Origin of the sequence: Streptomyces sp. NPDC090022, assembly GCF_044748145.1 — a bacterium.
Taxonomy (GTDB): Bacteria; Actinomycetota; Actinomycetes; order Streptomycetales; family Streptomycetaceae; genus Streptomyces.
This window is the reverse complement of record NZ_JBIVFN010000035.1, coordinates 1-57,295: the sequence shown is the minus strand read 5'-3', so window position 1 is coordinate 57,295 and position 57,295 is coordinate 1. Positions and strand designations below refer to the sequence as shown.

Genomic DNA, 57,295 nt, shown 5'->3' with positions numbered 1-57,295 from the left:
ACCGGCATCCCGGACGTGCGGCCCTGCACCCTCGGCGGCCTGGAGACCCCTGCCGCCGTCGAGATGACCGTGAACCGGATCGGCGGCATCCGCGTCACCGTGGACCCCACCGCCGCCGAAGCCATCGCCGAGGAGTGCGGCGGCCAGCCCGCCGCCCTCGCGCTCGTCGCCGGCTGGCTCGCCGCCCACCCCAAGGCCTCCCTGGCGGACGTGGCCAAACAGCTGCACGACATGCCCCCCGGGGCCTCGGGCCCGCTGGGCCGCGCCTTCCGGCTGGTCTACGAGTCCCTGCCGCAGCCCGCGCAGCGCACCCTGCGCCTGCTGCCCCTCGCCCCCGCCGGGGTGGTCGACTCGCACAGCGCCTCCGCGCTCGCCGGCTGCTCGGTCGCCGCCGCCCAGTCGACGCTGGAGGACTTCGCCGGGCTGGGCCTCGTACGGCCCGCCGCGGACGGGCTGTTCCGGCTGCCCGGGTGCCTCGCGCCCCTGCTGCGGGCGCTGCTGGAGACCAAGGAGCGGCCCACCGAGGTCCAGTTGGCGCGGGCCCGCATGATGGAACGGACCGTCCGCCTGCTGCACTCCTGCCGGGCGATGGCCGAGACCGACGCCGTCGCCGCGCGCGACCGGCTCGAGGGCCTGCCCCGGGCGCTGCGCTTCGCCGACCGCCGGGCCGCCGCCACCTGGCTGGACACCCGGCTGCCGGCCCTGGCCGCGTGCGCGCGCCTCGCGGTCGCCGACGGCGAGCTGGACACCCTGGCCCGCCGGCTGATCGCGGCCCTGGTGCGGGCGCTGGTCGAGCACCGCGGCACCGCCGAGGCGGCCCCCGAGCTGTACGGGCTGCACCGGCTGGTCCTGGACGTGGCCGAGCGCCGCGCCCTGCACCGCGAGCAGGCCGCCGCCCTGCTGAACCTGGCCGATCTCGACGCGGAGACCGGGCGCACGCAGGAGGCGCTGGAGCGCTACCGCGCCGCCCTGGACGCCGGACGGGCGGCGCAGGACCCGTACGCCACCGGCCGCGCGATGGAATCCGTAGGCGGTGCCTACCAGGAGCTGGGCGACTGGCACCGGGCCGCCGACTGGTTCGGTCGAGCGCTGTCCCAGTCGCTCACGAGGGGCGAGCGAGCGGACGAGGCGAGGCTGTACGGGAGGCTCGGCAATGTGCACACCTACGCCGGCCGGTACGGCGACGCGCTGCGCAGCTGGCGGGCCGCCGCGGCCGGCTACCGCAAGCTGGCCGATGTGCCCGGCCAGGCACGGGCGTTGAGCGAAATGGCGCGGATCCAGGAGTACGCCGGACGGCCCGAGGAATCGCTGCACACCTGCCGTGAGGCGATCGAGGTGGCACGGCGGGCCGGGGACCTGCGGCTTCAGGCCGCCCTGCAGGTGCGGCTGGCCGACACCCTCGACCGGCTCGGTGATCCGGCGGCGGCCCGGCTGCACCGCACCGCGGCGGACAGACTGCTCGGAGACGACCCCGCAGCCTACGAAATCCGCAGTGGTTCCGACTGAGATTATTGGTTTGCAAGGCTAGACACCGAGAAATCCTTCATTAGACTGGCTCCACCACGTCATCCCGTGGTGCATCCCGTTGCGCGCTGGTGCAATGGGTATGTATGGCATTGCACCGTTACATCCCCTGAGCCAAGGACCGTGATCGACGTGAAGGTCGGTATCCCCCGCGAGGTCAAGAACAACGAGTTCCGGGTGGCCATCACCCCCGCCGGCGTGCACGAGCTCGTCCGCAACGGCCACCAGGTCTTCATCGAGCAGAACGCCGGTGTCGGCTCCTCGATCACGGACGCCGAGTACGTCTCCGCCGGCGCCGAGATCCTCGGTACCGCCGACGAGGTGTGGGCGACCGCCGACCTGCTGCTCAAGGTCAAGGAGCCGATCGCGGAGGAGTACCACCGGCTCCGCAAGGACCAGACCCTCTTCACCTACCTGCACCTGGCGGCCTCCCGCGAGTGCACGGACGCCCTCCTGGAGTCCGGCACCACCGCCATCGCGTACGAGACGGTCGAGCTCGCCAACCGCGCGCTGCCGCTGCTCGCCCCGATGTCCGAGGTCGCGGGCCGGCTGGCCCCGCAGGTCGGCGCCTACCACCTGATGCGCTCGGCCGGCGGCCGCGGCGTCCTGCCCGGCGGTGTCCCCGGCACCCACGCCGGCGAGTGCGTGGTCATCGGCGGTGGCGTCTCCGGCTGGAACGCGGCGCAGATCGCCATCGGCATGGGCTTCCACGTGACCCTGCTCGACCGCGACATCAACAAGCTCCGCGAGGCCGACAAGATCTTCGGTACGAAGATCAAGACGATCGTCTCCAACGCCTTCGAGCTGGAGAAGGCCGTCGTCGAGGCCGACCTCGTCATCGGTGCGGTGCTGATCCCGGGTGCGAAGGCCCCGAAGCTGGTCACCAACGAGCTCGTCGCCAAGATGAAGCCCGGAAGTGTCCTTGTCGACATTGCGATCGACCAGGGCGGCTGCTTCGAGGACTCCCGCCCGACCACCCACGCCGAGCCGACCTTCCAGGTGCACGACTCGGTCTTCTACTGCGTCGCCAACATGCCGGGCGCGGTGCCGAACACCTCCACCTACGCGCTGACCAACGCCACGCTGCCCTACATCGTGCAGCTCGCGAACCTGGGCTGGGTCGAGGCGCTGCGCCGGGACCCCGCGCTGGCGCTCGGCCTCAACACCCATGACGGCCAGGTCGTTTACGGCCCGGTCGCCGAGGCCCACGGCCTGCAGACCCTGGAGCTCAGCACGCTGCTCGGCTGATCACGTCAACGACTGACGTCAATCTCACGTATCCGGCCGGACCTTGCCCGCAAGGTCCGGCCGGATACGTATCGCGGCCCGGCGGAGACCCCGCTCAACTCGCCTCGAACGTAACCCTTTAACCGTTTCGCACACCCGCGAAACTTCACAGCGACGGCCCGGACGCCCTTGACAGAGTGGTGTTCGGTTGCCGACACATCGTGCCGGGTCCGGCGGATTGTGTTGCTGCGGAGTGGTGACACGCCATAGAGTCGCCAACCGTCGGCATGGTGCCACGCTGACCTATCGATAAGTGTCCTGGTCACGTCCAAGGAGGTAAGACGACTTGTGAATGAGTCGACATTTGCTCCTGGGGGTGGTCAAGCAGACGCGTCTGCGCGGGGCCAGGGCCCTGCCGGACTCGAAGCTGTCGGCTCCGTCGCAGTACGCACCTTCGCAAACCACCAGCACATGACGACGCCCCAAAAGAGCATGGACGGCCTAGACGTGAACTCCACGGCCGGCGACCTGAGCGGCGCCACGCCCACCGGTCTCGCCGACTACGACGTGGTGCCCGAAGGGCACTTCTACGACCCCGACGCCGAGTACGAGCCCGACCCCGAGTACGCGGCCACCCTCGCACCCGACGCGGCGAGACAGCGCCGCGAACGGATCGGCCCGACCGGACGGCCGCTGCCGTACTTCCCGATCCCGGGTCCGCTGACGGACCACGGTCCGGCGAAGATCATCGCGATGTGCAACCAGAAGGGCGGCGTCGGCAAGACCACGTCGACCATCAACCTGGGCGCCGCACTCGCCGAGTACGGGCGGCGCGTGCTGCTCGTCGACTTCGACCCGCAGGGCGCGCTGTCCGTGGGCCTCGGAGTCAACCCGATGGAGCTGGACCTGACGGTCTACAACCTGCTCATGGAGCGGGGCATGTCGGCCGACGAGGTGCTGCTGAAGACGGCGGTCCCCAACATGGACCTGCTGCCGAGCAACATCGACCTGTCCGCCGCGGAAGTGCAGCTGGTCTCCGAGGTCGCGCGCGAGTCGACGCTCCAGCGGGCCCTGAAGCCGCTGATGAACGACTACGACTACATCGTGATCGACTGTCAGCCCTCGCTCGGCCTGCTGACCGTGAACGCCCTGACGGCGGCTCACAAGGTCATCGTGCCGCTGGAGTGCGAGTTCTTCGCCCTGCGCGGCGTGGCGCTGCTGACGGAGACGATCGAGAAGGTCCAGGAGCGGCTCAACCCCGAGCTGGAGCTCGACGGCATCCTGGCGACGATGTACGACTCCCGTACGGTGCACAGCCGCGAGGTGCTGGCGCGGGTGGTCGAGGCCTTCGACGACCACGTCTACCACACCGTCATCGGCCGTACGGTGCGCTTCCCGGAGACCACGGTCGCCGGTGAGCCGATCACCACGTACGCCTCCAACTCCGTCGGCGCCGCCGCGTATCGCCAGCTCGCCAGGGAGGTGCTCGCCCGGTGTCACGCCGAGTGAGTCTGCCCGGAGCCGACGAACTGTTCCGTACGACCGGGGGGACGGCCCTGCAGGCCTCCTCACCGCGACGGGGTCCTGACGAGGCGTCGCCCTCGGACTCCGAGCACAGCGCGGCGCGGGACACCGCGGCGGGCCCCGGCCGGGAGGCCGAGGAACCCGTGGTCGCCGCCCCACGCCGGCCGCAGGAAGGTTCCGGCCCCGCGCCGGCCCCGGCCGCGACGTCGGGCACCCGGCGGAAAGGGGGCCGGGGGGCGAACCGCCGGCCGAGCGGGCGCGAGCGCCACGACGAGAAGATCACGGTCTACGTCTCCGCCGAGGAGCTGATGGACCTGGAGCACGCGCGGCTGGTGCTGCGCGGCGAGCACGGGCTGGCCGTGGACCGCGGCCGCATCGTCCGCGAGGCGGTCGCCGTCGTCCTGGCGGACCTGGAATCCCGCGGCGACGCCAGCATCCTGGTCCGCCGCCTCCGCGGCCGCTGACGCCTTCCGGGGCCCGGCCGTACCAATGGCCCACGGGGCTCGGCCCCACGCCCCGCGCCTCAAGCGCCGGCGGGGCTGAACCGGTGCCGCCGTCCCGATCCGAAGCCGCGGGGCCACCTCGCGAAGCCATGCGGCGCTCCGCCCCCAGCCCCCGCGTCCCAAGCGCCGGCGGGGCTGGACAGGTGCCGGCGTTCCGAGCCGCGGAGCCGGTGGGCACCCCTGCGCCTCAAGCGCCGGCGGGCTGGGCGGGGTGTCGAGCGTCCGCGGGGCGGTCGGGGGTCGGCCCTTGCAGCCCGAGCGGCGTTCGAGCGGGGCCCGGCGGAGCCTGAGGTGGGGCTGCGGCAGGGGTCGCGTCGCGGGCGTCGGCGCCGAGGGAACCGGGGGTGCCCGGTAGGCTGCCAGGGCCGCCAGACACGCCGCCGGACCCAGGAACGCGATGCCCCCGAACGACCCCGCTCGGCCCGCCCCCAGGCGCCGCCTGGGCCGCGGCCCGGGGGCCGACCCGAAACCGGCTGCCGGGGCGGCGGCAGAGCCGTCCTCCGAGCCCGTCCCCGCTGCGCCGGCCCAAGAGCCCGTCCCCGTGGCGATCCCGGAGCCCGTCCCCGTGGCGGCCCCCGAGCCGGGCCCCGGAGCGGCCCCGGAACCGGGCCCCGAACCCGTCCCCGTGAGGCCCCCTGAGCCGGGCGCCCCGGCGGCCCCTGAGCCGGGCCCTGAGCCGGGCCCTGAGCCGGGCCCTGAGCCGGGCCCTGAGCCGGGCCCTGAGCCGGGCCCTGAGCCGGGCCCTGAGCCGGGCCCCGAGCCGGGCCCTGAGCCGGGCCCTGAGCCGGGCCCCGAGCCGGGCCCCGAGCCGGGCCCCGGCGCCGGGGCGGAGGGCGGGGGTGATGGGCGGTTCACGTTGCGGCTGGCCAACTTCGAGGGGCCCTTCGATCTGCTGTTGCAGCTCATCACGCGGCACAAGCTCGACGTCACCGAGGTCGCGCTGTCCAAGGTCACCGACGAGTTCATGGCGTACATCCGGGCCATGGGGCCCGACTGGGACCTCGACCAGACCACCGAGTTCCTCGTCGTCGCCGCGACCCTGCTCGACCTCAAGGCCGCCCGGCTGCTGCCCGCCGCCGAGGTGGAGGACGAGGCCGACCTCGCCCTGCTGGAGGCCCGGGACCTGCTCTTCGCCCGGCTCCTCCAGTACCGGGCGTACAAACAGATCGCCGCGATCTTCGAGGACCGCTCCGACGCCGAGGCGCGCCGCTACCCCCGTACCGTCGGGCTGGAGCCGCACCTCGCCGAGCTGCTGCCCGAGGTCGTCATCAGCATCGGCGCCGAAGGGTTCGCGCGGCTCGCCGTCAAGGCCATGCAGCCCCGGGCCAAGCCCGAGGTGTACGTCGACCACATCCACGCGCCGCTGGTCAGCGTCCGCGAGCAGGCCGAGGTCGTGGTCCGGATGCTCCAGGCGCGCGGCGAGGCCAGCTTCCAGGAGCTGACCGAGGGCGTCACCGACACCCTGACCGTCGTCGCGCGCTTCCTGGCGCTCCTGGAGCTCTACCGGGAGAAGGCCGTCTCCCTGGACCAGGAGGAGGCCCTGGGGGCGCTCACGGTCCGCTGGAGCGGCGGCACCGGCCCCGGGCCGGCCGTGACCGACGAGTTCGACCGAGTCGTTGAGGAGAGTGAGGAGCGTGGAGGCGAGCGTGACTGAACGGGACGCGGTGCCGCTCAAGCCGGCGCTCGAGGCCGTGCTCATGGTCGTCGACGAACCCGCCACCGAGGCCCACCTGGCCAAGGTGCTCGGCCGCACCCCCCGTGAGGTCGCCGACGCGCTGCGCGAGCTCGCCGACGAGTACACCGTGCAGGGCCGCGGCTTCGAGCTGCGGCTGGTCGCCGGCGGCTGGCGGTTCTACAGCCGCGCCGAGTACGCCGCCGCCGTCGAGGGCTTCGTCCTGGACGGCCAGCAGGCCCGGCTCACCCAGGCGGCCCTGGAGACCCTCGCCGTCGTCGCGTACCGCCAGCCGGTCAGCCGTTCCCGCGTCTCGGCGGTGCGCGGAGTCAACTGCGACGGGGTCATGCGCACCCTCCTCCAGCGCGGTCTGGTCGAGGAGGCGGGCACGGAACCCGAAACAGGTGCGATCCTGTACACGACGACGAACTACTTTCTGGAGCGGATGGGCCTGCGCGGCCTGGACGAGCTCCCGGAGCTCGCGCCCTTCCTCCCGGAGGCGGAAGCGATCGAGGCCGAGACGCAGGAAGGCGTCCCGTCGTTCGATCCGGACGCTCCGGACACAGACGAAGACGACAAGACGACGGAACTTTGATGCGAAGCAGCGGCGGCAACGGCGGCAACAGGAATAGCGGCAACAGCGGCGGGCGCGGTAACTACCGCGGCGCCGGGAACGGGCGCGACGACAGGCAGGGCGGCGGCGGCCGCGGCGGCCAGGGTCAGGGCCCGAGCCAGGGCCGGGGCCGGGGCCAGGGGCAGGGCCAGGGCCAGGGTGAGAGCCGTCCGCGCCGTCCGCGTCCCGAGGAGCGCCGCTACGACGTGGGCCCCGAGGGCGAGCGCAGCGGCGGCGGCGCCAAGGCCGGTGGCGGCGGCGCCCGCGGCGCGGCCGCGCGCGGCGGTGCCAAGGGCGGCCCCAAGACGTCCAAGACCCCCGGCATCGGCGGGGCCGGCGGCCCGCGCCGCGGTCCCGGCAGCCGCAGCGGCCAGTCGCGCCCCCGCGAGTACGACGCCCGCATCGAGGAGCGCAACCGCGAGCGCTACGCGAACAAGCCCGAGATCAAGACCCCGAAGACCTTCCCCGGCGCCGAGCAGGAGGGCGAGCGGCTGCAGAAGGTGCTCGCCCGCGCCGGCATGGGCTCGCGCCGCGCCTGCGAGGAGCTGATCGAGCAGGCCCGCGTCGAGGTCAACGGCAAGGTCGTCGTCGAGCAGGGCCTGCGCGTGGACCCGCAGAAGGACGAGATCAAGGTGGACGGCCTGACCGTCGCCACCCAGTCGTACCTCTTCTTCGCGCTGAACAAGCCGGCCGGCGTCGTCTCCACCATGGAGGACCCCGACGGCCGCCAGTGCCTGGGCGACTACGTCACCAACCGTGACACGCGGCTCTTCCACGTCGGGCGCCTGGACACCGAGACCGAGGGCATCATCCTGCTCACCAACCACGGCGAGCTGGCGCACCGCCTGACCCACCCCAAGTACGGCGTGCAGAAGACCTACCTGGCCGCCATCACCGGCCCGCTGCCGCGCGAGGTGGGCAAGCGCCTGCAGTCCGGCATCGAGCTGGAGGACGGCTACGCCCGCGCCGACCACTTCCGCGTGGTCGACCAGGTCGGCAAGAACTACCTGGTCGAGGTGACCCTCCACGAGGGCCGCAAGCACATCGTGCGCCGCATGCTGGCCGAGGCCGGCTTCCCGGTCGAGAAGCTGGTCCGTACCGCGTTCGGCCCGATCGAGCTCGGCGACCAGAAGTCCGGCTGGCTGCGCCGCCTGACCAACACCGAGGTCGGCATGCTCATGCGCGAGGTCGGCCTCTAGATCGTCTGTCCGAGGGCCGGGAGCCCGCGGTGCCCATCGGCACCGCGGGCTCTTCGCGTTGTCCGGGCCGTGCCCCTTCCTCCGGCTCCTCGGGTCCCGCGTTTCCTTCCGTCCCGCGTCTTGCCCGCCTCCGCGATCACTGTTTATAGTCAAGGTGACTATTAAAGGGGGTCGTCGTGAGCTGGACACTCACCTGGACCGAGGTCCTCGGGTTCGCCACCGGCGCCGTGTGCGTCTGGCTGGTGGCCCGCCAGCACATCGCCAACTGGCCGATCGGCATCGCCAACAACGTCTTCTTCATCGTGCTGTTCACCCAGGCGGGCCTGTACGCCGACGCCGGCCTCCAGATCGTCTTCATCGCCCTCGCCGCGTACGGCTGGTGGACCTGGACCCACGGGGGTGGACCGGGCTCCACGGACGCCCTTCCGGTGCGCCGCACCTCGCGCGCCGAATGGTTCTGGCTGTCCTCGGCGGGGGCGGTGGGGACCGCCGCCCTGGCGCTCCTGCTGGACCGGGCCACCGACTCCACCGTGCCGTTCTGGGACGCCCTGACCACCGGGCTCTCGCTCATGGCGACGTACGGCCAGTGCCGCAAGCGCGTGGAGTCCTGGTGGCTGTGGATCGCCGCCGACGTCGTCTACATCCCGCTGTACGTCTCCAAGGGCCTCCTGCTCACCGCCCTGCTGTACGTCGGCTTCCTCGCCCTGTGCGTCGTCGGCCTGCGCAGCTGGCGGCGCGACCTGGCCGCCCCGCGGACGGCCCCGGCCCTGGGAGCGGCGGCATGAGCGGGCCGCGGGCCTACGGACACGGGCTGGTGCTGGGCAAGTTCTACCCGCCCCACGCCGGCCACCACCACCTCGTACGCACCGCGCTCGACCAGTGCGAGCGGCTGACCGTGCTGGTGTGCGCGGCCTCCGTGGAATCGGTGCCGCTCGCCGACCGGGTCGCCTGGATGTGCGAGGCGCACCCCGAGGCCGAGGTGGTCGGCGCAGTCGACGACATCCCCGTCGACCTGACCGATCCGGCGGTCTGGGAGGCCCACATGGCGGTCTTCCGGGCGGCCGTGCCCGGCCCGGTCGACGCCGTCTTCACCTCCGAGGCGTACGGCACCGAGCTCGCCCGCCGCTTCGGCGCCGCCGAGGTCTGCGTCGACCCCGACCGCACCCTCTTCCCGGTCTCCGGGACGGCCGTGCGCAAGGACCCGGTGGGCTGCTGGGAGTTCCTCGGACCGGCCGTCCGGGCGGCCCTCACCCGGCGGGTCGTCGTCCTGGGCGCCGAGTCGACCGGCACCACCACCCTGTCGCGGGCCCTGGCCGCCCACTACCGGCGGCGCGGCGGCGTCTGGGCGCAGACCGGCTGGGTGGCGGAGTACGGACGCCGCTACAGCGAGGAGAAGCTGGCGGCGCTGCGGGCCGAGGACCCGGCCGCGGGCTGGGCCGACGCCGTCTTCGCCTCCGAGGAGTTCCCCGTCATCGCCCGCCGGCAGGACGAGGACGAGGACCGGGCGGCCCGGCTGGGCTCGCCGGTACTGTTCTGCGACACCGACTCCTTCGCCACCGGCCTGTGGCACGAGCGGTACCTCGGCGGGCGCAGCGCCGACGTCGAGGCGATCGCGGCCCGCCGCCCGCGGGACCTGTACCTGCTGACCGATCACGAGGACGTGCCCTTCGAGGACGACGGGCTGCGCGACGCGCCGCACCTGAGGCCCTGGATGACCGGCCGCTTCCACGAGGAACTCACCCGCACCGGCAGACGTTTCCTCCTCGTCGGCGGAGACCGCGAGGAGCGGCTGGAGACGGCCGTGGCCGCCGTCGACGCGCTCCTCGCCGAGGGCAGGCACTTCGCCGATCCCCTGCCGGAGCGCCGGTGAGCGGCGCCGGGGACGGCCATGACCCGTCCGCCTCCTCCGACCCGTCCGGCTCGTACGACCCCTCCGCCTTCGTGCCGTTCGCGGTGACGGTCGACCTCGCCGTGTTCACGGTGCGCGGCGGCGCCCTGCACGTGCTGCTGATCCGGCGCGGACAGGAGCCGTACCGGGGCGCGTGGGCGCTGCCGGGCGGCTTCGTCACGCCCCGGGAGTCCGCCGAGACCGCCGCCCGCCGCGAGCTGGCGGAGGAGACCGGCCTGGCCGACGACGTGGTCGCGGCCCTCCACCTCGAACAGCTGCGCACGTACAGCGAACCGGACCGCGACCCCCGGATGCGGGTGGTCTCCGTGGCCTTCACCGCACTGGTCCCCGACATGCCCGAACCGGCAGCCGAGGGAGGCGGCGACGCGGCACACGCCCGCTGGATGCCGTCGGCCGAGGTCGGCGCGCTGGCCTTCGACCACGCCGCGATCCTCGCGGACGCCCGCTCCCGGATCGGCGCCAAGCTGGAGTACACGTGCCTGGCGACCGCCTTCTGCCCGCCCGAGTTCACCCTCGGCGAGCTCCAGGCCGTCTACGAGACGGTCTGGGACACCACGCTGGACCGCCCCAACTTCCGCCGCAAGGTGCTCGCCACGCCCGGCTTCGTCGAGGCCGTGCCCGGCGCCGCCCGGCTGACCGGCGGGCGCGGCAAACCGGCCGCCCTCTACCGGGCCGGACCGGCCACCACGCTCCATCCCCCGCTGCTCCGACCGGAAGGACACCCCCGATGACGGTACCCACCAAGCGCGCCGCGACCGGCGCGCTGATCGGCCTGGCCCTCGGCGACGCGCTCGGATTCCCGACCGAGTTCAACGACGTCCCCTCCATCCTGGCCAAGACCGGCCCATGGCGCCGGATGGACCTGCCCCGCCCGGCGATCGTCACGGACGACACCCAGATGACCCTCGCCCTGGCCCGCGGCATCCGTACGGCCATGGGTCGCGGCCCGCTGGACCCGGCGGCGCTGGCCGGCCCGGTGCGCGAGGAGTTCGTCGCCTGGTACCACTCCCCGGACAACAACCGGGCACCCGGCAACACCTGCCTGCGGGCCTGCGGCCTGCTGGACGACCCGCGGCGCGACTGGCGCGACGCCAGCCAGACCGGCTCCAAGGGCTGCGGCGCGAACATGCGGGTGGTGCCCGTCGGCCTGGTGCCCGGCTGGACGGACGAGGAGCGGGCCGGCGCGGCCCAGCTCCAGTCGGCCCTCACCCACGGCCACCCGACGGCGCTCGCCGCCTCCGACCTGACGGCACGGGCGGTCCACCTGCTGGCGCGGGGCGCCGAGGTGACCGGCCTGGTCGGCCTGCTGCGGTCGTACGCCCTGGACCAGCGCACCACCTACCACGAGCGCTGGCTCGGCGACCTCTGGATGCGCACCAGCTCGGACGCGAGCCCGCAGTCCTTCATCGCCCGCGGCTGGGACGAGTGCCTGGCGGTCCTGGACCGCCTGAGCGCGGCCCTGGCATCGCCCTCCCCGGAGACGGACCCGTGCCTGGCCACCGGCGACGGCTGGATCGCCGAGGAGGCCCTGGCCACGGCCCTGCACTGCTTCCTGCTCTTCCCCGCGGACCCGCTGACGGCCCTGCGCCGGGCGGCCTGCACCCAGGGCGACTCGGACTCGATCGCCTGCCTGGCGGGCGCCTTCGCGGGCGCCCACCTGGGCGCGGACGTCTGGCCCCGCGACTGGGAGGGTCGCATCGAATACCGTGCCGACCTGCTCACCTTCGGCACCCTCTGGGACGCGTGAACGTCCGGGCGGCGGCCGGGGCGGGGTCAGCGCAGCGCTGAGGCGCGGCGGGTACGGACGAGGAAGTCCTGGACGCGGGCGTGGTCCGGGGCGGCCGGGAGGGGGGTCGTGGCCAGGGCGGCCTCCGTCTCGGCGGTCAGCGTCGCCATCCAGGACTCGACCCGCTCCCAGGGGAGTTCGCCGTGCTTGACCGCCAGCAGCCGGTCGCGGTGCTCGCCCGCGTCGATCGTCAGCCGGCCGGTGCGCAGCAGGTCCCGGCAGGAGATCAGCAGGCGGACCAGGTGCATCGCGTGCTTCCAGCGCGGGCCGCCGTGCAGGCGGACGTCCGTCTCGAGCTTGGCGCGCTGCGAGACGGCGTAGCGGGTGAAGGTGGTGTGGGCCTCGCGGGAGAGGAACGCGTCCCGCAGCGCGCGCAGCTCCTCGCCGACCGGGGTCAGGACCTCGGCCAGCGGGGAGTGCAGGCACTCCAGGACGTTGGGGTTGGCCTTCAGGGCCAGTGCGCAGAATCGTTCCAGCTCCCAGGAGAACTGCTCCTCCAGGGGCCCGTCCACATGCGTCGGCGGCTTGTCGAAGCGCCAGAACAGCGGCGTCGGCGCCAGGTAGACCCCGCGCAGGTCGGTGTCGCTGGTCTCGGTCGCCAGCCCGAAGGCGCGCGAGCCCATCACGCAGGAGTAGACCGTGTGCTCGCGCACCAGCTCCAGTTCGTCGATCGCTTCCACCAGGCGGAGACTAGACGCCCCCGTACCGCTCACGCGAGCGAGATGTTCTCGCCCGAGACCTTGATCGGCTTCTCGGGCAGCGGCCTGGTCGCCGGGCCGTGGGCGACCGCGCCGTCGGCGATCGCGAACCTGCTGCCGTGACAGGGGCAGTCGATCGTGCCGTCCGCCACCTTCGCCACCGTGCAGCCCTGGTGCGTGCAGACCGCCGAGAAGGCCCGGAACGTGCCGGCCTCCGGCTGGGTGACCACGATCTTCTCGGCGGCGAGGACCGTGCCGCCGCCCACCGGGACCTGGGAGGTCGTGGTGAGGACCTGGCCGCCGGTCGGTGCGCTGCCGCTCCCGGCCGCCGGCCGTTGCTCCGTACCGCACGCCGTCAGCGCGCAGCCGGCGAGGGCCGCGGTGCCCACCACCAGGACCGTGCGCCGGGGGGTGCCCGTGGGGTCGCTCATGACGTCTCCTCGTTCGGGGGGAAAACGGGACCGGGTCCGCCCGGGCGGGCGGGGACGGCGAACAGCATCCCGGCCCGCCCCGGCCCCGCCCGGCAGACGGGCGTACGGCGTGTCAGGCGCCCGGTGCCCACGGCCGCAGCGCCGCCGGCCGGCCCGGGGCGCGTACGACCTCCCACAGGCGGACCGCGGCCGCCCGGTTGAGCGGCCCGTGCACGTGCGGATAACGGGCCCCCGATTCACCCTCCCGGCGCACCTCCGAGGTCAGCGCGCGCTCGTCGAGCTCGACGGCCAGCAGCGTGCCGGGGGTGTCGCGGTAGTGCGTGTCGGCGATCTCCAGGGTGATGGGGCGGTCGGCCGAGCAGTGCACGAAGCCCTCGGACTCCAGGGAGGGCGGCGCGTACGGCAGCTCCGGGGCGGCGCTCCAGTCGGCGAGCGGGACGATGTGAAAGATCATGTCGATGGTTCTATCGCAGTCCCCGCCGGGTGGCGGAATGGGATGGTACGGGTCACATTGTCCCTGATCTCCGTCCCCCATCGAAAGGCGACACCATGGCGGGAAACGACCTCGGATCCCTGCTCGGCGGGCTCCTCGGCGGCGGCAAGGACGGCTCCGCCGCGGGCGGCGGGGGCCATGTCCTCGGCGCTCTGCTCGGCGCCCTCCTGGGCGGCGGGTCGGCCGGGGCCGGCGGGGCCGGGGCCGCGGCCGGCGGGAACAATCCGCTGGGCGGCCTGCTGGACATGCTGACCAGGTCCGGGCTGGCCGACCAGGCGCAGTCCTGGATCGGCACCGGCGAGAACCAGCCGATCACCGGGGAGCAGGTCCAGCAGGCGCTGCCCGACGGCACCCTGGCGAAGGTGGCCGAACAGGCCGGCGTCACCCCGCAGGCGGCCGCCGACCAGATCGCCCAGACCCTCCCGACGGCCGTCGACAAGCTCACGCCCCAGGGGCAGCTGCCCACAGGTTCGCTGGAGGACATCATCAGGCAGCAGAAGTTCTGACCCTCCGACGGCCCGACGGCCGGCGTGAGTGACTGCCCGGGCGCGCGACAGCCCGGGTGCGCGACGGCCCGGGTGCGGGACGGCCCGCGTGCGCGACGGCCCGGCGGACCGAGGACCGGCGGACCGGGGACCCGGCCGGACCGTCCCGCGGGGCGGCCCGCCGGGTCCTCGTACTCCCGGGGCTGACTACGCTGAGTACGCCGGAGCAGCACAGCCACCCGAGGAGCACCCCCAGTGAGAACCGCCGTCGTCATCGGAACCGGACTGATCGGCACCTCCGCGGCGCTCGCGCTGGCCGGGCGCGGGGTGACCGTGCACCTCGTCGACCACGACCCCAGCGCGGCCCGCACCGCCGCCTCCCTCGGCGCCGGCACCTGCGACGCCCCCGAGGGCCCGGTCGACCTCGCGGTCGTCGCCGTGCCGCCGGCGCACGTGGCCGCCGCGCTGGCGGAGGCGATCGGGCGGGGCGCGGCCCGCGCGTACGTCGACGTGGCCAGCGTCAAGGGCGGGCCGCGCCGGGAGCTGGAGGCGCGCGGCGTGGACCTCTCCACGTACATCGGCACCCACCCGATGGCCGGCCGGGAACGCTCCGGGCCGCTCGCGGCGACGGCGGACCTCTTCGAGGGGCGGCCGTGGGTGCTGACGCCGGCCCGCGAGACCGACCACTGGGTCCTCAACCTCGCCCTGGAACTCGTCGCCCTGTGCCGGGCGGTCCCCGTGGTCATGGACGCCGACCAGCACGACCGCGCCGTCGCCCTCGTCTCGCACACCCCGCAGCTGGTGTCCAGCATGGTCGCGGCCCGGCTGGCCGACGCCGACGAGTCGGCGGTGCGGCTGTGCGGCCAGGGGATCCGCGACGTGACCCGGATCGCCGCCTCCGACCCCCGGATGTGGGTGGAGATCCTGTCGGCCAACCCGGGCCCGGTGGCCGACGTCCTGTCCGGGATCGCCGCCGACCTGGAGGAGACGGTGGAGGCCCTGCGCGGCCTGCAGTCCGCCGACGAGGACAAGCGGCGCGGCGGCGCGGAGGGCATCGAGGACGTCCTGCGGCGCGGCAACGCCGGCCGGGACCGGGTCCCGGGCAAGCACGGCGCCGCCCCCACCCGCTACGAGACGGTGGCGGTGTTCATCAGCGACCAGCCGGGCGAGCTGGCACGGATCTTCGCCGACGCCGGCCGGGCCGGGGTCAACGTGGAGGACGTACGCATCGAGCACGCCACCGGACAGCAGGCCGGACTGGTCCAGCTCATGGTCGAACCGCGCGCGGTCGCCGGTCTGACCACCGCCCTGCGGGAACGCGGCTGGGCCCTGCGCCGGCAGTGACCGGAGCGCCCGGAGACGGAGCGGGGAGCGCCGGGCCCGGGGCCCGGTAACCTTGGGGAGGGGCGCTTTGGCGCGCCCGGAACACGTACGCGCAACCAGGAAGGTGCTCGCCCCGTGGAAACCGCCGCTCCGTCCGCCGTGATCGTCGCCATCGACGGTCCCTCCGGCACGGGCAAGTCCAGCACCTCCAAGGCCGTCGCCGCCGAGCTCGGGCTGCGCTACCTGGACACCGGTGCCCAGTACCGGGCCATCACCTGGTGGATGATCACCAACGGGATCGACATCGCCGACCCCCACGCGATCGCCGTCGCCGCGGGCAAGCCCGTCATCGAGTCCGGTACGGACCCGGCCGCCCCCACGATCACGGTCGACGGGGTCGACGCCGCCGGCCCGATCCGCACCCAGGAGGTCACCTCCAAGGTCAGCGCCGTGAGCGCCGTGCCCGAGGTGCGCACGCTCATCACCGAGCTCCAGCGCTCGATCGCCGCGCGGGCCGAGGGCGGGATCGTCGTCGAGGGCCGCGACATCGGCACGACCGTCCTCCCGGACGCCGACCTCAAGATCTTCCTCACCGCGTCGGCCGAGGCCCGTGCGGCCCGCCGCAACGGCGAGCTGGCGGGCAAGGAGGCCACCGACCTGGCGGCCACCAAGGAAGCCCTGATCAAGCGGGACGCGGCGGACTCCGGACGCAAGACCTCCCCGCTGGCCAAGGCCGACGACGCCGTCGAGGTCGACACCACCGACCTGACGCTGGAGCAGGTCATCGAGTGCGTCGTGACGCTCGTGGAGTCCCGGCGCGGCGGGACCGACGGCGCGCAGAAGCGGGCGGGCGGCAAGTGAGCGAAACGCCCTCCCTCAAGGGTGCGGCGGTCGGGCGGCGGATCGGCATCGGGCTCATGTACGGGCTGTGGAAGCCCCGTGTGCTCGGCGCCTGGAGAGTGCCGGCCTCCGGGCCGGTCATCCTCGCCGTGAATCACGCGCACAACATCGACGGCCCCATGCTCATGGGGACGGCGCCCCGCCCCCTGCACTTCCTGATCAAGAAGGAAGCGTTCGTCGGGCCGCTCGGTACCTTCCTGGAGGGCATCGGCCAGGTCAAGGTCGACCGCACCGGCACCGACCGGACCGCCATCACCCGGGCGCTGGCCGTGCTCGAGGCCGGCGGGGCCCTGGGCATCTTCCCCGAGGGCACCCGGGGCGAGGGCGACTTCGCCTCGCTGCGCGCGGGCCTGGCCTACTTCGCCGTACGCTCGGGCGCGCCGATCGTGCCCGTCGCCGTCCTGGGCAGCACCGAGCGCCGGGGACGCCTGGTCAAGGGGCTGCCGCCCCTGAAGAGCCGGGTCGACATCGTCTTCGGCGACGCCTTCCAGGCCGGCGACGGCTCCGGCCGCCGTACCCGCACCGCGCTCGACGAGGCCACCGTACGGATCCAGCGGCACCTCACGGAGCACCTGGCCGACGCCAAGCGCCTGACCGGGCGCTGAGCGAGACTTGAACCAGTAGTGGGCCCGCGGCAGCGCGGGTGCCACCGATCACCACGAACGACGAGGAACGGACTTCATGAACGACCAGCACGACCACGGAGCGCTTGGCGACGCCGAGTACGCGGAGTTCATGGAGCTCGCCGCGGAAGAGGGCTTCGACATCGAGGACGTCGAAGGCGCGATCGAGGCGGCGGGCCACGGCCCCCTCCCCGTCCTCGCCGTCGTCGGCCGTCCCAATGTCGGTAAGTCGACTCTCGTCAACCGCATCATCGGCCGCCGCGAGGCGGTCGTCGAGGACAAGCCGGGTGTCACCCGCGACCGCGTGACCTACGAGGCCGAGTGGGCCGGCCGCCGCTTCAAGGTCGTCGACACCGGCGGCTGGGAGCAGGACGTCCTCGGCATCGACGCCTCCGTCGCCGCCCAGGCCGAGTACGCCATCGAGGCCGCCGACGCGGTCGTCTTCGTCGTGGACGCCAAGGTCGGCGCCACCGACACCGACGAGGCCGTGGTCCGGCTGCTGCGCCGGGCCGGCAAGCCGGTGGTGCTGGCCGCCAACAAGGTCGACGGGCAGTCGGGCGAGGCCGACGCCTCGATGCTGTGGTCGCTGGGCCTGGGCGAGCCGTACCCGGTCTCCGCGCTGCACGGCCGCGGCACCGGTGACCTGCTGGACCAGGTCCTCGAGGCGCTGCCCGAGGCGCCCGAGCAGACCTTCGGCGGGACCGCCCTCGGCGGCCCGCGCCGGATCGCGCTCATCGGCCGCCCGAACGTCGGCAAGTCCTCGCTGCTGAACAAGGTCGCGCGGGAGGAGCGGGTCGTCGTCAACGAGCTGGCCGGCACCACCCGCGACCCGGTCGACGAGCTGATCGAGCTCGGCGGCGTGACCTGGAAGTTCGTCGACACCGCGGGTATCCGCAAGCGCGTCCACCTCCAGCAGGGCGCCGACTACTACGCCTCCCTGCGGACGGCCGCGGCCGTCGAGAAGGCCGAGGTCGCGGTGATCCTGATCGACTCCAGCGAGTCCATCAGCGTCCAGGACCAGCGGATCATCACCATGGCCGTCGAGGCCGGCCGCGCCATCGTGATCGCGTACAACAAGTGGGACACCCTCGACGAGGAGCGCCGCTACTACCTCGAGCGCGAGATCGAGACCGAGATGCAGCAGGTCGCCTGGGCGCCCCGGGTGAACGTCTCCGCCGTCACCGGCCGCCACATGGAGAAGCTGGTCCCGGCGATCGAGACGGCGCTGGCGGGCTGGGAGACGCGCGTGCCCACCGGCCGCCTGAACGCGTTCCTCGGTGAGATCGTCGCCGCCCACCCGCACCCGATCCGGGGCGGCAAGCAGCCGCGCATCCTCTTCGGCACCCAGGCCGGCACCAAGCCGCCGCGGTTCGTGCTGTTCGCTTCGGGCTTCCTGGAGCACGGCTACCGGCGCTTCGTCGAGCGCCGGCTGCGCGAGGAGTTCGGCTTCGAGGGCACCCCGATCCACATCTCGGTGCGGGTGCGGGAGAAGCGCGGCGCCAAGACCGCCAAGAAGAAGTAGCGCGGCGGGCCGGCGGCGCGGTGGCCGGCCGGTTTCAGTAGCCGCGGCGCGGAGCGGGCGGCAGGGCCGCCGGGACGTGGTGCGTCCCGGTCTGGTGCTGCCGCCCGCCGCCGTATCCGGAGCCGCCCGCGGTGACGGCGGCGACGGCGTAGAGGGGCTGCGGCGGCGGGGCGATCTGCGGGGCGGCGTACGTCGTCTGCCACGGTTCGGTCTGCCATGCGGAACCGTTCCATCCGCTGACGCTGCTTCCGGTGGCGGCGGAGTGGCCGGCGCCGTACGGCCCGAAGGCGGTGAAGCCGAGGTCCTCCTCGCCCGTACGGTCGCCCGGCAGGGCCCGGAACGCGCGCAGGTACTCGGAGTACAACGCGTCGTAGATCGGGGTCGGGCTGGGGAAGGACGGGGCGCGGGAGGGGTCGTATGAATGCACGTATCAGCCAACGACCCCGGCGCCCTGCGGATGCGGGGACGGACGGAGAAAACGCAGATCGCCCAGGGTGCGCGGGACGGACCGCGGACCCTGGGCGCACGGCGCCGTCCGGCCCCCGGGGCGGGGCCGGACGGCGGGGGCGGGGCATGGCCGGTACGGGCCGCCACGGGGCCGGTACCGGTGGGGGATCAGGTGCCGGCGAGGGGCATGGAGGCGGCGACGAGCTTGCCGGCGGCCGCGGCCTTGTCGAGGGCGTCGCGCAGCAGGTCCTCGCGGGGCTGCTGGCCGATGGAGCCGACCGGGGCGGCGTAGACCAGCACCCGCTGGGTCTTGTTGACGGCGGCGCGCCAGCCGTCGGTGACCGAGAGCGCCTGGTGGGCCTGCCACCAGGCGACCTGGCCGGCGCCCTCGGTGCCGGGCTGGAGCACGGCGTGCAGCTGGCCGGCCGCCAGGAGGACCGACCAGCCCGCGAGCGGGGAGGGCAGCTCGGCGGTGTCGGTGACCGGGATGAAGCCCTGCTCGATGAGGAGCGGCAGGAAGTCGTCGCCGGGGCCGGTGGTGCCCGGGCGGGCGATCGGCGCGGTCGGCTCGACCACGAGGGCGGGGTGCAGTTCACCGCCGATCAGGACCAGACCGCTGGTGATGCCGAGCACGGCCTGGCCGCCGGGGACGGGGGCGGGCGGGGCGCCGGCCGCCGCGGCCGCGGGGGCGGGGCTGTCGCCGGTGATGCTGCGGACGGCGCCCTGGAGCTGCTCCTCCGAGACGGTGACGACCTGGGAGGGGATGCAGCCGGCGTGGGCGAAGGCGAGGACGGCGGTCTCCTCGCCGACGAACAGCACCGTGCTGGTGCGTTCGCGCTCGGAGTCTCCCGGGGTGCGGCAGGAGGTGCAGTCGTAACTGCCCGGCGCGGTCTCGCCGGCGAGCAGCAGGTCGGCTTCTTCGTCGCCGATCTCGGCGCGTACGTCATCACTGACGTCGAGCATGCGCGGCACGGGGTGACTCCTCGGACTAGGACGGAACGAACGGGCGTGCGCGGCCGGGCGGTTCCCGGCTCGCCTCACTCAACGGGGGAGCGGTGCGCGGGGTCACGCCGATAGAGGGAACGGATTCGAACCGGGCCCCCGAACGAGTGACGGGCCCGACCGTGGCGTTCTGTTCGGTGCAACTCGTGTCTGTTTGTGGTCAGTTGCTGCGACAGATCGCCCGTTTGCGGAAACCGGGTGGGGTCGGCCGACCGGGTGGGCCGCGGTGGGGCGCCGCGCGGCGGGCCGGGGACGGCGGGGCGGGCTGCCTAGCGTGATCCGGTGCCCGACCTCCGGATCCGGTGGCCGGCCGTGCCCGCGGCGGCTGCCGCCGCCGTGCTGGCGCCGCTGCTCGCGCTGCTGACGCTGACGCTGCCGTTGTCGTTCGCCGAGGCCGCGGCCGCGCCGCCGCCGCCCGCGCCCGGGCCGGGTGGGGTGGCGGCGGGGGTCGGCTCGCCGGGGGTGATCGGCAGCGGGCCGGGGGACTGCGGGCCGGGCGGGACCTGGCCGTGGGACTGCGTCGCCGACTGCGAGAGCAGCGGGCGCTGGCACGTCAACACCGGCAACGGCTTCTACGGCGGGCTCCAGTTCTGGCAGCCGACGTGGGAGGACCACGGGGGCCTGGCCTTCGCGGCGCGCGCGGACCTGGCGACGCGGGAGCAGCAGATCCGGGTCGGGGAGGAACTGCTGGGCACGCAGGGCTGGGAGGCGTGGCCGGTGTGCGCGAAGCGGTACGGGCTGGCGGGGCGGTGGCACGTGGTGCGGGCGGGGGAGACGCTGCTGTCGATCGCCCGGAAGCGGAGGGCCGTCGGGGGCTGGCCGGCGCTGTACGAGGCGAACCGCGCCACGATCGGCCCCGACCCCCACTCCCTCCCACCGGGCACCCTGCTCCGGCTGCCGTCCCCGGCGAAGCCGCTGGCCCCGTCGGCCTCCGCGGGCCAGGCGAAGCCGGTGACCCCCACGGGCCAGGCGAAGCCGGTGGCGCCGTCGGCCTCCGGGAAGCCCGCGCTGCCGGCGAAGCACCCGGCCTCCGCGACGACCCCGGTCCCGGCGAAGCCGGGGGCCGTACCGTAGGCCCGGCCGGGAGGGCGTACGGCAGACTCGGGGCATGCTGGAGACTTCCGCACGACTGCTGCGCCTGTTGTCCCTCTTGCAGGCGCACCGCGAATGGACCGGCGCCGACCTCGCCGAGCGTCTCGGCGTGACCCCGCGTACCGTCCGCCGGGACGTCGAACGGCTGCGCGAGCTCGGCTATCCGGTCAACGCCAGCCCCGGGACCGGCGGCGGCTACCAGCTGGGCGCGGGCGCCGAGCTGCCGCCGCTGCTGCTGGACGACGACGAGGCGGTGGCGGTGGCCGTCGGCCTGCGCACCGCCGCCGGCAACGGCGTCGAGGGCATCGGGGAGGCCTCCGTACGGGCTCTGGCCAAGCTGGAGCAGGTCCTGCCCGGCCGGCTGCGACGCCGGGTGTCCACGCTCAACGAGTTCACCGTGCCCATGCTGCGCGGCCAGCAGCGCTCCACGGTCGACCCCGCCGTCCTGACCGAGCTGGCCGCCGTCTGCCGCGACGGCGAACGCCTGCGCTTCGCCTACCGCGACCACGAGGGCACCGCCACCCGCCGTACCGTCGAGCCGCACCGCCTGGTGTGCAGCGAGCGCCGCTGGTACCTGGTCGCCTGGGACGTGGACCGGGCGGACTGGCGGACCTTCCGCGCCGACCGGATCGAGCCGCGCCCGCCGCACGGCCCGCGCTTCGCGCCGCGTACGCCCCCGGCCGAGGACCTCGCGGCCTACGTCTCCCAGGGCGTCTCGCTGCGCGCGTACGCCGCCCGGGCCGTCGTACGGCTGGAGGTGCCGGCGCAGGAGGCGGCCGGGACGATCGGACCCGCCGACGGGACCCTGGAACCGCTGGACGAGCACAGCTGCCTGCTGCGCACCGGGGCCGTGAGCCTCGATGTGCTGGTGCTGCACCTGATGCTGCTGGGACAGGAGTTCGAGGTCCTGGAGCCGCCCGAGCTGGTGGAGCGGATCACCGCCGCCCGGGACCTGCTGGCGCGGGCGGCGGACCGGTCCGCCGGGCCGGCGGCGCCCCCGGCCGGCCCGGCGGACCGAACCCGGGGTGGTGCAGATCGAAGGCCGGCGACTCGGAGCGGACCGGAGGCAGGGTGAGGAAGTTGTGCCGGGGCGGCGGGCAGGAGGTCGCCCACTCCAGGGAGCGGCCGTAGCCCCAGGGGTCGTCGACCTCGACCCTGGGGGCGTACTTCGCGGTCTTCCAGACGTTGTAGACGAACGGCAGCGTGGAGAGCCCCAGCAGGAAGGAGCCGATGGTGGACACGGCGTTGAGCGTGGTGAAGCCGTCGGCGGCCAGGTAGTCGGCGTAGCGGCGCGGCATGCCTTCCGCGCCCAGCCAGTGCTGCACCAGGAACGTGGTGTGGAAGCCGACGAAGAGGGTCCAGAACTGGATCCTGCCCAGGCGCTCGTCGAGCAGCTTGCCGGTGAACTTCGGCCACCAGAAGTAGAAGCCGGCGAAGGTCGCGAAGACGACGGTGCCGAAGACGACGTAGTGGAAGTGGGCGACCACGAAGTAGGAGTCGGTGACGTGGAAGTCCATCGGCGGTGACGCCAGGATCACCCCGGTCAGCCCGCCCAGCAGGAAGCTGACCAGGAAGCCGACGGCCCACAGCATGGGCGTCTCGAAGGACAGCGAGCCGCCCAGCATGGTGCCGGCCCAGTTGAAGAACTTCACGCCCGTCGGTACCGCGATCAGGAAGGACAGGAAGGAGAAGAAGGGCAGCAGGACGGCGCCGGTGGCGAACATGTGGTGCGCCCAGACGACCACCGAGAGCCCGGTGATGGCCATGGTCGCGCCGATCAGCGTGAGGTAGCCGAAGACGGGCTTGCGCGAGAAGACCGGCAGGATCTCGGTGATGATCCCGAAGAACGGCAGCGCGATGATGTAGACCTCCGGGTGCCCGAAGAACCAGAAGAGGTGCTGCCACAGCAGGGCGCCGCCGTTCTGGGGCTGGAAGACCACCGAGCCGAACCGCCGGTCCGACTCCAAGGTGAGCAGGGCCGCGGCCAGCACCGGGAAGGCGAACAGGATCAGGATCGACGTGAACAGTACGTTCCACGTGAAGATGGGCAGCCGGAACATCGTCATCCCCGGCGCGCGCAGGCCGACGATGGTGACGATGAAGTTCACGGCGCCCAGGATGGTCCCGAACCCGGCCAGCGCCAGCCCCATGATCCACATGTCGGCGCCGATCCCGGGGCTGCGCTCCAGGCTGTTGAGCGGGGCATAGGCGAACCAGCCGAAGTCCGCCGGACCCTGTGGGGTGAGCAGCGAGCCGATCACGATCAGGCCGCCGAAGAGGAAGAACCAGTACGACAGCATGTTCAGACGGGGGAACGCCACGTCGGGCGAGCCGATCTGGAGCGGCATGATCTCGTTGGCGAAGCCGGCGAAGGTCGGCGTCGCGAAGAGCAGCAGCATGATCGTGCCGTGCAGGGTGAAGGCCTGGTTGAACTGTTCGGCGGAGACGATCTGGAGGCCCGGTTCGGCCAGCTCGGCACGCATCACCAGGGCCATGACGCCGGCGGCCAGGAAGAAGAGGAACGAGGTCACCAGGTAGAGGTGGCCGATCTTCTTGTGGTCGGTCGTGGTCAGCCAGTCCACGACGACCCGGCCCGGTCGCCGGGCGGCTGCCGGCGGCCCGGAGAGGGCCGGTGCGGCTTCGGTTCCCATGGCCATGGTCCCCTCGCTGAGGCTGCGTCGAACTCGCCACGATGCTCGCAGGGCGGTGCCCGGGAGCGTGCGCGGACGCGCCAGTGAAGAAAGGATGAGGGACTTGTGTGCCCGGCCGCAGCTCCCCGCCATGGGCCGCCGGCACCGATCGGCAGAGGGCGCCGGCCTAAATCGGCGGCCCCGAATCAGGGGCGCTCCGGGCGGAATTCGGAAGGCGTTCTCCGCCGGGCGTGTCGAGGCCCGGAAAAGAATTGCCGACGCGCCCGGAACTGGCGGGCGCGTCGAAGTCTGACGGTGAAGCACTTGTCGACATTCCGTGACCCAAGCGTGACCCGGCTCGGAGGAACGGCTGGGCGCGGAGCTGACGCATCCGTACGAAAAGACGGCCGCGGGCCGGGTGGTGACCCGGCCCGCGGCCGCGATACGAGGGGTGCCGCCGGGGCCGGTGGTGCGTACCGCCCCGACGGAAGGAGGGCCTCAGCCGCCGGTGACCGGGCGGGCCGAGGGGGTCCGGCCGGCGCGTTCGGTGTGCGCCGGGCGGCGGCTGCCGGCCGGCGTCACCGGAGTGCGCTCGGAGCGGAGGACGTGCGGCCGCAGGTGGGTGACCGGACGGGAACCGGTGGCATGGCCGGGGACGGGGGCCGCACCGGCCTCGCCGCCCTCCTCGTGGCCGCCGCCCGCCGCCCGGTGGACCAGCACCTTGGCCTGCGCCGACAGCACCCTCGGCGCGGCGGTGGCGACGGACGCGGCCGACCCGGTCGAGGGGACCTGTGCCGCCACCGGCGCACCCGCCGGGGCCGGGGCGGAGCCGGCCCGCCGGCCGCGGACCATGTCGCGGACGTCGAAGATCCACGTCTCGGTGCGGGCGATCAGCGGCTCGAACCAGGGGAGCGCCAGCATGATCAGCAGGCCGGCGGACCAGCCGAGCAGCACGTCGCTGACCCAGTGGGTACCGAGGTAGACGGTGGTGGCGCCGACGCTCAGCGAGACGACGGCCGAGACCACCGACAGCACCCGCCGGGTGACCACGGTCGATGCCAGGTAGGCCAGGATTCCCCAGGTCACGACGGCGTTGGCGGTGTGGCCCGAAGGAAATATATCGCCGCCCGCGAAGAGCTCGGCGGAGCCGATCTGCGTCGCGTAGTGGGGGCCGAGCCGGCCGAGGCCGAGCTTGACGGAGCCGACGGTGACGTTCAGCAGGAGCAGGGCCACGCCCAGGGTGATCAGCGGGCGCAGGGTGTGCTGCCGCCAGGAGCGCCAGCCCAGCCACGCGGCCACCATGACCGCGGTGGGTCCGCGCTGGCCCAGGACCACGAGGTAGTCCAGGAAGGCGTGGAGTTGCGGCCACTGCTCGTAGGGCCGGAAGAACATGATCTGCCAGTCCAGCCGGACGAGCCAGGACGTGGTCAGGACGGCCACCACGATCGCCAGGTAGAAGGCGAGGGTGGAACTGAGGAGCACGACACGGTGCCGGCTCATCTGCGGCGTCTGCAGATGAGCCGGTCGTTGGGGTTCACGGTCCAGCCGGGCGAAGACCCGTTCCAGACGGGTGAACTTATGGTCGGTACGCACTCAATCGACGTTACCGCGCGCGAGTGGGCGGCCCAGGCGAATCGCGGGCTTTGTGATGACCATGTGATGTGGAGTGCGTCTCGTTCGGGGCTTTGTTCCGGTTAATCCGTGACGGCGTTCGAGTTATCTCGAAACGTGCCCGCAATTCGCCCTGTGCGCTTACCTCGTCATTATTTCGGGCGCTCAATTCCTTGCGGAAAAGCCGACTTGGAATGGAGCCTTCCGCCACGGGGGCCCGGAGCCGTCCGGCTACGGCGGTCCGGAGCCGTTCAGCCAGAAGGCGCCGTACGCCGCCGCGGCCAGCGCCGCCGCCCCCAGCGCGGCCCCCGCCCGCGCCGTCCGCCACCGGGCCAGCAGGGCGGCCACCGGCAGCAGCAGCGGGAAGGCGGGCAGCAGCAGCCGCGGCTTCGACCCGAAGTACCCCGACGCGCACAGTGCCAGCGCAACCACGATCCCGCAGTAGACGAGCAGCGCGGCCGGCTGGCGCTGCTTCACGCACAGCCGGTACAGCCACAGCACCAGGGCCACGCCGGCGATCAGCCCGATCCCGGCCGCGAACGCCGGCGAGGCCAGCTTGTCCCCGACGAACCGGGCGAAGGCCCAGCCCCCGTCGAAGCCGTTGCCCCAGCCGGCCTGCACGTCCAGGTACCCCAGCACACCCCGGCCGGTGCGCGCGCCCACCCACAGCACGTACGCCGCCGCCCCCAGCGGCGCCAGTAGCACGCCGGCCACCGTCCGCCAGGACCCCTCGCCGCGCCGCCACGCGAGCGCCGCCGCCACCCAGACCCCGGCCACGACGGCCGCCCCGACCGGCCGGGTCAGCCCCGCGCCCGCCGCCAGCAGGCCCGCCGTGAGCCACTGGCCGCGCAGGGCGCCGTACAGCGCCCAGGCGGCGAGCGCCGTGAACAGCGCCTCGCTGTACGCCATCGACTGCACGATGCCGACCGGCAGCGCCGCCCACGCCACCGCCGCGCACGTTCCGGCCCGGCGCCCGTACAGGAGATCGGCGACCGCGAAGATCCCCCAGGCCGCGGCGAGCGAGGCCAGCGCCGAGACCACCAGGCCCGCACTGCCGTACGACAGCCCCGTCACCGCCGCCACCGCCCGCTCCAGCCAGGGCAGCAGCGGGAAGAACGCCAGGTTGGAATGGACGTCCCCGTCGGGCAGCACGATCTCGTACCCGTACCCCTCGGCGGCGACCCGCGCGTACCAGAGCGAGTCCCAGCGGGCCGAGAGCAGGGTGTGGGGGCTGCTGCCCGCCGCCGCGGACCACACGGCGAGCACCGCGAGCCCCAGCAGCCGGACCGCCGCGAAACCCGCGAGGGCGGGCGCGGCCCGGCGCAGCGTCGGTCCGGCCGACGTCGGCGTCGGCGTCGGCCCGGCCGGCCGCGGCGCGGGCGCGGCCCGGCGAAAACCATGATCTTTCACAGGCATGATTATCGGTGGCGCCGCGGTGCCGGCCCGATGACCGGCGCCGGAGGAGAACCACGGGCCGTGAGCGGGCGTGTACGCGGGGGGAGGGCGAGTGGCGCATGCCACACACGGGCGGCCACCAGGGTGAGAGCTTGACCACGTGACCCATCACCGAACTCGCGTACGCTGACTTTTCACTCGCGTGTCGATGCCGGACCCCGTAACCGCGCCGCTCACCCGCGGCACGTCACCACGCTGGTCCGCCGCGTGCGAGGGATCACCTGGGAGGTACATGCATGTCGGGGACGAACCCGGGCGGCCACAACCGGACCCCTTCCCCCTGGCAGGCACGGGCGCGGCTGACCGCCGTCGCCGGCGGCACCAATCGCTGGCTCGTCCTGGCCGTCCTGTGCGTCAGCCTGGTCCTCGTCGCCCTCGACGCGACGATCCTGCACGTCGCCGTCCCCGCCGTCACCGAGGACCTGCGCCCCGGCGCGATCGAACTGCTGTGGATCGTCGACGCGTACCCGCTCGTCTGCGCCTCCCTCCTGATCCTCTTCGGCACGCTCGGCGACCGCGTCGGGCGCCGCCGCATCCTCCTCCTCGGTTACGGACTCTTCGGCGTCGCCTCCGCGATCGCCGCCTTCGCCGACAACGCCTCCGTGCTCATCGCCGCCCGCGCCCTCCTCGGCATCGGCGGCGCGATGATCATGCCGGCCACCCTGTCGATCCTGCGCCAGGTCTTCCCCGACCGGCGGGAGCGGGCGCTGGCCATCGGCATCTGGACCGCCGTGGCCGCCATCGGCGCGGCCAGCGGGCCGGTGCTCGGCGGCTTCCTCGTCCAGCACTACTGGTGGGGCTCGGTCTTCCTCATCAACATCCCGCTGATGGCGCTGATCCTGCCGGTCGGCCGCTGGCTGCTGCCGGAGTCGCGGGGCGCGTCGGACGGCCCGTGGGACGTGCTCGGCGCGCTGACCGCCGCCGCCGGCGTGCTCGGCGTCGTCCTCGGCGTCAAGCGGGCGGGCGCCGGCCAGAACCTGCTGGACCTCAAGGCGCTGGTGCCGCTGCTGCTCGGAGCGGCGCTGCTGGTGCTGTTCGTACGGCGCCAGAAGCGGCGGGCGCACCCGCTGATCGACATGCGGATGTTCTCGCGCGCCACCTTCACCACGTCGGTCGGCTGCATCGTGCTCGCCATGCTGGCGCTGGTCGGGCTGGAGCTGCTGGCCGTCCAGTACCTGCAACTGGTGCTGCACCTGAGCCCGCTGGAGACCGGCCTGCGGCTGCTGCCGCTCACGTTCGCCGCGATGGCGGCGGGGGCCACCGGTTCGTACACCCTGCACCGCGTCGGCCCGCGCACGATGGTGTCGCTCGGCTTCGTGCTGACCGCGCTGGCCGTGCTGCTGCTGACGCTGATGGGGCTGCACGACCGGCCGGTGCTGCTGACGGCCGGCTTCGTCCTGCTGGGCTTCGGGCTCCAGACGACGCTGTTCGCCGCGTACGAGTCGATGCTGAGCGAGGCTCCGGTGGAGGCGGCGGGCGGCGCCGCGGCCATCGGCGAGACGTCGTACCAGCTGGGCGCGGGGATGGGGATCGCGCTGCTCGGCAGCGTGATGAACGCGGCGTACGCGCCGGGGCTGGCGGACGTGGCCGGCGTGCCGGCCGATCAGGCGGCGGGCGCCGCGCACTCGCTCGGCGAGGCGTACGCGATCGCCGGGCACCTCGGCGGGGCGGCGGGTGACGCGCTGTACACGGCGGCGCGGACCTCGTTCGTGTACGGGCTGCACGTGACGCTGGTGGTCAGCGCGGGGCTGCTGTTGGCGGGGGCCGTGATGGCGTTGAAGCTGCCGAAGGCGATGGAGTGCGCGGCGGATGCGGACGGGGCGGACGCCCCGGGCCCCGGCCCGGGCCAGGCCCAGCCGAAGTCGCCGGTCGCCGGCCCGAAGATCCCGGCCCCGGCGAAGCCGGACCATGCCCCGGTCCCGGGCCGCCCGGCCTGACCCTTCCCCCGGGCGGGGCTTGCCGCTGCGCGGTGCCTTTTCCCCACCCCGCCCCTTCCCGAACCGGGGGCTCCGCCCCCGAGCCCCCGCGCCTCAAACGCCGGCGGGGCTGGATGGTTGCCCGGCGGGGCTGGAAGGTGCCCGGTGGGGCTGGACAGGGGAGGGGTGGACGTGGGGCGGTGGGGCGCATAGCGTCGGGGCGGCCGCCGCAACGGCCCCGCCCACCGCACCCCAGGTCGCCAGGAGTCCCCTTGTTCCTGCCCCACGATCCGCTCGGGATCGACGAGCTGCTCAGCCCCGAGGACCTCGCCGTCCGGGACACCGTCCGCGGCTGGGCCGCCGACCGGGTGCTGCCGCACATCGCCGAGTGGTACGAGAACGGCGAGCTGCCCGGGATCCGCGAGCTCGCGCGGGAGCTCGGCGCGCTCGGGGCGCTCGGCATGTCGCTGGAGGGGTACGGCTGCGCCGGGGCCTCCGCCGTCCAGTACGGGCTCGCCTGCCTGGAGCTGGAGGCCGCCGACTCCGGGATCCGCTCCCTGGTGTCCGTGCAGGGGTCCCTCGCCATGTACGCCATCCACCGCTACGGCTCCGAGGAGCAGAAGCAGCGCTGGCTGCCCGGCATGGCCGCCGGTGAACTCATCGGCTGCTTCGGGCTGACCGAGCCCGACGTCGGCTCCGACCCCGCCGCCATGCGCACCTACGCCAAGCGCGACGGCACCGACTGGGTGCTGAACGGCCGCAAGATGTGGATCACCAACGGCAGTGTCGCCGCCGTGGCCGTCGTCTGGGCGCAGACCGACGAGGGGATCCGCGGGTTCGCCGTCCCCACGGACACGCCCGGCTTCACCGCCCCCGAGATCAAGCACAAGTGGTCGCTGCGGGCGTCCGTCACCAGCGAGCTCGTCATGGACGACGTACGGCTGCCCGCCGACGCGGTGCTTGCGGGAGTCACCGGGCTCAAGGGCCCGCTCAGCTGTCTCAGCCACGCCCGGTACGGGATCGTCTGGGGCTCCATGGGCGCGGCACGCGCGAGTTTCGAGGCCGCGCTCGACTACGCGAGGACGCGGGAGCAGTTCGGTCGGCCGATCGGTGGCTTCCAGCTCACCCAGGCCAAGCTCGCCGACATGGCGCTGGAACTGCACAAGGGCATCCTGCTCGCCCACCACCTGGGCCGCCGTATGGACGCCGGTACCCTGCGGCCGGAGCAGATCAGCTTCGGCAAGCTCAACAACGTCCGTGAGGCGATCGAGATCTGCCGGACCGCGCGTACGATCCTCGGCGCGAACGGGATCTCGCTGGAGTACCCCGTCATGCGGCACGCGACCAACCTGGAGTCGGTGCTGACCTACGAGGGCACCGTCGAGATGCACCAGCTGGTGCTGGGCAAGGCGCTCACCGGGCTCGACGCCTTCCGGTGAGTGCCTCGCTCAGCTCTGGTTGAAGAAGCCGTCCGCCGGGCGCCCGCCCGGTTCGCCGTTGACGATCTGGGTGTCGGCCGGGGTCAGCAGGAAGACCCTGGTCGCCACCCGCTCGATCGAGCCCCGCAGGCCGAAGGTCAGGCCGGCCGCGAAGTCGACCACGCGCTTGGCGTCGGCCGGGTCCATCGAGGACAGGTTGACGATGACGGGCACGCCCTCGCGGAACAGTTCGCCGATGCCGCGCGCGTCCCGGAAGCCGTCCGGCGTGACCGTCGCGATGCGCCGGCCCTGCTCGACGGCCGAGTCGGAGGCCACCTTCACCCGCGGGTCGGTGACCCACTGGTCGCCGGAGTGCGGACCCTGCGGTGCCTCCGCGTAGTCGTCGTCGTAGTAACGCTCGTCGTCGCTGTCCTCCACGAGACCAAGCCACGCACTCGCCTTGCGCACCGAACCCATGGACGCCTCCTTTCACCGCGGTCTGTCGTTCTTCTTCTCTCCGCGTCCCTATGGTCGTCCATGATGCTGACAACGCGCCAAGTGGATAGCCGCCGCGCAGGGGTTTCGTGACGGTACTGGTGCAGAACATCCGTTGCACGCTCAAGGTTCCTGGCAGCTCACACTGCTGACTGAGTGAAAATACGACCACTGCCTCCGTCCGGGTGGCCACGGCGGACGTACGGGTGACGGATCAGGGTCGGTACGATGCCCCGCACGTACGCGCACCACACATCGGGGGAGCCAGTTGTTCGGCATCGTCAGACCTTGCACGCACCGGCTCGGGGACCGCTTGAAGACGGAGTGGATAGCCCATCTCTGCGGCCTCTGCCTGGCACTTCGCAAGGACCACGGCCAGTTCGCCCGCATCGTCACCAACTACGACGGCCTGCTCGCCTCCGTCCTGACGGAGGCTCAGTCGGGCCCGGCTCCCGGCGCGCGCCGTACGGCCGGGCCGTGTCCGCTGCGTGGCCTGCGCACCGCCGACGTGGCCAACGGCGAGGGCGCGCGGCTCGCCGCCGCCGTGTCGCTGGTGCTCGCCTCGGCGAAGCTGCGCGACCACGTCGCCGACCGCGACGGCGTGTTGGCGCGCAAGCCGCTGGCCGCCGCCGCCCGCAGCGTCGCCCGCGGCTGGGACCGGGCCGGCGCGCGGACCGGTGCCTCGCTCGGCTTCGACACCGCGGTGCTCGTCGACGCCGTCGACCGGCAGGCGGGCATCGAGTCGCTGGCCGGGCTCGGCACGCCGGTGCTCGTGGTCACCGAGCCGACCGAGACCGCGACCGCGGCGGCCTTCGCGCACACCGCGCACCTGGCCGGACGCCCCGGCAATGCCACCGCGCTCGCCGAGGCGGGCCGCTACTTCGGGCGGCTCGCGCACCTGCTGGATGCGGTCGAGGACCTCGCCGCCGACCGCGCGGCGGGCGCCTGGAACCCGCTGGACGCCACCGGCACCTCGCTGACCGAGGCCCGCCGGCTGTGCGACGACGCGCTGCACGGCATACGCCTGGCGCTGCGCGAGGTCGAGTTCGTGGACGCGGGGCTGGCGCACCGGCTGCTGGTGCACGAACTGCGCACCTCGGTCGACCGGGCCTTCGGCACGCGCGGCTGCGGCCACGCCGCCACCGCCTCGGCCGCCGGCCCGGGCCCGTACGGCCAGAACCCGTACGGCCAGGGTCCGTACGGCCAGCCCCCGCACGGCCAGAACCCGTACGGCCAGCCCCCGCACGGGCAGAATCCGTACGGCGGTCCGGGCGCGCCCGGTGGCCACGGCGATCACGGTGGCCACGGCGGATCCGGCGGTCACGGCGGCTACGGCGGCTCCGGCGGGCCCGAGCAGAAGCCGCGGCGCGGGCTGCTGGCCGGGTGCGTGGTGGCCGTCGGCCTCTTCTGCACCTGCCAGATCTGCTGCACCGAGTACGAGGGCCCGTGGTCGCGCAAGAAGCGGGACCCCTGGTGCGACGCCTGCGACTGCTGCGACGGCTGCTGCTGCCCCTGCGACTGACCCCCACTCAGCTCCACCAGTCCGCCCGCAGGTCCGTACGGCCTACTGCGCCCGCGCTCCGCGCGCGCGGGTGTGGAAGCCTTGTCCGGCATGAGCGATGACGCCTCGACAGCCTGGCAGCACTGGCACGAACACCGGGTGGAGACGGTGTCCGCGCCCTACGGGCCCCTCGCGCTGACCGGGGCCCACTGGCTCTCCGACTACCCGGAAGGTCGAATTCCGGCCGTTCCGGGTCACTGGCGCGCAGCACGGGGCGTACGGGGCGCGGACGCCGTCGTGCTCACGGCCGCCCCGCAGGACGGGATCACCCTCGACGGCGCGCCCCTGGCCGGCGAGGCCGTCCTGGACGCCGACGACGGGCCGCCCGCCCGGTCCCGGCTCGCGGCCGGGGCGCTGCACCTGGTGGTCATCCGCCGGGAAGGGGCCTGGGCGGTGCGCGTCTTCGACCCGGACGCCCCGGCGCGCTCCGGCTTCCTGGGGATCGAGGCCACTCCGTACGATCCGGCCTTCGTGCTGCCCGGCCGCTTCCGCCCCTACGGAGCGGACCGGACCGTACGGGTCGAGAACGCTGACGGGCACGTGCGCGGGCTCGGCCTCGGCGGCGAGCTGCACTTCGAGCACGACGGCGCCGGGCACATACTGCACGTGAGCGTCGACGACGGGGACGGCAGCCTGTGGGCCGTGTTCGCCGATGTCACCAGCACACTGACCAGCTACCGCTTCCGTTTCCTCAAGCCCGGCGCCCCCGCGGACGACGGCCGTGTCACGGTGGACTTCAACCGGGCCCTGCTGCCGCCCTGCGCCTTCGCCGACCACTTCATCTGCCCGTTCCCGCCGCCCGGCAACACGCTGCCCTTCGAGGTGGCGGCGGGCGAGCGGCGGCTGAAAGCCGCTCTTGCGACCCCTTTCTGACGCCACGACACTCCCCAGCAGCGCTTGTCAGGAGCACGGCCAATGCGTGTGCGCCGGGTCGTGCCCCCGACTGCGCCTCACCGGGCCCCACCCCCACGACACGGGGCCCTCGATCCCTCATGGGAGGACGAGAAGTGAGGATCAAGCGCATCACCCCCACCCGACTGTTGGCCGTCGCCGCCGGACTGGCCGCCGTCGCCGCACTCGCCGCGCCCACCGCCGCCACGGCGGACCCGCGCGACGGCGGACTCAGCGCCGACCGGCTGGCCGCCGTCGGGGCATCGGTCCTGCGCGCCGATGTCGCCGGAACCGCCTGGCACACCGACCCGGCCACCGGGACGCTGGTGGTCGCCGCCGACTCCACCGTCTCCGAGGCCGCCCTCGCCCGCATCCGCCGGGAGGCGGGCGCGGACGCCGGGGCGCTGCGCATCGAGCGCACCCCGGGCCGCCTCACCAAACTGATCTCGGGCGGCGACGCCATCTACGCCACGAGCTGGCGCTGCTCGCTCGGTTTCAACGTCCGCAGCGGCAGCACCTACTACGTCCTGACCGCCGGGCACTGCACCGACGGCGCCGGCACCTGGTGGACCAACTCCGCCCGTACCACCGCCATCGGCGCGACCGTCGGCTCCAGCTTCCCCAACAACGACTACGGGCTGGTCCGTTACGACAACACCTCCCTCGCCCACCCCGGCACCGTCGGCGGCCAGGACATCACCAGCGCCGTCAACGCCTCCGTCGGCATGTCCGTGACCCGCCGGGGCTCCACCACCGGCACCCACAGCGGCCAGGTCACCGGTCTGAACGCCACCGTCAACTACGGCGGCGGCGACATCGTCTACGGCATGATCCGCACCAATGTCTGCGCCGAACCCGGCGACAGCGGCGGCCCGCTCTACTCGGGCACCCGCGCCGTCGGCCTCACCTCCGGCGGCAGCGGCAACTGCAGCTCCGGCGGGACGACCTTCTTCCAGCCCGTCACCGAGGCGCTCAGCGCGTACGGAGTGAGCGTCTACTGAGCCCGGGGGCTCCGCCCGTCGGTCCCCGCGCGCCCCGTCCGCACCCCTGGACGTCCCCCCGCCTTCTGGGAGGATGTCCGGGGGTTGCGCGGTTGTCGACGGGGGAGGGGCGCGTATGAAGCGGATCGGCGTGACCGGGCACCGGATCATTCCGGACGAGGTGCGCGGCCATGTGGAGGACCGGCTGCGGGCCCTCCTGGCCGGCCACGAAGGCCCGCTGGAGGCCCTGTCCAGCCTCGCGGACGGCGCCGACCAGATGTTCGCGGCGATCGCCCTCGACTGCGGGGCCGACCTCACCGTGGTGATCCCCAGCGCCGACTACGAGGAGGCCTTCGAGGACGCCGCCTCGCTGGCCCGCTACCGCCGCCTGCGACGCCTGGCGACCCAGCAGATCCGCATGGACTTCGACCGCTCCACCGACGAGGCCTACTACGCGGCCGGCACGTTCATCGCCGACTCCTGCGACCGCCTGCTGGCCGTCTGGGACGGCCAGCCGGCCCGCGGCCACGGCGGCACCGCCGAGATCGTCGCCTACGCCCGCGACCGGGGCAAGCCGGTCACCGTCATCTGGCGCGAGGGCGTGCGACGGGACTGAACGGGGCGGGGCGCCGGGCCGGGGCACCCGCCCGGCCGGCTCAACTGCTGTGCCGCGCCAGCCAGTCCGTGTGCTGCGGCGAGACGTAGCGCTCGGTCTCGTACACCGCCGACGGCCATTGCGCCTGCGTGATCGTCGTCTGCATCACCACCATCATCGCCGCCAGGTCCTGCTCGATCAGGGTGTGCGCCTCGATCAGCGGATGGTGGCGGCGTACCTCGTTCCAGGCGATCCCGGCCGCGGCCGCAGCGCTCAGCAGGCCCGTCAGCCGCGCCCCGGGGCCCGTACCGAAGGTGCCCAGCAGCGCGAACAGCAGCGCCAGACAGGTCAGCAGCACGATCGACCACGACCACAGCGCGGTCGCCCGCCGCGACACCTCGGTGCGACGCCGGTACCAGGTGCGCTGCTCGATCAGCCGGTCCCGTACGTACGTCTCCCGCCGCACCTGGTACGTCAGCTCCCGCAGCCGTTCCATCGCCTCCGTGATCTCCGCGCCCGGCGGCACCTGACCGCTGCCGCGCGGGTCCGACCAGCCCATCTTGCGCAGCTCGTCCAGGCCCTTCTCCAGACGGGTGCGGTACACCTCCGCCGGGTCGGCCACATCGGTGCCGAACGGCGCCCCGTGCACCGCGTACCGCCACGCCAGCGACTTGATGAACTCCGCGGCGCTCCGGTTGAGCTGCCACTGCGGCCGGGCCCGCCGCCGGGTGGCCACGATCCCCACCCCCAGCACCCCCGCGTACGCCAGCGCGCTCAGCGCCCCGAACAGGTGCACCCCGCCGAGCTCCGGTGAGGCGGGCAGGGCCGCCGCGGCCGCCGCCGCCACGAGCAGCAGCAGCTGGGCGCGCGTGGCCCGGGTGGACTCCCGCTGCCGGGAGACCGCCGCCCGGTCGGTGTGGTGGAAGAGCGCCGGCAGGTCGTCGTTGCGAAAGGTCATGCTGTGCGTCACAGCGCCCCCCAGGTTGCCGATCGATCGGTTCGCCGGTGGTGCGGGCCCGGCAGGCCCGGCAGCCGCCCGGCCGCCGCGCCCGCACCACCGGCCGGCGGATCACACTGCCAGGGGCTCCAGGTCGCGGTGGACCCGGCGCTCGTCGCGGGCGAAGCGCGTGAGCCCGTGCTCCTCGCCCAGCAGCCGCGCCAGTTCGTGCACCACCTCGGAGCGCACCCGCGCGGCCTCCTCCTTGCGGCCCACCGCGTCCAGGCTGACCGCCATGTTCGAGGTCAACGCCAGGGTCTCCGGGTGGTGCGTGCCCAGCGCCTCGCGCAGCCGGGCCGCCGCCGCCCGCTCGACCTCCAGCGCGCCCCGCGGATCGCCGAGGTCGGCGAGCGCGTTGGCCAGGTTCAGGTGCGCGAAGATGGTGTGCGGGTGCATGTCGCCCAGCACGTCCTGCATCAGGCGGATCGTCTGGCGCAGCATCGGCTCGGCCGTCTCCGGCGCGCCCGTCCCCCAGTGGAAGACCGCCAGGTTGTTCAGCGCGGCCAGCGTGTACGGGTGCCGCTCGCCCGGCACCTTCATGTACTCGTCCACCACCTCCTGGGCCAGGTCCCGGGCCGCGGCCGTGTCCCCGGTCGCGTACAGGTCGGAGGCCATGTTCAGTTCACAGGCCAGCAGGTCCGGGTTGACCGAGGTGTACTTGGCCCGGTACCGGTTGCGGGTCGCCGTGGTCAGCCGCCGCGCGTCCTCCAGCTCGCCGGCCCGGCGCAGCGACACGGCGAGGTTCTTGGCCGCCGACAGCGTGCCCGGGAAGGCGCGGCCCAGCTGCCGCTTGTAGATCTCGTACGTACGGCTCAGCAGCTGCACCGAGTCGTCGTAGCGGCCGACCTCACGCAGGTCACGGGCCAGGTTCTGGGCCGAGGACAGGGTGTAGGGGTGCTCCGGGCCCAGCACCTCGGTGCGCCGGTCGAAGACCTCCTGGTCGATCTCGCGGGCCCGCGCGTACTGACCGACCATGCGCAGGTTCAGCGCCAGGTTGTTCGCGGCGGCCAGGGTGCGCGGATGCGCCTCGTGGAAGATCTGCCCGAACCCCTCGTGGGCGGCCGTCGCCAGCTCCATCGCCTCCCCGTACCGCCCCAGCGCGCCCAGGTCCATCGCCAGACCGCTGGTGGTCATGTACGTGTGCGGGTGCGAGGGGCCCAGCGCCGCCCGCTGCCGCTCCAGGGTGACCTCGTCCAGCTCCTTGGCCTCCACGAACCGCCCCTGCGAGCGCAGGATGTTGGACAGGTGGAAGCGCAGGTACAGGTACTGGAGGTCGTCGTTGCCGAGCATCTCCCGCCAGGACTCGCGCAGCTCCTCGCCCAGCTGGTACGCGGCCTTGAAGTCACCGCGCTTCCACAGGTAGCGCACCCGGTCGATCAGCAGCCGCCGGGTCTCCGGCTCCTTGCAGAACCGGGCCTCCGACGGGGTCAGGTGCGGCCAGATCGTGTTGAACCGCGGCCATGTCCCCGGGTTGTCGATCGGCTCGTCGTCGTCCGGCCGGGCCCCCGCCAGCACCCGGTGCACCGCGTGCCGCGCCTCGCGCTGCTCCTCCTCGGTCAGCTGCGCCCGGATCACCGCCTGCACCAGCCGGTGCACCTGGATGCTGTTGCCGACCTGGTCGACCTTGGCCAGCGCGAACCGGCCGATCTCCCGGATGACCCGGCCCAGCACCAGCTTCTCCTGCAACGAGGAGTCGTACGGCTTGAGCGCGTCGATCATCTCCTTGCTGTAGAGGAGGTTGGCGCTGATCGGCTCCGGGGCGAAGAAGGCGCACAGCTGGAGCAGCCGCACGGCCGCCGGCGAGCGGGACTGCAGCCGCTCTATCGACACGTTCCAGGTGGCCGCCACCGGCTCCGGGTAGCCCGCCGGCTGGTTCAGCGCCAGGACCCGCGCGGCCTGCTGGGCCAGCTGCTCCAGATACGCCGAGACGGGCGTCGCGGTCTCCGCGATCCAGGCGCCGGCCTGCTCGACCGCCAGCGGCAGGTCACCGACCGCGATCGCCACCTGCTCGGCGTCGTCCTTGGTCAGCCCCGGGGCGCGCCGCTGGAGGTGCTCCACCGACTCCTCGCGCAGGAACACGTCGACGGACAGCGCGTCGCCGTACTGCGACCAGCTCTGGTTGCGGGAGGTCACCAGCACGTGCCCGGGCCCGCCCGGCGGGAAGAACCGTTTCAGGGCCTCGGGGTCGTCGGCGTTGTCGAAGACCAGCAGCCAGCGCGCGGAGGGCACCCCGCGCCGCAGCAGGTCGATGGCCTCCTGGGAGGCGGCCGCCATGTCCTCGCCGGCCTGCGCCCCCAGCCGTACGGCGAGCTCCGCCAGGCCCGCGACCACGTCGTCGGTCTGCTCCGAGGAGATCCACCACACCAGGTCGTAGTCCGCCATGAAGCGGTGCACGTACTCCAGCGCCACCTGCGTCTTGCCGACCCCGCCGAGCCCGTACAGGGTCTGCGGCTGCGGCAGGACCACGGCCATGCCGCCGCCGAGCTGGTCGCGCATCCGCTCCAGCACGATCGACCGGCCGGTGAACCCGGGGTTGCGGGGCGGCGCGTTCCAGATCTTGGGCACGGTGCCCGGGAAGCGCGGCCCGGGCCCGGAGGTGCCCGCCACCGTGTCGGCCGGCGCCATGGGCCGCTCCACGGCCCGCAGCAGCGCCGCCGTCGCGTGCACCTCGTCGAGGCGGAACAGGTCCACGGGGTTGCGGTCGATGTACGGGGTGCTCAGCCGTACGTCGCCCACCCGCAGGGGTATGAGCTGGCGCCGCCCGCCGGTCGGGTCCTCGGCGGCGGCCCGCTCCCACACGTCCACGGCGCGCGCGGACTTCAGGTACGCGCTGGAGAGCAGCACCACGGTGCGGGCGGCGGTGTCGATGCCGAACCCGGCCCCGCCCAGCGTGTCGCCGGGCGCGGTGTGCGCCGGCCGCTCGGCGGAGACGTCCCGGGGCACCACGCGGAAGCCGGCCCGGGTGAGCACCGACTCGATCCAGTCGGCCCACATGCGGTTCTCGGCGACGTACGACAGGAAGAGGTCGGCGGGCAGCGCGGGGCGGCGGCGCGTGAAGGCGTCGCGGATGCGCAGCCGCACCTCCTCGTTGACGGAGGGCATGGCCGTGACCTCGCCGCCGCTGACCACCGTGGTCAGCCGCTCGAACGCGGAGAGCAGGGAGTTGGTCAGCCCCGCCTCGTCGCCGAAGGTCGCGAGCGTCTCCTCGTACGCGTAGTAGGGCCGGTACGGGATCTCCACCGCGCCCCAGTAGGAGGTGAGGTCGTCCCCGGCGAGCCCGCTGGGGAAGCGGTCGAACTTCAGGCGGGCCAGGGCCCGGCCCGCGTCCGCCTTCTCCTTCTCGCCCTCGTCGATGCGCATCGGGACGGGGTAGATCGTGATGCCGCGGTCGCCGAAGCGGTCGTCGATCTGGCGGGCGACGGCGGCGGCCCCGTCGATGGACTGGTCGGAGAGGGTGAAGCAGTCCACCAGGATGTCGGGCAGGTGCACGGTGCAGATGTCCGCGATGTCGGACAGGCCGGTGCGGCTGTCGATCAGGACGTAGTCGTAGTTGTGCTTCATGTCGTCGCGTAACGCGTCGAAGAAGTGCCCGCCGCCCAGGCGGTCGTAGAAGTTGTCCCAGTCGAAGGTGGACACGGTCGCCGAGTACTCGCGGTTCTGCCGGCCGGCCGAGACGAAGTCGAGGGTGCCGCCGTCGGGGAACTGCCAGCCCAGGGTCTCCGGGGTGAGGGAGACCGCGTGCGGCTGGATCCGCGCGTAGTCCTTGTGCCAGTCGTCGGCGCGCTGCACGGGGCTGGTCGCCGCCCACGCGTACTCGCTGATCAGGTCGATGACCCCGGTGGTCGCGCCGAGCGTGGAGGGGTCGAGGAAGGGGTGGAAGAACCGGTGCAGGCCGGGTGCCTCCAGGTCCCAGTCCACCGCCAGGACCCGCTTGCCGTTGGCGGCGAGGATCCAGGCGGTGTTGGCCAGCGCCATGGTCCGGCCGGTACCGCCCTTGTACGAGTAGAAAGTGACGATGCGTCCGTCACGACTGGCTGTCATTCGGCGTCCCCCGCATCGGTGGTCTGGTCGGCGTTCCCCGCGTCGGACGGGAACGGGACCGGCCGTGACGGGCCCGGACCGGTCATTCCCATCGGCCCGAGCAGCCGGGGCCGTTCGGTGTGCGCCCCGCCCGCCGGCGGGTACACCTGGGCGTGTCTGAGGAACTGCTGGGCGGCGGCCTCGACCACCTGCGGCAGGATCTGCCCGAGCGTCTCCATGTTGGCCACGCCGTTGGCGGCGGCCCGGCAGGCGGCCCGGCCCTGGCCCATCGTGACCGGCATGGTCTCCTCCAGCTGCTGCACCAACTCCCTCTCCTTCGCGCGGCTCTGGTGGTCGTAGCGGTTCCACGGCACCACCACGCTCACCCACGGCCGGGGCTCCTGGTCGAAGGCGGCCAGCCGCCGGCGCCGCTGCTCGTCGGCCACCGCCCAGCGGTCGACGATCAGGATCTCCGGGCGGGTGGGCGGCGACTTGCTGTCGAAGTGCCCGGCCTCGTCGTCGAAGGAGGCCATCGTCGTCCGGTAGTTCAGGGTGCGGACCAGCTCCTCGGCGAGGTGGGCCACGGGCCGCTGCGCGGCCGGGTGGTAGGGGTTCCAGTCCAGGGCGGAGTCCCCGTAGTACTCGGGGCTGCGGCCCTCGGGAAGGTCGTGCCGGGTGGCCGCGGCCACCGACACGTGCAGGGAACGGGCGGTGCCGCCCGGGACGGCGCCGCGCGGGCCGAACGCGCTGGGGACGCCCCGGTAGTCCAGGGGGCGGCTGGAGTCGAGGCGGACGGACTCGGCGACCCGGACGATGCGCTTGGCGAGCTCGTACACCGCCCGCTCGTACTGCTCGGCGTACCCGCGCAGCTTGATCAGGCCGTACAGGCCGTCGGTGACGTAGCGGTCCCCGAAGGTGTTGTGGTTGAACTGCAGCCGTTCGGCCGGGCCCGGCAGCTGCGCCGGCGGGACCGGCACCCACAGGGCGGGCACGATGGCCTCGGCGTTGGTGTTGTTGGCCGCGCCGTGCCGGATCGCCCGCTGGGCGAAGGCGAACCACTCCTTGCCGCACATCTCACTGGCGAAGTACCGCGGCGAGAACAGGGGGACGAAGACCCGGCAGGTGGCCAGTGCCGCGCCGAGCCGCTCCGACCAGCCCTCGCCGCTGCGTATCTCGCGGTCCATGAAACCGGCGTCGGACCCGGCCGGAAGATCGGTCAGCGCCATCACATGGCTGCAGAGATCACGGAAGAGCCGCTCGACCCACATGTCGGGGTCGGGCCCCCCGGCCCCGAATCTCGGCGTATGCGCATAGCTGAGAAAGAAGTACGGCTGCACTGATGCGGGCACACGACCCCCGTCCCGAAGATGCGAGAGAAACATCATTCCGGAGCTGCTTCACCACATCCCCTCATGGTTCAGTCAATCAGCGTCTGTTTTCGGTCATCCAGGCCAGGGCGTGGTCGACCGCGTCGGGCAGCGAGAACAGCATCGTCTCCGCCCTCCCACCGACCCCGTCCAGCCGCCCCCGGCGCACCAGGGAATCCGGGAAATCCTTGCCGATCCGCTCGAAATCACCGTCGTCGAGCGCGACGTCCTCGTATGCGGTCCACTGATCACCCCCCGGTAGGTTCACCACACACGCGTACATGCGCAAGGGGGGCTTGGGAATTCGGTACTCCGCGAGATGGAACGCCGTACAGGCGGAGAATCCCACATTGATCATGAGTACCTGGCCCCCCTCCCAGCACAGCGTCCCCAGCGGTGACTCCTCCCCCACATGGCAGGTCAGCCGATGATCGGCACAGATCCGTTCCGCATCCCGGCCGAGCGCCGCGAACGAGGTCTGCGGATGCGCGCTGCGCGCGGCCCCCGGCGCGGTGCGCACCGCCTCGGCGAACGCGCCCATGCCCTGGCTCGGGGTGCGGCGCGGGTCGAAGGCGGGCATCCGGTCGCGGAAGGCGCGCACCTCGTCCTCGTCCATGCCGCGGATCCGGGCCAGATGGGCGCTGGAGGTGGTCGAGTTCTCCGGGGTGAAGGCGGGCACGACGAGGGTGCCGCGCGGGCCGAGTACGCCGACCAGCGCGTCCCGCAGCGCCGTCGGGGACAGCCCGGTCCCGCCGAGCGCGGCGTGCACGAGCAGCCGCGCGCCGGGGCGCACCCCGGCCAGCCGCAGCTGCACGGCGAGCCCGAGCGCCCCGGGACCGCTCTCGCGTCGACGCACGCGTCGACTCACGCGTCGACCGCTTTCAGTTCCCACCGCAGCTCCTCCACCAGGCGTTTGCCGCTGCTGGTCAGTTCGGCCGCCCCGGACAGCCGGTCCAGGGCCCGGTGGATCCGGTCGGAGGCGGGCGCCCGGCCCGGCTCGGTGGCCCGGCGGTAGGCCTCGACCGCCACCCGCTCGTGGACGTCGGCCAGCAGCCGGGACACCGGCACCGGCCGTTCGCGCCAGGGCGAGGGGTGCTGCCAGGCGCCGTCCAGGGCGTACAGGTCGGCCACCTCCGTCAGCGCCCGCAGCCGGGCCCGGCGCCGGCCGGTCAGCAGGGCCAGCGCCGTCTCGCGCACCCCGGCGGCGTACGGCAGGCCCAGCGCTCCCGGCCCGTGCCGGCCCGCCTCGCCCCGGTCCCCGGCCCGCGGGCCGCCCGCCAGCGGGGTCAGGGTGGTCAGCCCGGCGGTCGCCGACCGGGCGAACTCGGGCACCGACCGGTGCAGCAGCGCCCAGGCCGCGCCGAGCCGCTCGCGCCACTCCGCGGCTTCACCGCTGCCCAGCCGCAGCCGGGGCGGGCGGGCGAAGCAGTTGCGGTGCGGGTCGAGGTCCTCCAGTGCCAGCGGGGCGGCGTCCGGTGCTGGGGCCCAGCCGCGCACCGGCTGCCACCGGGCGTCGCCGGCCGCCGTTCCGAAGCGGTGCTCGCGGCCGTCCTCGCGCACCGTGTAGCCCTCGCCGGTGGCGCGCAGGCCCGCCCGGCCGTCCGTACCGGGCTCGCGGGCCCGCAGCAGGCCCAGCGTCGGCAGGTACACCTCGCCGTCGCGGTAGCGGATCTCGGCCGGCAGCTCCAGGCCGCCGCGCAGCACCGCGGCCGCGGCCAGCGCGGCCAGCCGCCGGGCCGCACCCGGCCGGTCGGGGCGGCCGGCGGTCGCCCGGTCCAGCGCGGTGAGCACCCAGGTGCGGGTGTACGGATGGCCCAGGACGGCGTCGAGGGCGGCCTCGCCCGCCGCTCCCGCGCCCTCGACGGCGGTCAGCAGGGCCCACGCCCGGTCCCAGTCCGCGTCGCCGGCCAGGTCGGCGTGCAGCCGGGCGAGCAGGACCCGGGTCAAGTGGTCGTGGACGGCGCCCAGTTCACCGGTGTCCGTCAGCGCCGCCGCGGTCGCCTCGGCGGCCGTGCGGGCTTCGACGCCCTCGACGAGTTCCCGCAGGTCGGCGCAGTACACGGACGGGTTGTCGAAGCCGTTGGCGGCGCGGTAGCGGTGCGTGTAGAGGCCGCCGCCGCACGAGCGTACGACGGGGCAGCGGCGGCACGTGTCGCTGACCCCGGCCAGGCCCAGCTGCCGGGCGCGGACCCCCGGATGGGCCGCGACCTGGTCGAAGGAGTGCGTGAAGACGTCGAAGCCGGTGGCCGCGGCCCCGTCGTAGGCGGTCTTGAGGGAGTCGACCTGTTCGAGGGTGCCGTCCGTCTCGACCACCACGAGGTCGGTGGGCGCGAGCCCCAGCGACTCGGTCAGGCTCGGTCCGCCGCGCAGGGTGCTCAGCAGCGACTCGAAGAGCCGTACGGGGACCGGCCGGCCCAGCCGGTCCCAGTGGTCGAAGACGCGCAGCAGCCAGCGCGCGTACGCGTCGGGGGTGCCGTCGGGGCGGGCCGGGGGAGTCTCCCAGGTGGCGTGCGGCAGGAGGAAGTCCACGCGCGGCGGTTCGAGGGCGACCAGGGCGTCCAGGACGGCCACCGGGTCGTTGGCCACGTCCACGGTGCACAGCAGGCCCAGGTACAGGTGGCGGTAGCGCTCCGAACGGAGCAGGTCGACGGCGGCGAGGACCAGGGGGTGGCTGGTGCGGCCGTCCGCGAAGCGGCGGTGCCGGTCGTTGGCGGCGCGGTCGCCGTCGAGCGAGACCCCGACGCGGACGTGGAACTCGTCGAAGAGGTCGAGGTGACGGCGGCTCAGCTGGAGGCCGTTGGTGTGGATCCGCAGGTCCAGTGCGGCGGTGCCGGCCAGGGCCCGGGTGAACTCCTCGCACACCAGGCGGAGTCGGTCGGTGCCGGCCAGCAGGGGCTCACCGCCGTGGAGGATGACCGTGACGGACGGGAGCGCGTGGGCGCGGGCATGGTCGGCGAGCCGCGACGCGGTGTGGGAGACAGCCTCGGGGGAGATCACCTTCGGCCGGGCTCGCCAGCTCTGGTCTGCGTGTTCGTAGACGTAGCAATGATCACAGGCCAGATCGCACCTGCTGTGGACTTTCAGGACGATCTCGCGAAATGGGATCAGGCCGGTCATTCCACCAGTCTAGAGCGCTTGCTCCGGGCTCAGAGAGCAGAGTTGAAGATGGGTGTCTGAACCGTGCGACCGGATTCCGTCGGCAGGACGCGGCCGAGGGCGGCGGTGGCGGCGGCGCTGCGGACGTCGATCTCCGCGAGCGGGACCCGGCGGGTCTTGTCCGTGCCGGTCGGAGGGGTTGCGGAAGTGTTCACGACACCGTCCTTGGAGAGGCCATGTGAATGGTTGGAATGGGCATGGAAAATGACAAGAGCGAGTCCGCTGGTGTCAGCGTGGACTTTACCTGTCTGCGCCCTATTGGCAACCGAGACATGACGCCGGGTCAAGCGTTCTATCGAAAGCGTGACGGATTAGTCAGGTCGCATTCCGTGAGGGTTCACCGAGGGGGCCGGAGAAGGGGTTCGGCAGGGGGTCGACGGGGGTTTCGCGCAGCAGCCAGGTGAGGACCTCGGGGAGCGCGCGGAAGGCGGCGAAGTGGGCCGCCTGCGGGTCGATGGTGGTGGTCGCGTCCGGGATCCGCCGGGCCAGCCAGCGGGAATGCCCCACGGGCGAGAACACGTCCTGCTCGCCGTGCCAGATCAGCACCGGGCAGCGGATGTCGGCGGGGTCGAACCCCCAGGGCCGGGAGAAGGCCAGGACGTCGTCGATCCAGCCGTACGCGGAGGTGCGCAGGCCCTCGCGGTAGTTGCGCAGCAGCATGGTGCGCAGCCCGCTGTCCGAGACGATCATCCGGTCGTTCTCTGTGAGCTCCCGGCGCAGTTCGTCCAGCAGCTGCGCGGGGTTGCGGCGGATGCCGTCGGCCCGCGGGATCAGCCGGGCGGCCAGCTCCTCGGGATCGGCCGAAGCGGTGGTGTACTCGCGCACGTTGGAGGCGCCCATGCCCTCGAACCAGTCCAGGTCCTCCGCGTCCCGCGGGGCCAGCGCCACCAGGACGGCGGTCCGCGTGACCCGGTCGGGCAGCAGCGCCGCGCAGGCCAGGGCCCCCGGGGCGCCGCCGGACCGGCCGGCGACCGCGAAGGTGTCCAGCCCCAGGGCGTCGGCGATCGCGGCCACGTCGGCGGCGACGTCGGCGACGGTACGGCCCTGGTGGCGGTCGGAGCCGCCGTAGCCGGGCCGGTCGTAGGCGATGAGCTGCATCCGGCGGTGGTAGAGGACCATGCCCCGGGGGGCCGGTCCCAGACGGCTGCCGGGCATGCCGTGGAGCAGGAAGACCGGCTTGCCACGGGGGTCGCCGAACCGCTCCACCATCAGATGCCGCCCGTCGGCCACGCGCACCCGATCGCGCACGCGTTCCCTCCCTCACGGTCGACGCGCGTTGTCACCGTGATTGTGCGCGCTGGGGGAGGCGCACGGTAGGGCGCACTTCGCGGGACCTTCCGGTGACACCGGGCCGTCGCGCCGGAGGGGGTGCGCCGGGGGACAGGGCCGAGCGGATGACGGGTCGGGCGAAGCCTGCGCGGGCGAGTGAGCCGAAGGGGGCGCGCCGGGGGAACGGAGGCGAGCGCCCGCAGGACCGGCGAGGAACGAGCCGGTCCGAGGACGCACGCCTCTGTGAGCCCGGCAAACAGCGCCCCCGGAGGCGAACCGAGTCCCCAAAAGAGGACCCCTCGAACAAACGTTTCGTACGGGCATTCGAATTGGTCTATGGTGGAGGTGGGGGAGGTGTTCTATCGAGGAAAGCAGGAGGCCGCGGGTGGCTGGATTCACGCATCTGCACACCGTTTCCGGGTTCTCCATGCGCTACGGAGGCTCGCACCCGGAGCGGCTGGCGGAGCGTGCCGCCGAACGGGGCATGGACGCCCTCGCCCTCACCGACCGCGACACGGTCGCGGGCGCGGTGCGGTTCGCCAGGGCGTGCGCGAAGGCCGGGATCCGCCCGCTGTTCGGGGCGGACCTGGCCGTGGCCCCGGCGCCCCTGCCGTCCGGAGGGACCGGCCGGCCGTCGGCCGCCGGGACCTCGCACCGCCTGCGCGCCCCCGTCAAGGGCGGCGCCTTCGTCGACGAGTCCGCCGCCCGCGCGGTCTTCCTGGCCCGGGACGGGGCCGCCGGCTGGGCGGAACTGTGCCGGATGATCACGGCCGCGCACGCGGGCGGGCACGGAACCGGGACCAGGACCGGGTCCGGGACCGGGTCCGGTGGCCCGGCCGGGGCCTGGGACGCGATCGACGGCGAGACCGGAGCCGGGGCCGGGACCGCGGGCTCGGCCCGGACCGGGGGCGGCGCCGGGACCCGGGGCGGTACGGGCGGCGGGACCGGGAGCGGCGGCGGGACCATGGCCGGGACCGCCGGGCAGCCCGTGGTGCCCTGGGACGCCCTGCGCGGGGAGGGCGTGTACGTCCTGCTCGGGCCCGGGTCCGAGGTGGGGCGGGCGCTGGCCGCCGGCCGGCCCGACCGGGCCGCGCGGCTGCTCGCGCCCTGGCGGGAGGTGTACGGCGACGCCCTGCGCCTGGAGGCCGTCGACCACGGCCGCACCGGTACCGGCCCCGGCTCGCTGCGGCTGGCCGCCCGTACCGTCGGCTTCGCCGCCGACCAGGGCGTCACCGCCGTCCTGACCAACGCCGTCCGCTACGCCGACCCCGGCCAGGGGCCGGTCGCCGACGTCCTCGACGCCGCCCGCCGGCTCGTGCCCATCGACCCCCGCGGCCCCCTCGACAGCGGCGAGCGCTGGCTCAAGGACCCCGGCGCCATGGCCGGCGCCGCCGACCGGATCGCCCGCGCCGCGGGCCTGCGCCCGGCCGACGCCCGCCGCCTGCTGGAGGACACCCGGCGCACCGCCGAGGGCTGCGCCGTCGACCCCGAGGACGACCTGGGCCTGGGCTCGGTGCACTTCCCCGAGCCCTGGCTCGTCGGCGCCGCCCACCGCACCGCCCAGCGGGTGCTGGAGTCCCGGGCCGCCGCGGGCATGGTGCGGCGCGGGTACGCCGGCCGGCGCGCGTACTGGGACCGGATGCACCACGAGCTCGACATCATCGCCCACCACGGCTACGCCTCGTACTTCCTGACGGTCGCGCAGGTCGTGGACGACGTACGGCGCATGGGCATCCGGGTGGCCGCCCGCGGCTCCGGCGCCGGGTCGCTGGTCAACCACCTGCTCGGCATCGCGCACGCCGACCCCGTCGAGCACGGTCTGCTGATGGAGCGCTTCCTGTCCAAGCGGCGCTCCGTGCTGCCCGACATCGACATCGACGTGGAGTCCGCCCGCCGGCTGGAGGTCTACCGCGAGATCATCGGCCGGTTCGGCGCCGAGCGCGTCGCCACCGTCGCCATGCCCGAGACCTACCGGGTCCGGCACGCCGTCCGGGACGTGGGCGCCGCCCTGTCCATGGACCCGGCAGAGACCGACCGGCTCGCCAAGGCCTTCCCGCACATCCGCGCCCGCGACGTCCGCGCGGCCCTCGCCGAACTGCCCGAACTGGCCGGCGTACGGGCGCGGGCCGAGCGGTACGGCCGGCTGTGGGACCTGGTCGAGGGCCTCGACGCGCTGCCGCGCGGGATCGCCATGCACCCGTGCGGGGTGCTGCTCTCCGACGCCTCCCTGCTCACCCGCACCCCGGTGGTGCCCACCAGCGGCGAAGTCCCCCTAGGCCCTGCGGGCCTGGGAGGTGCCCCCATCCCCATGTCCCAGTTCGACAAGGACGACGTGGAGCACCTCGGGCTGCTCAAACTCGACGTGCTCGGCGTCCGGATGCAGTCGGCGATGGCCCACGCGGTCGCCGAGATCGGGCGGACCACGGGAGCGCGGCTGGACCTGGACGACCCGGCGCAGGTGCCGCCGGGCGACCGGGCGACGTACGACCTGATCCGCTCCGCCGAGACGCTCGGCTGCTTCCAGATCGAATCGCCGGGCCAGCGCGACCTGGTGGGCCGGCTCCAGCCGTCGACCTTCCACGACCTGGTCGTCGACATCTCCCTGTTCCGCCCCGGACCGGTGGCCGCCGACATGGTGCGCCCCTTCATCGCCGCCCGGCACGGGCGCGCGCCGGTCCGCTACCCGCACCCGGACCTGGAGGGTCCGCTGCGCGAGACGTACGGGGTGGTGGTCTTCCACGAGCAGATCATCCAGATCGTCGACATCATGACCGGCTGCGGGCGCGACGAGGCCGACCGGGTGCGGCGCGGGCTCTCCGACCCCGAGTCGCAGGGGCGGATCAAGGTCTGGTTCGCGCAGCGCGCGGGGGAGCGGGGCTACGGGGCCGATGTGATCGCCCGGACCTGGGAGATCGTCGAGGCGTTCGGGTCGTACGGCTTCTGCAAGGCGCACGCGGTGGCCTTCGCCGTGCCGACGTACCAGTCGGCCTGGCTCAAGGCCCACCATCCGGCGGCCTTCTACGCCGGACTGCTCACCCACGATCCCGGCATGTACCCCAAGCGGCTGCTGCTGGCGGACGCGCGGCGGCGCGGGGTGCCGGTGCTGCCGCTGGACGTGAACCGCTCGGCGGCGACCCATCGGATCGAACTGGTGTCCGACGAGCCGCCGGTGTGGGGGCTGCGGCTGGCGCTGTCCGACGTCCATGGCATGAGCGGGGCGGAGGCGGGCCGGATCGAGGCCGAGCAGCCGTACGCCTCCCTGCGGGACTTCTGGGACCGCGCCCACCCGGGGCGGCCGGTGGCCGAACGGCTGGCACAGGTCGGCGCGCTGGACGCGTTCGGCGCCAACCGCCGGGACCTGCTGCTGCACGTCTGCGAACTGCACGGCGCGCAGCGAGCCGCCGGTACGCGTGGCGCGCGCGGCCCCCAGCTCCCGCTGGAGGGCGGGCGCGCCACCGCCGCCCTCGGCCTGCCCGACCTCGGCGACGCCGAACGGCTCAGCGCCGAGCTGGGCGTCCTCGGCATGGACACCTCCCGGCACCTGATGGACGACCACCACGCCTTCCTGGCGGAGCTGGGCGTGACCCCGGCGCGGCGGCTGCGCGAGACCGAGCACGGGCAGACGGTGCTGGTCGCGGGCGCGAAGGCGGCCACCCAGACCCCGCCGATCCGCTCCGGGCGGCGGGTCATCTTCACGACGCTGGACGACGGGACGGGCCTGGTGGACCTGGCCTTCTTCGACGACAGCCACGAGGCCTGCGCGCACACCGTCTTCCACTCCTTCCTGCTGCTGGTGCGCGGTGTCGTCCAGCGGCGCGGGCCGCAGAGCCTGAGCGTGGTGGGAGCGGCGGCGTGGAACCTGGCGGAGCTGGCCGAGGTGCGTGCCACCGGCGGCCTGGACGCGGTCGCGGCGCGCCTGGCGGAGCCGCTCCCGGTGGCGGCGGACCCGGGTGACTCCGGGCGGCGGATCCAGCTGCCCACCGGGTACGAGATGCACCCGTGGGCGGACCTCCAGCCGGCGGGCGAGGGCGTGGCGACGGGGCGGAAGCTGTGGCATTCCAGCCCGGGGAGCGCGGGATGACCCGCCGCCGCCCGCCGGGAACCCCCGGAGCTTCAGCCCCGCCGGCGATTGAGGCGTCGGGTCCGGGGCGGGGGCCCGGCGATCCGGCCTCGCCGGCGTTCGAGGTGCCGGGGCCGGAGCGGGGCGCCACGGCTTCGGTCTCGGAGGTGGGCCGGGCGTCGGAGGTGGGCCGGGCGTCGGGTGCGGTGCTGGCCGTGCGGATGCGGGCGCCCGGGGGCGAGGGGATCGGGGCCGAGGCGTACGCCGGGGTGCTCGGGGTGTTCGAGGCCGTCACGCCCGTCGTGCAGCCGGTGCCCCCCGACACCGTCCTCCTCGACCTCCGCGGCGCCCTGCGCTACTTCGGCCGTGACACGGCCGAGCTGGCTGCGCTGATCCGGGTCAGGGCTCTCGCCCTGTACGGCGTCGAGTGCACCGTCGGCGGCGCCGGCAACCCCATGCTGGCCCGGATGGCCCTCCGTGCGGCCGTCCCTGGCGGGACCCTGATCATCGATCAGGACGAAGCCTCCGTACGGGAGTTCCTCGACCGCAAGCCGGCTGTCGCCCTCGACGGCATCGGTTCCGGGACCGCCCGCACCCTGTGCCGGTACGGTCTCGACACCGTCGGCCGGATCGCCGCCGCCCCGCCCGCCACCCTCCGCCGCATCCTCGGCCCCCGCGCCGGCCGCGAGCTCCACGAGCGGGCCACCGGCATCGACCGCACCCCGGTCCGCCCCGGCGCCGCCGCGCGCGCCCTGGCCGGGGAGCGGTCCTTCGACCGCGACGAGCTGGATCCCGTACGCCATCGCCGGGCCCTGCTCTCGCTCACCGAGGAACTCGGCGCCACCCTGCGCGCGCGGGGCCGGGTGTGCCGGTCGCTGACGCTCACCGTGCGCTGCGCCGACCGTACGGCCGTCACCCGCACCCGGAGCTTTCCCGAGGCCACCGCCCACTCGGCCGCCCTGACGGACGCCGCCTACGCGCTGTACGCCGCCCTCGGCCTCCAACGGGCCCGGGTCCGCGCGGTGTCGCTGCGCGCGGAGGACCTGACTCCCGCCGAGCGGGCGTCCCGGCAGCTCAGCCTGGACCCCGAGGACGACAGGGCCCGCCGCCTGGAGGCGGTCACGGACCGGATCCGGGGCCGCTTCGGCCCGGCGGCCATCTCCCGCGGCAGCCTCGCCGCCTAGGTGCGTCGTCAGGGGACGCCGCATCTGGGCCCCCTGGTGCGCGGTCGCCCCCGCGGAGCGGTCCGCTTATCACACGCGCCGTTCGACACCCGATTTTTTACTGACGCGTAACTTCCCACTCTTGCTACTGGACCGTAATTTAACGGCAGCAGCACCCCTTGTGATCCGGATCACGGGACGACGAACCCCCACGCCCATCCCCCTGAGTCGAACCCGCAAGGAGATCACACGATGCTGCCCTGGAGACGCCTGCTCCGCCCGCTGGCCGTCCTCGCCCTCACCGCCGCCGCGCTCGTCGCCCCCACCGGCACCGCGCAGGCGGCGCCCGCCGCCACCGCCGCGACCAGCAGCGGCTGGAACAACTGGTCCTGCAAGCCGTCCGCCGCGCACCCGCGCCCCGTCGTCCTCGTGCACGGCACCTTCGGCAACTCCGTCGACAACTGGCTCGGCCTCGCGCCGTACCTGGTGCACCGCGGCTACTGCGTCTACTCGCTCGACTACGGGCAACTGCCCGGCGTGCCCTTCTTCCACGGGCTCGGCCCCGTCGACAAGTCGGCCGAGCAGCTCGCCGTCTTCGTCGACCGGGTGCTCGCCGCCACCGGCGCCAAGGAGACCGACATCATCGGCCACTCCCAGGGCGGCATGATGCCGAACTACTACATCAAGTTCCTGGGCGGCGCCGCCAAGGTCAACGCGCTGATCGGGCTCGCCCCCGACAACCACGGGACGACCCTGCTCGGGCTCACCAAACTGCTGCCCTACTTCCCCGGCGCCGAGGACCTGATCAGCTCCGCCACCCCGGGGCTGGCCGACCAGATCGCCGGATCGGCGTTCCTGACGAAGCTCAACGCGGGCGGCGACACCGTCCCGGGGGTCAGCTACACCGTCATCGCCACCCAGTACGACCAGGTCGTCACGCCCTACCGCAGCGCCTTCCTGACGGGGCCGAACGTACGCAACGTGGTCCTGCAGGACCTGTGCCCCGTCGACTTCTCCGAGCACGTGACGATCGGCCTCACCGACCGGATCGCCTGGCACGAGGCGCTCAACGCGCTCGACCCCGCGCACGCCAAGCGGACCACCTGCGCGTCCGTCTTCGAGTGATCTCTTCGACGATCTCCTCGAATGACGCGCAGGTGGTCCGGGCGGACCGCCGGGGTCAGCGGCCGTGCCGCCCCCCGACGGTCCGGCGGCGGGCCACGGCGAACAGCACGGCCGTGCCGACGGCCAGGACGCCCGCGCCGCCGATCGCGATGAGCGGGGTGGTGCTGTCGCCGCCGGTCGCGGCGAGGCCGGTACCGGCGGACTGGCCGTCGGCTTCGCCCGTGCCGGCCACCGCGGTCGCCCCGCCCCCGTGGGCGTGGGGGACCGCGCTGCCCGGAACACCGTTGGTCTTCGGGTCGTTGTCACCGTGACCGTTGTGCTCGACCGAGGACTTGCTCTGCCCGGCCGCGATCTGCTGGTCGGTGGGGGCCGACGGCTTCGACGCCGGCTTGTCCGACGGCTTGGCGGAGGGCTTGGTGCCGCCCTGGCCGCCACCGTTCTGGTTGCCGCCGTTCTGGCCGCTGCCGCCGCCCGGCACCGGGGCGGTGCCGCTGTCCTTGCCGAACACCACGTCCGAGCAGGTGTAGAAGGCCTCCGGGCTGTCCGAACGCTGCCAGATGCTGTAGATGAGGTGGCGGCCGGACTTGTTCGGCACGGTCCCCGTGAAGACGTAGTCACCGTTCTGCATGCCCGGGTCGGTGACCTTCGCGAACGGCGCGGGCTCCAGGTCCGACCACTTCAGCGGCTTGGCGGGGTCGTAGCCGTCCTTGGTGACGTACAGCTCGAAGGACCCCTTGTGCGGGGCCGTGCCCTTGTAGCGGAAGGTGTGCGGGCCCGCCGACATCGGGCTGGCCGGCCAGTCCCCGCGGGCCAGGTCCAGACCCTGGTACTTGTCGTTGCCGGCCGAACAGAGCTGGCCGTTGGGGATGAGCGAGCGGTGGTTCCCGGCGGCGTTGGCGATGTTGACCGCGTTCCAGTCGTAGAACGCCTGGGTGCCGCTGGCCGCCACGGCCGCCTTGCACGCGGCCGACTTCGGCGCCTCCGGCCCCTCGGCGTAGCACGCGGCCACCCGGCTGACCGGGTCCGTCATCGAACCGTGGGCGGCAGCCGGGGTGACGGCGTACACGGTGACGGCGAGCGGCGCGAAGCCGAGCGCGGCGAGACGGGTGACGGTACGGCGGCGTGCGGGCATCGGTGGGATCTCCTTCGAGCAGCGGTCGGGCCGTGCGGCGCCACGCCCCCCGTGGGTCGCGACGCCGCCCCGCCCTGTCCTGTCCCGGCCAAGCTAGCCGCCCTGACCACGCGTTCCGCCGGGATCGGGGCCCCGGAGGGCATCCTTAGGTTCCCTTTAAGGAAGGGCTAAGCGCCCCGTCAGGATGCGCCCCCGAGGGCGTCCCCGGGGGCGTGCCCGGGGTGCTCGCCGAGCAGCTGCGCGAAGCCGCCGGAGCGGACCAGGTCCTCCAGCTCGTCGAGGGCGGCGACGGCCGCGCGGGCCGCCTCCGGGTCGCGCCCGGCCAGGCCGCTCGCCGCGAACTCGTCCTCGTCCAGGCGCCGTACGTCCGCCAGGTCCGCCGAGACCCACAGGTCGAGGTCGAGGTCCTCGACGAGGATCCCGTCCTCCCGTACGTCCGCGGGGCGGGTGATGTCGCAGTACCACCCCTTGAGCACGCCGGCGCCGGTACGGACCTCCTTCACCGCGAACCAGCGGTCCCGCCAGAAGTGCTCGACGAACACGTCCCCCGGCTCGAAGCGGACGAAGCCGAAGTCACGGACCCCGTCCGCCGCCCACGGGGCGCGGACGGTGACGCGCGCGCCGTCGTCGCCGAGCCGCTCCGCGGGGTAGCTGATCTTGGTGCGGCCGCCCTTGGTCAGGGTGACGGTGACGCGGTCGGTCACGGCCGGTCCTCCCCCAGCCGTTTGGCGTGCCGTACCTCGGTGGCGCAGATCTCGTAGCCGAACCGGGCGTTGACGGCGAGCATCGGCGCGTTCCCGGCGTCGTTGCCGGTGAACGCCTCCGTGTAGCCGGCCGCGCGGGCCCGGCGCAGGGAGTCGGCCTTGGCGAGCCGGGCCAGGCCGCGGCCGCGGTGGGCGCGCAGGGTGCCGGTCATGGCGGAGGCGTAACGGGTGCCGCCGTCGGTGAGGGCCGCGGTGAAGGCGGCCACCGCGCCGTCGACCAGGACCACCGTGGTGAGGTCCTTGTCGAGGTCGGGGTTGTTCCAGGTGTGCCGCACCCAGTCCTCGTAGTCGTCGAACTCGGTGTCGATGTCACCCGGTTCGTCGGCGGTCGTCTCCGCGTCGGCCTCGAAGAGGGGGCGGGGGTCGGCGGCGAAGGCGGACCCGGGGCGCAGCTCGACGCCGGCGGGCAGGGCGTCCGGGGGAGCGGGGAGCGTACCGGCGGTCAGGTCCAGGCGCAGGAAGTGCGCGCTCCGGCTCGCGCGGTAGCCGTGCCGCTCGGCGAACGCCCGGTGCCCGGGCTCGTCCAGCACCCACGCGTACACGTCGACGGCTCCCTCGGCCGCCAGGTAGGCCTCGGCCGTGCGCAGCAGGGCGGTGCCGGCCCCGCGGCCGCGGTGGGCCGGGTCGACGTAGGCGTTGAGGTACGACCGGCCCGGCTCCGGGCTGTCGTGGGCGATCCCGGCCTGCGCGGTACCGACGACGTGGCCGTCGGGGGTCTGGGCGACGAGGATGCGGTGGCGCCGGGCGGGAGGGGAGTTGGTGAGTTCGGACGCCACCCCGGCGGCGGTGGTGATCATGAAGGGCAGGGTGGCGCGGCGCACCCGTACGACGGCCTCGGCGTCCACGGGGTCACCGGGGCGGAGGTCGCGGATCAGAACGGTGGTATCGGTCACGGGCCCCGACGCTACGCAAGGCCGCGCCCGGGCCGCCTCCGAATTACCGGCGATGAGGGAGAATCGGCCGGTGACCTCGACGAACCTCAGGATCTCCCTCGACGCGTCGGCCGCGGCGGCGCCGTACGAACAACTGCGCGCGCAGATCGCCGACCAGGCCAGGTCGGGCCGGCTGCCGGCCGGTTTCAAACTGCCGACGGTACGGGGGCTGGCGCAGGAGCTCGGGCTGGCGGTGAACACGGTCGCGAAGGCGTACCGGGCGCTGGAGGCGGACGGGGTGATCGAGACGCGGGGACGGCACGGCACGTTCGTGGCGGCGGCCGGGGACGCGGCGGCGCGGGAGGCGGCGGCCGCGGCGCAGGACTTCGCGGATCGCGCGCACCGGCTGGGGCTGACGCTGGACGAAGCCGGTGCGGTCGCGATGGAGGCGTTGCGGGCCCGGTACGGCCGGCCGTAACCGGGGGCTCCGCCCCCCGGACGGAGTCTGGGGGAGCGTCCGGGGACGGAGCCCCCGCAACGTCACAGGTACAGGCCCGCGTCCGCGCCCTGCGGCTGGGGCGGGAGGATCGCCGCCGGGCCGGACCCGCGGCGCAGGGCGAAGAGCTCCGCCAGCGTCGCCCCGTCCCGCGCCACCCCCTCGTCCGTGCCCAGCCACTCCACCGCCTCACGGTGCGTCAGCCGGCCCACCTCGATCCGCGCCAGGCACCGTCCGGGCCGGACCACCGCCGGGTGCAGCCGTTCGAGGTCCTCGTTCGTGGTGACGCCCACCAGCACGTTGCGCCCCTGCCCCAGCAGCCCGTCCGTCAGGTTGAGCAGCCGTGACAGCGCCTGCCCGGCCGTGTGCCGGGCCTCGCCGCGGATCAGTTCGTCGCAGTCCTCCAGCAGCAGCAGCCGCCAGCGGCCCTTCGACGCCCCCTCGTCCTCGCCGATCGCGATGTCCATCAGGTAGCCGACGTCGTTGAACAGCCGCTCCGGGTCCAGCACGCAGTCCACCTGGCACCAGTCCCGCCACGACCGGGCCAGCGTGCGCAGCGCGGAGGTCTTGCCCGTGCCGGGCGGGCCGTGCAGCAGGAGCAGCCGGCCCGCGATGTCGTCCGGGGTCACCTTCATCAGGCGGTCCATCGCCCCGGCCACCGGCGCGGTGTAGTTCGGCCGTACCTCCGCCCAGGTGCCCGCCGCGATCTGACGCGTCGTCCGGTACGGGCCCCGCCGCGGCGAGACGTACCAGAACCCCATCGTCACGTTCTCCGGCTGCGGCTCCGGTTCGTCCTGCGCCCCCGTCGTCGCCTCCCCGAGCACGCTGGCCGCCAGCTCGTCGCTGACCGCCGTCACCGTCACGTCCGCGCCCCGGCTCCAGCGCGAGACGAGCATGGTCCACCCCTCGCCCTCGGCGAGCGTGGCGCTGCGGTCGGTGTCGCGCGCCGAGCGCAGCACCGTGGCCGCGGGCGGCAGCAGGGTCACTCCGGCCTTGACCCGTTCGATCGTCACGCTCCGCGAGTACGGCTGCTCGCCGGACGCGAACCGGCCGAGGAACAGCGCGTCGACGACGTCCGACGGGGAATCGCTGTCGTCGACGTTGAGCCGGATCGGCAGCGCGTCATGAGGGTTGGCTGGCATGGCGCCCATGATCCGGCACGAAGTGCCCTTGCGCACCCGTGTTTCACCGGTTCGTTCGCTGGAACGGGTGCCGTACTTCCCTCTTCAAACGCTTCGCGCGTGAAGATTCGGCCCGCATCTCCACCCCGAATCTTCTTGGCATGGACACTTCCAGACAGGCCCTGTGCGCCGGTACCACGGAACTCGGCAGCAACCCCCACACGAAGCCGCAGGAGCCGCACCATGAAGCTGTCTCGTTTCGCCGCCCTGTCCTCGTCCCTCTTACTCGCCGCGGGCGCCGTCCTGTTCGGCGCCGGCCAGGCCTCCGCCGCCGCCGACTTCGGCTATGTCGCGCTCGGCGACTCGTACTCCTCCGGCGTCGGCGCCGGGAACTACGACGGCGCCAGCGGGAACTGCAAGCGCACCCCCCGCGCCTACCCGGCCCTGTGGGCCGCCGCCCACGCCCCGCAGACCTTCTCCTTCGTCGCCTGCTCCGGCGCCCGTACGGACGACGTCCTCTCCGGGCAGCTCGCCCCGCTCAACTCCGGCACCGACCTCGTCAGCATCACCATAGGCGGCAACGACGCCGGCTTCGCCGACGTCATGACCACCTGCGTGCTCCAGTCCGAGGCCACCTGCGTCAACCGCGTCAACCAGGCCAAGGCGTACGTCACCTCCACCCTGCCCGGCAAGCTCGACCAGGTCTACAACGCGATCGACAGCCGCGCTCCGGGCGCGCACGTCGTCGTCCTCGGCTACCCCCGCTTCTACAAGCTGAACGGCACCTGCACCACGGGCCTGACCGAGAACGAGCGGGCCGCCATCAACGGTGCCGCCGACCACCTCAACGCCGCCATCGCCAAGCGCGCCGCCGACCACGGCTTCACCTTCGCCTCGGTCGTCGGCTCCTTCACGGGCCACGAGATCTGCTCCTCCGGGACCGCGTGGCTGCACAGCGTCAACTGGCTCAACATCGGCGAGTCGTACCACCCGACGGCCGCCGGACAGTCCGGCGGCTACCTGCCGGTCTTCGCGAACGCCGCGTAACCGCTCCCGCGGGACGAGGGCAGGAGGCCCCGCCGGGCGGGGCCTCCATCTCGCGGTCCGTCCGGGCGGGCGTCACCGGATTTCTCCCAGGAGGCTCCGCCCTTGAGGGCGGGGAGGAATGGATCCCTGGCGCGGAGCCGCGAAGCGGCGGAGTTCTCTGCACATCTGCCCTGACCTGCAC

At 73.6% G+C, this 57,295-nt stretch carries 48 protein-coding genes and 1 pseudogene (1 of these 49 cut by a window edge); 29 read left to right on the top strand and 20 right to left on the bottom strand.

Annotation, left to right across the window (positions count from 1 at the left end):
- From ACIPXB_RS34785 to ACIPXB_RS34735, 11 genes are all read left to right on the top strand, one after another.
- On the top strand, positions 1-1,506 hold the 3' portion of the coding sequence (locus ACIPXB_RS34785; protein WP_401456593.1) for a tetratricopeptide repeat protein. It extends 459 nt beyond the left edge of the window; only the last 1,506 of its 1,965 coding nucleotides appear in the window; the start codon falls outside the window, past its left edge; the stop codon is at positions 1,504-1,506.
- 150 nt (positions 1,507-1,656) lie between these two features.
- Entirely contained in the window at positions 1,657-2,772 is a 1,116-nt protein-coding gene (gene ald / locus ACIPXB_RS34780) for an alanine dehydrogenase (RefSeq protein WP_401456633.1), read from the top strand.
- A 327-nt stretch (positions 2,773-3,099) separates the two neighbouring features.
- Complete coding sequence (locus ACIPXB_RS34775; protein WP_401456592.1) at positions 3,100-4,260, top strand: ParA family protein; 1,161 nt, start codon at positions 3,100-3,102, stop codon at positions 4,258-4,260.
- Positions 4,245-4,739: a hypothetical protein gene (locus ACIPXB_RS34770; protein WP_401456590.1), complete on the top strand. Its 495-nt coding sequence runs from the start codon at positions 4,245-4,247 to the stop codon at positions 4,737-4,739. Before ACIPXB_RS34775 ends, ACIPXB_RS34770 begins: the two co-directional genes overlap by 16 nt.
- Positions 4,740-5,175: 436 nt before the next feature.
- Positions 5,176-6,432, top strand: a complete 1,257-nt coding sequence (locus tag ACIPXB_RS34765) for a segregation/condensation protein A (protein WP_401456589.1) — start codon at positions 5,176-5,178, stop codon at positions 6,430-6,432.
- A 43-nt stretch (positions 6,433-6,475) separates the two neighbouring features.
- The gene (gene scpB, locus ACIPXB_RS34760; RefSeq protein ID WP_401456630.1) at positions 6,476-7,045 is read left to right on the top strand and encodes an SMC-Scp complex subunit ScpB; all 570 of its coding nucleotides are present in this window, start codon (positions 6,476-6,478) and stop codon (positions 7,043-7,045) included.
- Positions 7,045-8,262, top strand: a complete 1,218-nt coding sequence (locus ACIPXB_RS34755) for a pseudouridine synthase (RefSeq protein ID WP_401456587.1) — start codon at positions 7,045-7,047, stop codon at positions 8,260-8,262. The genes scpB and ACIPXB_RS34755 overlap by 1 nt, the downstream gene beginning before the upstream one ends.
- A 176-nt stretch (positions 8,263-8,438) precedes the next feature.
- Positions 8,439-9,047, top strand: a complete 609-nt coding sequence (pnuC, locus tag ACIPXB_RS34750; protein WP_401456585.1) for a nicotinamide riboside transporter PnuC — start codon at positions 8,439-8,441, stop codon at positions 9,045-9,047.
- On the top strand, positions 9,044-10,132 hold the full coding sequence (locus ACIPXB_RS34745; protein WP_401456584.1) for an AAA family ATPase: 1,089 nt from the start codon (positions 9,044-9,046) through the stop codon (positions 10,130-10,132). Before pnuC ends, ACIPXB_RS34745 begins: the two co-directional genes overlap by 4 nt.
- The gene (locus tag ACIPXB_RS34740; protein WP_401456582.1) at positions 10,129-10,902 is read left to right on the top strand and encodes an NUDIX hydrolase; all 774 of its coding nucleotides are present in this window, start codon (positions 10,129-10,131) and stop codon (positions 10,900-10,902) included. Before ACIPXB_RS34745 ends, ACIPXB_RS34740 begins: the two co-directional genes overlap by 4 nt.
- Positions 10,899-11,918 (top strand): ADP-ribosylglycohydrolase family protein, encoded by a 1,020-nt coding sequence (locus ACIPXB_RS34735; RefSeq protein WP_401456580.1) that lies wholly within the window; start codon positions 10,899-10,901, stop codon positions 11,916-11,918. The genes ACIPXB_RS34740 and ACIPXB_RS34735 overlap by 4 nt, the downstream gene beginning before the upstream one ends.
- 26 nt (positions 11,919-11,944) lie before the next feature.
- On the opposite strand, the gene ACIPXB_RS34730 is transcribed toward ACIPXB_RS34735, so the two are convergent.
- From ACIPXB_RS34730 to ACIPXB_RS34720, 3 genes are all read right to left on the bottom strand, one after another.
- A complete protein-coding gene (locus ACIPXB_RS34730) occupies positions 11,945-12,637 on the bottom strand; it encodes a DNA polymerase beta superfamily protein (RefSeq protein ID WP_401456579.1) in 693 nt (230 codons plus the stop codon).
- A 29-nt stretch (positions 12,638-12,666) separates the two neighbouring features.
- On the bottom strand, positions 12,667-13,086 hold the full coding sequence (locus ACIPXB_RS34725) for a Rieske (2Fe-2S) protein (RefSeq protein ID WP_401456578.1): 420 nt from the start codon (positions 13,084-13,086) through the stop codon (positions 12,667-12,669).
- Positions 13,087-13,198: 112 nt separating this feature from the next.
- The gene (locus tag ACIPXB_RS34720; protein ID WP_401456576.1) at positions 13,199-13,540 is read right to left on the bottom strand and encodes a DUF952 domain-containing protein; all 342 of its coding nucleotides are present in this window, start codon (positions 13,538-13,540) and stop codon (positions 13,199-13,201) included.
- A gap of 95 nt (positions 13,541-13,635) precedes the next feature.
- Between ACIPXB_RS34720 and ACIPXB_RS34715 the strand changes: the two genes are divergently transcribed.
- From ACIPXB_RS34715 to der, 5 genes are all read left to right on the top strand, one after another.
- Positions 13,636-14,085 (top strand): YidB family protein, encoded by a 450-nt coding sequence (locus tag ACIPXB_RS34715; RefSeq protein ID WP_401456575.1) that lies wholly within the window; start codon positions 13,636-13,638, stop codon positions 14,083-14,085.
- A 234-nt stretch (positions 14,086-14,319) separates the two neighbouring features.
- Complete coding sequence (locus ACIPXB_RS34710) at positions 14,320-15,408, top strand: prephenate dehydrogenase (RefSeq protein WP_401456574.1); 1,089 nt, start codon at positions 14,320-14,322, stop codon at positions 15,406-15,408.
- 114 nt (positions 15,409-15,522) lie between these two features.
- The gene (gene cmk / locus ACIPXB_RS34705) at positions 15,523-16,248 is read left to right on the top strand and encodes a (d)CMP kinase (RefSeq protein ID WP_401456572.1); all 726 of its coding nucleotides are present in this window, start codon (positions 15,523-15,525) and stop codon (positions 16,246-16,248) included.
- A 56-nt stretch (positions 16,249-16,304) separates the two neighbouring features.
- Positions 16,305-16,892 carry a lysophospholipid acyltransferase family protein gene (locus tag ACIPXB_RS34700; protein WP_401456629.1) on the top strand — a complete coding sequence of 196 codons (588 nt, stop codon included), beginning with the start codon at positions 16,305-16,307 and terminating at the stop codon, positions 16,890-16,892.
- A gap of 76 nt (positions 16,893-16,968) precedes the next feature.
- The gene (der, locus tag ACIPXB_RS34695; RefSeq protein WP_401456570.1) at positions 16,969-18,432 is read left to right on the top strand and encodes a ribosome biogenesis GTPase Der; all 1,464 of its coding nucleotides are present in this window, start codon (positions 16,969-16,971) and stop codon (positions 18,430-18,432) included.
- A gap of 34 nt (positions 18,433-18,466) precedes the next feature.
- On the opposite strand, the gene ACIPXB_RS34690 is transcribed toward der, so the two are convergent.
- Positions 18,467-18,859 carry a hypothetical protein gene (locus ACIPXB_RS34690; RefSeq protein ID WP_401456569.1) on the bottom strand — a complete coding sequence of 131 codons (393 nt, stop codon included), beginning with the start codon at positions 18,857-18,859 and terminating at the stop codon, positions 18,467-18,469.
- Positions 18,860-19,047: 188 nt separating this feature from the next.
- Positions 19,048-19,842 (bottom strand): hypothetical protein, encoded by a 795-nt coding sequence (locus tag ACIPXB_RS34685; RefSeq protein WP_401456627.1) that lies wholly within the window; start codon positions 19,840-19,842, stop codon positions 19,048-19,050.
- A 321-nt stretch (positions 19,843-20,163) separates the two neighbouring features.
- Between ACIPXB_RS34685 and ACIPXB_RS34680 the strand changes: the two genes are divergently transcribed.
- Both ACIPXB_RS34680 and ACIPXB_RS34675 read left to right on the top strand, forming a co-directional pair.
- A complete protein-coding gene (locus ACIPXB_RS34680) occupies positions 20,164-20,955 on the top strand; it encodes a transglycosylase family protein (protein WP_401456568.1) in 792 nt (263 codons plus the stop codon).
- A gap of 34 nt (positions 20,956-20,989) precedes the next feature.
- Positions 20,990-22,048: a helix-turn-helix transcriptional regulator gene (locus ACIPXB_RS34675; RefSeq protein WP_401456567.1), complete on the top strand. Its 1,059-nt coding sequence runs from the start codon at positions 20,990-20,992 to the stop codon at positions 22,046-22,048.
- Between the two features lie 49 nt (positions 22,049-22,097).
- Here ACIPXB_RS34675 and ACIPXB_RS34670 read toward each other — a convergent pair.
- The 3 genes and pseudogenes from ACIPXB_RS34670 to ACIPXB_RS34660 form a co-directional block, all read right to left on the bottom strand.
- Positions 22,098-23,624, bottom strand: a pseudogene (locus ACIPXB_RS34670) (cbb3-type cytochrome c oxidase subunit I); the annotation flags it as partial.
- Positions 23,625-24,101: 477 nt separating this feature from the next.
- Positions 24,102-25,196, bottom strand: coding sequence for a phosphatase PAP2 family protein (locus tag ACIPXB_RS34665; RefSeq protein ID WP_401456566.1), 1,095 nt, complete (start codon positions 25,194-25,196; stop codon positions 24,102-24,104).
- Positions 25,197-25,445: 249 nt separating this feature from the next.
- Complete coding sequence (locus ACIPXB_RS34660) at positions 25,446-26,630, bottom strand: hypothetical protein (RefSeq protein ID WP_401456564.1); 1,185 nt, start codon at positions 26,628-26,630, stop codon at positions 25,446-25,448.
- A gap of 275 nt (positions 26,631-26,905) precedes the next feature.
- On the opposite strand from ACIPXB_RS34660, the gene ACIPXB_RS34655 reads away from it, so the two are divergent.
- Together ACIPXB_RS34655 and ACIPXB_RS34650 are read left to right on the top strand one after the other, a co-directional pair.
- Positions 26,906-28,606, top strand: coding sequence for an MFS transporter (locus tag ACIPXB_RS34655; protein WP_401456562.1), 1,701 nt, complete (start codon positions 26,906-26,908; stop codon positions 28,604-28,606).
- A gap of 251 nt (positions 28,607-28,857) precedes the next feature.
- Positions 28,858-30,024 carry an acyl-CoA dehydrogenase family protein gene (locus ACIPXB_RS34650; RefSeq protein ID WP_401456561.1) on the top strand — a complete coding sequence of 389 codons (1,167 nt, stop codon included), beginning with the start codon at positions 28,858-28,860 and terminating at the stop codon, positions 30,022-30,024.
- 9 nt (positions 30,025-30,033) lie between these two features.
- Here the strand turns inward: ACIPXB_RS34650 and ACIPXB_RS34645 are convergent, their stop codons facing one another.
- Positions 30,034-30,480 (bottom strand): cell division protein SepF, encoded by a 447-nt coding sequence (locus ACIPXB_RS34645; protein ID WP_401456559.1) that lies wholly within the window; start codon positions 30,478-30,480, stop codon positions 30,034-30,036.
- A gap of 286 nt (positions 30,481-30,766) precedes the next feature.
- On the opposite strand from ACIPXB_RS34645, the gene ACIPXB_RS34640 reads away from it, so the two are divergent.
- From ACIPXB_RS34640 to ACIPXB_RS34625, 4 genes are all read left to right on the top strand, one after another.
- Positions 30,767-32,020: a DUF5685 family protein gene (locus ACIPXB_RS34640; RefSeq protein WP_401456558.1), complete on the top strand. Its 1,254-nt coding sequence runs from the start codon at positions 30,767-30,769 to the stop codon at positions 32,018-32,020.
- Between the two features lie 90 nt (positions 32,021-32,110).
- Positions 32,111-32,932, top strand: a complete 822-nt coding sequence (locus ACIPXB_RS34635; protein ID WP_401456556.1) for a DUF1684 domain-containing protein — start codon at positions 32,111-32,113, stop codon at positions 32,930-32,932.
- Between the two features lie 134 nt (positions 32,933-33,066).
- The gene (locus tag ACIPXB_RS34630; protein WP_401456554.1) at positions 33,067-33,951 is read left to right on the top strand and encodes a S1 family peptidase; all 885 of its coding nucleotides are present in this window, start codon (positions 33,067-33,069) and stop codon (positions 33,949-33,951) included.
- 115 nt (positions 33,952-34,066) lie between these two features.
- Complete coding sequence (locus ACIPXB_RS34625) at positions 34,067-34,546, top strand: hypothetical protein (protein WP_401456552.1); 480 nt, start codon at positions 34,067-34,069, stop codon at positions 34,544-34,546.
- Between the two features lie 40 nt (positions 34,547-34,586).
- Here ACIPXB_RS34625 and ACIPXB_RS34620 read toward each other — a convergent pair whose 3' ends face one another.
- From ACIPXB_RS34620 to ACIPXB_RS34590, 7 genes are all read right to left on the bottom strand, one after another.
- The gene (locus tag ACIPXB_RS34620) at positions 34,587-35,483 is read right to left on the bottom strand and encodes a DUF4231 domain-containing protein (RefSeq protein ID WP_401456550.1); all 897 of its coding nucleotides are present in this window, start codon (positions 35,481-35,483) and stop codon (positions 34,587-34,589) included.
- A 111-nt stretch (positions 35,484-35,594) separates the two neighbouring features.
- Positions 35,595-39,563 (bottom strand): FxSxx-COOH system tetratricopeptide repeat protein, encoded by a 3,969-nt coding sequence (fxsT, locus tag ACIPXB_RS34615; RefSeq protein ID WP_401456549.1) that lies wholly within the window; start codon positions 39,561-39,563, stop codon positions 35,595-35,597.
- The gene (locus ACIPXB_RS34610) at positions 39,560-40,924 is read right to left on the bottom strand and encodes a TIR-like protein FxsC (protein WP_401456625.1); all 1,365 of its coding nucleotides are present in this window, start codon (positions 40,922-40,924) and stop codon (positions 39,560-39,562) included. The genes fxsT and ACIPXB_RS34610 overlap by 4 nt, the downstream gene beginning before the upstream one ends.
- 43 nt (positions 40,925-40,967) lie before the next feature.
- Positions 40,968-41,723: an aminoglycoside N(3)-acetyltransferase gene (locus ACIPXB_RS34605; protein ID WP_401456548.1), complete on the bottom strand. Its 756-nt coding sequence runs from the start codon at positions 41,721-41,723 to the stop codon at positions 40,968-40,970.
- Between the two features lie 50 nt (positions 41,724-41,773).
- Positions 41,774-44,026 (bottom strand): radical SAM/SPASM protein FxsBH, inactivated beta-hydroxylase extension form, encoded by a 2,253-nt coding sequence (gene fxsBH / locus ACIPXB_RS34600; protein ID WP_401456547.1) that lies wholly within the window; start codon positions 44,024-44,026, stop codon positions 41,774-41,776.
- Positions 44,027-44,055: 29 nt separating this feature from the next.
- Positions 44,056-44,220, bottom strand: coding sequence for an FxSxx-COOH cyclophane-containing RiPP peptide (fxsA, locus tag ACIPXB_RS34595; RefSeq protein WP_401456545.1), 165 nt, complete (start codon positions 44,218-44,220; stop codon positions 44,056-44,058).
- A 160-nt stretch (positions 44,221-44,380) separates the two neighbouring features.
- The gene (locus tag ACIPXB_RS34590) at positions 44,381-45,313 is read right to left on the bottom strand and encodes an alpha/beta fold hydrolase (RefSeq protein ID WP_401456543.1); all 933 of its coding nucleotides are present in this window, start codon (positions 45,311-45,313) and stop codon (positions 44,381-44,383) included.
- 406 nt (positions 45,314-45,719) lie between these two features.
- On the opposite strand from ACIPXB_RS34590, the gene ACIPXB_RS34585 reads away from it, so the two are divergent.
- The 3 genes from ACIPXB_RS34585 (at position 45,720) to ACIPXB_RS34575 (ending at position 51,682) form a co-directional block, all read left to right on the top strand.
- The gene (locus tag ACIPXB_RS34585; RefSeq protein WP_401456541.1) at positions 45,720-49,415 is read left to right on the top strand and encodes a DNA polymerase III subunit alpha; all 3,696 of its coding nucleotides are present in this window, start codon (positions 45,720-45,722) and stop codon (positions 49,413-49,415) included.
- 200 nt (positions 49,416-49,615) lie between these two features.
- The gene (locus tag ACIPXB_RS34580) at positions 49,616-50,578 is read left to right on the top strand and encodes a hypothetical protein (RefSeq protein WP_401456623.1); all 963 of its coding nucleotides are present in this window, start codon (positions 49,616-49,618) and stop codon (positions 50,576-50,578) included.
- 231 nt (positions 50,579-50,809) lie between these two features.
- Positions 50,810-51,682 carry an esterase/lipase family protein gene (locus ACIPXB_RS34575; protein ID WP_401456540.1) on the top strand — a complete coding sequence of 291 codons (873 nt, stop codon included), beginning with the start codon at positions 50,810-50,812 and terminating at the stop codon, positions 51,680-51,682.
- Positions 51,683-51,737: 55 nt separating this feature from the next.
- Here the strand turns inward: ACIPXB_RS34575 and ACIPXB_RS34570 are convergent, their stop codons facing one another.
- The 3 genes from ACIPXB_RS34570 to ACIPXB_RS34560 all read right to left on the bottom strand — a co-directional run bounded on the left by ACIPXB_RS34570 (position 51,738) and on the right by ACIPXB_RS34560 (position 54,471).
- Positions 51,738-52,814 carry a lytic polysaccharide monooxygenase gene (locus ACIPXB_RS34570; protein ID WP_401456537.1) on the bottom strand — a complete coding sequence of 359 codons (1,077 nt, stop codon included), beginning with the start codon at positions 52,812-52,814 and terminating at the stop codon, positions 51,738-51,740.
- A gap of 179 nt (positions 52,815-52,993) precedes the next feature.
- Positions 52,994-53,518, bottom strand: a complete 525-nt coding sequence (locus ACIPXB_RS34565) for a DUF402 domain-containing protein (protein ID WP_401456535.1) — start codon at positions 53,516-53,518, stop codon at positions 52,994-52,996.
- Positions 53,515-54,471 carry a GNAT family N-acetyltransferase gene (locus ACIPXB_RS34560; protein WP_401456534.1) on the bottom strand — a complete coding sequence of 319 codons (957 nt, stop codon included), beginning with the start codon at positions 54,469-54,471 and terminating at the stop codon, positions 53,515-53,517. The genes ACIPXB_RS34565 and ACIPXB_RS34560 overlap by 4 nt, the downstream gene beginning before the upstream one ends.
- Positions 54,472-54,523: 52 nt before the next feature.
- On the opposite strand from ACIPXB_RS34560, the gene ACIPXB_RS34555 reads away from it, so the two are divergent.
- On the top strand, positions 54,524-54,928 hold the full coding sequence (locus tag ACIPXB_RS34555; RefSeq protein ID WP_401456532.1) for a GntR family transcriptional regulator: 405 nt from the start codon (positions 54,524-54,526) through the stop codon (positions 54,926-54,928).
- A 62-nt stretch (positions 54,929-54,990) separates the two neighbouring features.
- Here the strand turns inward: ACIPXB_RS34555 and ACIPXB_RS34550 are convergent, their stop codons facing one another.
- Entirely contained in the window at positions 54,991-56,088 is a 1,098-nt protein-coding gene (locus tag ACIPXB_RS34550; protein ID WP_401456530.1) for a DUF5925 domain-containing protein, read from the bottom strand.
- Positions 56,089-56,310: 222 nt separating this feature from the next.
- Here ACIPXB_RS34550 and ACIPXB_RS34545 point away from each other — a divergent pair, with 222 nt between their 5' ends.
- The gene (locus ACIPXB_RS34545; protein ID WP_401456528.1) at positions 56,311-57,114 is read left to right on the top strand and encodes an SGNH/GDSL hydrolase family protein; all 804 of its coding nucleotides are present in this window, start codon (positions 56,311-56,313) and stop codon (positions 57,112-57,114) included.
- The last annotated feature ends 181 nt before the right edge of the window (positions 57,115-57,295 follow it).

What these genes read in the sequence shown, in the direction of transcription:
- ACIPXB_RS34580 (WP_401456623.1), top strand. Translation starts at nt 49,616, where the DNA reads ATGCGGGCGCCCGGGGGCGAGGGGATCGGGGCCGAGGCGTACGCCGGG.
- ACIPXB_RS34685 (WP_401456627.1), bottom strand. Translation starts at nt 19,842, where the DNA reads ATGCTCGACGTCAGTGATGACGTACGCGCCGAGATCGGCGACGAAGAA.
- ACIPXB_RS34715 (WP_401456575.1), top strand. Translation starts at nt 13,636, where the DNA reads ATGGCGGGAAACGACCTCGGATCCCTGCTCGGCGGGCTCCTCGGCGGC.
- ACIPXB_RS34550 (WP_401456530.1), bottom strand. Translation starts at nt 56,088, where the DNA reads ATGCCAGCCAACCCTCATGACGCGCTGCCGATCCGGCTCAACGTCGAC.
- ACIPXB_RS34675 (WP_401456567.1), top strand. Translation starts at nt 20,990, where the DNA reads ATGCTGGAGACTTCCGCACGACTGCTGCGCCTGTTGTCCCTCTTGCAG.
- ACIPXB_RS34720 (WP_401456576.1), bottom strand. Translation starts at nt 13,540, where the DNA reads ATGATCTTTCACATCGTCCCGCTCGCCGACTGGAGCGCCGCCCCGGAG.
- fxsT (WP_401456549.1), bottom strand. Translation starts at nt 39,563, where the DNA reads ATGACAGCCAGTCGTGACGGACGCATCGTCACTTTCTACTCGTACAAG.
- ACIPXB_RS34610 (WP_401456625.1), bottom strand. Translation starts at nt 40,924, where the DNA reads ATGTTTCTCTCGCATCTTCGGGACGGGGGTCGTGTGCCCGCATCAGTG.
- ACIPXB_RS34745 (WP_401456584.1), top strand. Translation starts at nt 9,044, where the DNA reads ATGAGCGGGCCGCGGGCCTACGGACACGGGCTGGTGCTGGGCAAGTTC.
- ACIPXB_RS34660 (WP_401456564.1), bottom strand. Translation starts at nt 26,630, where the DNA reads ATGCCTGTGAAAGATCATGGTTTTCGCCGGGCCGCGCCCGCGCCGCGG.
- ACIPXB_RS34625 (WP_401456552.1), top strand. Translation starts at nt 34,067, where the DNA reads ATGAAGCGGATCGGCGTGACCGGGCACCGGATCATTCCGGACGAGGTG.
- ACIPXB_RS34645 (WP_401456559.1), bottom strand. Translation starts at nt 30,480, where the DNA reads ATGGGTTCGGTGCGCAAGGCGAGTGCGTGGCTTGGTCTCGTGGAGGAC.
- ACIPXB_RS34735 (WP_401456580.1), top strand. Translation starts at nt 10,899, where the DNA reads ATGACGGTACCCACCAAGCGCGCCGCGACCGGCGCGCTGATCGGCCTG.
- ACIPXB_RS34755 (WP_401456587.1), top strand. Translation starts at nt 7,045, where the DNA reads ATGCGAAGCAGCGGCGGCAACGGCGGCAACAGGAATAGCGGCAACAGC.
- ACIPXB_RS34765 (WP_401456589.1), top strand. Translation starts at nt 5,176, where the DNA reads ATGCCCCCGAACGACCCCGCTCGGCCCGCCCCCAGGCGCCGCCTGGGC.
- ACIPXB_RS34570 (WP_401456537.1), bottom strand. Translation starts at nt 52,814, where the DNA reads ATGCCCGCACGCCGCCGTACCGTCACCCGTCTCGCCGCGCTCGGCTTC.
- scpB (WP_401456630.1), top strand. Translation starts at nt 6,476, where the DNA reads ATGGTCGTCGACGAACCCGCCACCGAGGCCCACCTGGCCAAGGTGCTC.
- ACIPXB_RS34575 (WP_401456540.1), top strand. Translation starts at nt 50,810, where the DNA reads ATGCTGCCCTGGAGACGCCTGCTCCGCCCGCTGGCCGTCCTCGCCCTC.
- ACIPXB_RS34555 (WP_401456532.1), top strand. Translation starts at nt 54,524, where the DNA reads ATGAGGGAGAATCGGCCGGTGACCTCGACGAACCTCAGGATCTCCCTC.
- der (WP_401456570.1), top strand. Translation starts at nt 16,969, where the DNA reads ATGAACGACCAGCACGACCACGGAGCGCTTGGCGACGCCGAGTACGCG.
- ACIPXB_RS34620 (WP_401456550.1), bottom strand. Translation starts at nt 35,483, where the DNA reads ATGACCTTTCGCAACGACGACCTGCCGGCGCTCTTCCACCACACCGAC.
- ACIPXB_RS34725 (WP_401456578.1), bottom strand. Translation starts at nt 13,086, where the DNA reads ATGAGCGACCCCACGGGCACCCCCCGGCGCACGGTCCTGGTGGTGGGC.
- ACIPXB_RS34700 (WP_401456629.1), top strand. Translation starts at nt 16,305, where the DNA reads ATGTACGGGCTGTGGAAGCCCCGTGTGCTCGGCGCCTGGAGAGTGCCG.
- ACIPXB_RS34545 (WP_401456528.1), top strand. Translation starts at nt 56,311, where the DNA reads ATGAAGCTGTCTCGTTTCGCCGCCCTGTCCTCGTCCCTCTTACTCGCC.
- ACIPXB_RS34655 (WP_401456562.1), top strand. Translation starts at nt 26,906, where the DNA reads ATGTCGGGGACGAACCCGGGCGGCCACAACCGGACCCCTTCCCCCTGG.
- ACIPXB_RS34635 (WP_401456556.1), top strand. Translation starts at nt 32,111, where the DNA reads ATGAGCGATGACGCCTCGACAGCCTGGCAGCACTGGCACGAACACCGG.
- fxsBH (WP_401456547.1), bottom strand. Translation starts at nt 44,026, where the DNA reads ATGACCGGCCTGATCCCATTTCGCGAGATCGTCCTGAAAGTCCACAGC.